Genomic DNA, 57671 nt, shown 5'->3' with positions numbered 1-57671 from the left:
CTGGGTTAATTGTCGCCAGAAAATCATCTTCCGCACCTGGGTTCGGTACGCTGAACAGACGATCATACAGCCGGAATTCCGCAGGAACCGCATGAGCCGCGCTAACCCAATGAATAACACCTTTCACTTTCCGACCATCCGCTGGATCTTTATTCAACGTTTGATCGTCGTAGCTGCAATAGATTGTCGTGATATTATCGTCAGCATCTTTCTCAACGCGCTCCGCTTTAATGATATAAGCGTTACGCAGACGGACTTCTTTACCCAATACCAGACGCTTATATTGACGGTTTGCTTCTTCACGGAAATCTGCTCGGTCAATATAAACCTCACGGCTAAATGGCACTTCGCGGCTGCCCATCTCCGGTTTGTTCGGATGATTAGGCATGCTCAAAATCTGCTCCCCTTCTGGCCTATTTTCGATCACTAATCTGACCGGATCGAGAACAGCCATTGCGCGAGGGGCATTTTCGTTCAGATCATCACGAATGCAAGATTCCAATGCTGCCATTTCCACATTGTTGTCCTGCTTGGTGACACCAATACGACGACAGAATTCACGGATAGACGCGGCAGTATAACCACGACGACGCAAGCCTGAGATCGTTGGCATACGGGGATCATCCCAACCTTCAACAATCTTATCCACCACCAGCAGATTCAGCTTACGCTTAGACATAACCGTGTATTCAAGATTCAAACGCGAGAATTCATACTGACGCGGGTGACAATCAATAGTGATGTTTTCCAGCACCCAGTCGTACAGGCGGCGGTTATCCTGGAACTCCAGCGTACACAGCGAATGGGTAATACCTTCAAGCGCATCAGAGATACAGTGAGTAAAATCGTACATTGGGTAGATGCACCATTTGTCACCACACTGATGATGTTCCGCAAATTTAATACGGTACAAAACTGGATCACGCATCACAATGAAAGGTGATGCCATATCAATTTTGGCACGCAGACAAGCTTTACCTTCGTCAAATTCCCCGGCACGCATTTTTTCGAACAACACTAAGTTTTCTTCAACACTGCGGTCACGGTATGGACTGTTTTTACCCGGCTCTTTCAACGTGCCACGATATTCACGGATCTCTTCAGGACTCAATTGATCAACATAAGCCAGACCTTTGTTGATCAATTCAATAGCATATTGATACAGCGTATCGAAATAATTAGAAGAGTAGCGAATATCGCCACTCCACTCAAAACCTAACCACTGAACGTCATTTTTAATAGAATCGACGTATTCAACATCTTCCTTAACTGGGTTGGTATCATCAAAGCGCAGGTTACACTGGCCCTGATAGTCTTTTGCAACACCAAAGTTCAAGCAGATAGATTTTGCATGACCAATATGCAGATAACCATTGGGCTCAGGCGGAAAGCGAGTATGTACCGATGGATGTTTACCAGTTGCCAAATCTTCGTCAATTATCTGACGAATAAAGTTTGTCGGGCGGGCGTCTGCCTCACTCATTTCTTATACCTCAATAATGCAAAAACGCGTCACATAACCGCCTATAATCCAACAAGCAGTGCTGAGAAACAACCGTTTGTTCATGTAAAATGGCGATTCCGTGCAAAGTTGGAGCGAAAAAACGACTCTTTGTCGAAAAGGAGCTGTTTTCATAATTTTCTACTGAAAAATAAGCATGATACTTAACAATCCAAACTCACTTATCCATGCCTCTACAATCTTATATATAACAAACAGTTACGAATAGATCTTTCTTGATGTCGAAAAAACATTCAACAATAGCATAGTCAACAATACAGCACATTTATACCCGTCATCTTTCAAGTTGCCTCTTTGTTGGCTGCACTCGCTCACCCCGGTAACATAGTTCCGGGGATTCACTCCCTTGCCGCCGCGATACATCTTGAAATCCATAGGGCATATTTATAATTATCCATGAAAACGAAGGAGCATTGAGTCATTTACGATATGAAATAACTAATGAAATTGTTCTCAATCAATATTTCATTTAACCATAAAAAATATTATCAAATACCCCTCCACCAATTTTAAAGAATAAATAATTGACACTATATTTATCATAAATAACCATTTGATAAAATGAATATAAATCTATATTTTAAATTTCTAAATTACCTATCAATTGATATTTACACTCTGTAAATATAAAAAATAATTATACATATCAAATTTATGATTGAAACACTATTAATAATATTCTAATTTAAATTTTTATATATAAAAACCCATAATAACAATGAATTAATCTCATCATCAATGTGATAATTCAGGTATTTCACCACCATGATTTCATTTAAATCACACAACTATTCTAATGGGTGTTTTTTTGATAATAAATTTGTAATCAGGCCAGTGAAATAAACTAAAGCATAATAAAGGGTTACGTTACGTACACGCATTTTAATGTTTAAATCGCCGTAAATAAACAATAAAACACTTTGCAATTTATTATTAAGGTAATAATATTATCAAGTATCTTATCTGTAATAATACTATCCAGGTATAACATGATACACTTAATCAATTCTAATCATTCTATATATTAAACTAAAAAATTAATACATGAAAACAACATTCAATAATTTTACTTATTTAAAAAAATACCCTAAGGGAAATAAAAATGATAAATATCATATCAAGCCAAAAAATAGCACCAGCAATAATAGTCATTAATGGCAACTACATATCAAATGATTATCGTTCTGGTTTTAAAGTTGGAGCGACATCATTCGCACTAAAAGTCGCTGATTACTTTATAAAAAGAAACTTACTTTCTGGCTTTATACTCTACAAAAGAGATGAATCATTAATCTCACCTAAAATAAATGAAGGTATAATTAAAGGTATAAAATGTATAAATATCTTTTTTAATTTCTCTATAGAAATTTCAGATATAAGAAATATGCTAGAAAAATGTATTTCAATATTATCAATAAAAAATGATCAGATAGTTCCTGCAATAGTTTATTACCAAACAGACACACTCTTATCCTATCACCCTCCCCATGTACCTTGTTGTGTAACACATCATGGCCCTTTCGTAGAAGACTTTCAGCAACACTATTCTCTGGAAAAGACATATGATGCTTTTGAAAATAAAAATAAAGCTCAACACCTTAATATTCAACAAATAAAAGGGATTGAAATATTAATCGATAAAAAATATTTTGTTTTCCAGCATTCAAAATTACAAGGTGATTTCTTACTCAAAAAAGGAATAAAACCAGACAATATCAAAAAAATTAGCCCACCCATTTTCCTTGAAGAAAACACTGAATTGAACATAGAAAATAAATATATTCATAATTTTATCAAAACTAATAAAAATGAATTATTGTTATTTACTGCGGTAGCCAGATTAGATTATTTTAAAAATATAGAACTATTAATCAATTCAGCAACTATTTTACTGGATAAAGGTATTCCCATTAAAATTTTCATTGCAGGTGATGAAGAGAACAAAAATACCAGAAGGAATAAACTGATATCTATGGTTCCCCCCAGATATCAGTCACAGTTTTTTATATCACATAAATTATCCCAAACGGAGTTACTCGGCGTTTTCAATAAAATAAAAAATAAGTCTATTTTTGTATGTACATCACGCTATGAAACCCTTGGCATTACACCATTAGAGGCTGCACTAAATGGCGTATGCACAATCTTACCCAATTTAAATTTAGTTGAAGCAGCTTCTTATTTTTCTTCAGAGTATAAATTTATCTATAATATAGATTCTCTTACTGAGAAAATAATATCAATATACGAAAGAAATCTATTCACCACTAGTCATCAGTTACAATACATAAGCTCTTTAATTTCAAAAGCACGCTTCGAAGACAGTATGGAAAAAGCATGGGAAGAAATCTCGATAAGTTATATGTCAAACCCAAACTCCGCCTCTGAGCGCCTATCATAACACTTAAACTATTCATTAAATCAATGGGCACATACAAGTGCCCATTCATAAAACCTTATAAATTTATCTGTTTTTCATAATCAAGTTTTATGTCATTCAATCTATTTCGATAGCTAAAAGCCATAAAATCAAATAAATCACAATGTTAATTAAATTGAAAATTTAAATCCATTTACTACACATGGCTTAATTTATGCAATTTTAAACAATATCGCTACAGTGATCACAATTACTCATTTATGTGTAGCTTTTTATTATTTTTCGACTAAAAATAAGTTGTATTGCTGTTGTTCATAGCGAGCTATTTTTTCAATAAAACATCCTACAACTAAGGTAAGCATTATGGGTATATTCAACTACTTGCAGCGATTGGGAAAAGCATTGATGCTTCCCATTGCCACGCTTCCCGTCGCTGCGCTTTTGCTACGTTTCGGCCAACCCGACGTATTTAATATTCCTTTCATCGCCAGTGCTGGCGGTGGTATTTTCGAAAATCTCCCACTACTATTTGCATTAGGTATCGCAGTGGGTTTAGCAAAAGATAATGCTGGCGCTGCTGCATTGGCAGGCGTAGTTGGCTTTTTAGTACTCACTAAAGCCACATCAGTCATAGACTCAACTATCAATATGTCTTTTTTCGCCGGCATTATCGCGGGTATCGTTGCCGGTCATTGCTACAACCGTTTTTCAGATACGCGCTTGCCAGAGTTTCTTGCTTTCTTCGCAGGCAAGCGATTAGTCCCTATCATGACAGGCATTATCTGTCTGTTCATTGCATGGATATGCGGCTATGTCTGGCCATATGTCCAGCATGGGATTGATTCTTTCAGCCTGTTAGTATCAAAAAGCGGCATGGTCGGATGGTTTACTTATGGCGTACTTAACCGCTCTCTCATTCCATTTGGTTTGCACTATATTCTGCACTCTGTTTTCTGGTTTAGTCTGGGTGACTGTCTGAAAATTACTTATGACTTAGCCAGTTCTGTACATAATATCTGCCTGGCGCCGGATGTTGCCCGTTCTCTGTCCATCGGCGCAGCGATTCCAGGCATTGATGGCTCAACTATTACCCAAATCGCCACCGATATGAGCCGCGGCGACTTGAACCGTTTCTTTGCCGGCGATCCACATGCCGGAGTTTACATGGCCTGGGCTTATCCCATCTTTATGGGCGGTTTGCCCGGCGCAGCACTGGCAATGTATTTCGCAGCACCAAAGGAACGTCGTCCTCAGATTGGCGGGATGCTATTCTCCGTCGCTTTGACAGCATTCTTAACCGGTATAACTGAACCAATAGAATTCTCATTCCTATTCCTGGCGCCCGCTTTATATGTTCTGCATGCAATATTGGCTGGCGTTAGCATGGTTATCGTCAATTCATTGGGTATTCTGCATGGCTTTGGATTCTCTGCCGGATTAATTGACCTTGTATTGAGCTGGGGTCTGGCAACCAAGCCGTGGTTGTTAATCCCATTAATCGTCTTGTTCTTTGTGCTGTATTTTGTCTGTTTCACCCTCATGATTCGTATTTTTAACTTACGTACGCCAGGCCGCGAAATTGGAGAGACAACTCAAGCGACTTCCGCCGTCCAAGATAACGAAGCTATCCAACATTACATTACCGCTCTTGGCGGCGCACAAAACATTCGTACGGTAGATGCCTGCATTACCCGTCTTCGCTTAACCGTTGAAGACAACACACAATTGGATGAACACCGGTTAAAACAATTAGGCGCAAAAGGCGTCCTGAAAATAGGTAAACAGAGTGTTCAAGTTGTATTGGGTCCCCAAGCAGAAAACATTGCCGGGCAGATTCGCACTCAACTATCTTCAAGCCAGCCAAACAAAAGGCTGTAGCTAAAAACACCTCGAACTTAAAAGGGAACTTATCTCTCGTTCCCTTTTATTTTTCTTACAAAAATAAGGCCACTTAATAAGTGACAAAAACCGCAAAATTCATCACTTTTTCCATTAATCTTCTGGCTATTTTTTGCATCTTATTTTAAGATAAAAAATATCTTTGAGGTACAGCATATCTCTGCTCATACAAATGATTTAGTATTCATACGATAAGAAGATTAGTTAATCAGCTAATTTATCCAACCGCTACAATTTCTTGTTTTAAGAGGCACTTATGAGGCTGATCCCCCTAACGAATGCAAGTGACGTTGGTAAATGGTCCGCACACTATATCGTTAGCAAAATCAAAGCATTTAACCCCACCGCCGAGCACCCTTTTGTTTTGGGATTGCCAACCGGCAGTACACCACTGGCAACTTATAAAGAACTCATTGCTCTGCATAAAGCTGGGAAAGTCAGTTTTAAATATGTCGTGACATTCAATATGGACGAATATGTCGGCATCGCCGAAAATCATCCACAAAGCTACCATAGGTTTATGCATCAAAATTTCTTTGACCATACTGATATTCCAAAAGAAAATATCAACCTGCTCAATGGCAATGCCTCTGATGTCGAAGCGGAATGCCAACGTTATGAAGATAAAATCAAATCTTACGGCCAAATACATCTATTTATGGGCGGTGTCGGTAACGACGGTCATATTGCTTTCAATGAACCAGCGTCATCCTTGACTTCCCGTACACGTATTAAAACACTGACCGTAGAAACGCGCACAGCTAACTCCCGCTTCTTCGATAATGATATTAATCAGGTGCCTAAATACGCCCTGACCGTAGGTGTAGGCACGTTAATGGATGCAGAAGAAATTATGATCCTTGCAACAGGTCTAAATAAGGCTCAAGCCATTCAGGCGGCAATCGAAGGCAATGTCAACCATATGTGGACAATAAGCTGTCTGCAAATGCACCCTAAATCCATCATTGTTTGTGACGAACCGGCAACAATGGAATTGAAGGTAAAAACAGTCAAATACTTCCACCAACTGGAAGCAGAGATTATCGGCGAATTCGCCAGCAAAAATTAAGAATCTACACAGCCTGATGCCTCTCTCACAGGCTGATTACCGTCATTATCTTCAATCATCATCTCCCGATCCCATAGGAGGCTAAGATGTATGCTTTAACCAACTGCATTATATATACCGGTAACAACAGACTCGATGAACATGCCGTTATCATTGCAGACGGCTTAATTAAACGAATTTGCCTAACACAAGAGTTACCCGAACAAATTGAAAAACGTGATCTAAATGGCGCAATTCTTTCCCCCGGCTTTATTGATCTGCAAGTGAATGGCTGTGGTGGTGTTCAGTTCAACGATCAGTTGGAAAACATTTCAGAAAAAACGCTGGATATCATGCAAAGAACCAATGAGCGCTCTGGCTGTACCAGTTACTTACCCACGCTGATTACCAGCACAGACGAATTGATGATGGCCTCTGTTGAAGTCATGCGCACTTATCTTAAACATAATCAGCATCAGGCTTTAGGTCTACATCTGGAAGGGCCTTATCTCAATCCGGTAAAGAAAGGCACTCATAATCCAGAGCTTATCCGTAAGCCTACATCTGAAATGATAAATTTCCTGTGCGATAACGCTGATGTCATCACTAAGTTGACCCTCGCACCGGAAATGGTTGAACAAAAATATATTCAGCAGTTGGTAGAAGCCGGTATTGTTGTTTCCGCCGGTCATTCAAATGCCAGTTATGAAGAAGCCCGACAGGGATTCGAAAACGGAATTACTATCTCAACCCATATTTATAATGCCATGCCCGCTATTTCAGGCCGCCAACCCGGCTTGATTGGCGCTATCTTTGATACACCTGAAATCTATGCCGGAATCATCGCTGATGGTTTGCACGTTTCATGGCCAAATATTCGTAATACTAAGCGTTTGAAAAATGATAAATTAATTTTAGTAACGGATGCGACGGCCCCTGCCGGGCTCAATCCTGCCTCCTGTAAAATGGAGCATTTCACCTTCGCAGGTAAGACCATATACTATCGCAACGGATTATGTGTTGATCAAAACGGCGTTCTAAGCGGCTCCTCTCTCACTATGATAGATGCCGTTAAAAATAGCGTTGAACATGTTGGTATTGCACTAGATGAAGCACTGAGGATGGCAACTCTCTACCCTGCTCGCGCAATTGGTGTTGATAAATATCTTGGCGCCGTTGAAACCGGGAAAATCGCTAACCTCATTGTTTTCAGTCACGACTTTAAAATGCGCAAAACCATCGTTAACGGAAAAGAAACTGAACTTTGACGGACTAAATAGCTGATGAGTTATAACAACACACAAAAACAAATTGGTAATATTGACCTTGTAAAGCAACTTAATGGAGCCGTGGTATATCGGCTGATTGATCAACAAGGGCCAATTTCTCGCATTCAAATTGCTGAACAAAGTCAACTTGCGCCAGCCAGTGTGACTAAAATTACTCGTCAGTTACTTGAACGGGGTTTGATTAAAGAAGTCGATCAACAAGCCTCCACCGGAGGCCGCCGCGCTATTTCCATCGTTACAGAAAATCGTCACTTCCACACTATCGGTGTCCGCCTTGGCCGCCATGATGCTACTCTCGCTCTTTATGATATGAGCGGCAGGGCCTTGGTTGAAGAACATTATCCACTACCGGAAGCGACTCAGCAAAAAGTTGAAGACCGGCTCATCAACGCAATAGAAAACTTTATTCAACAAAATCAACGCAGAATACGCGAACTCATCGCTATTTCAGTTATCCTGCCCGGATTAGTTGACCCAGATACCGGCATTGTCCGATATATGCCTCATATTAAAGTGACTCACTGGACTCTGGTCGATAATTTGAAAAAGCATTTCAACATTACCTGTTTTGTTGGTCATGATATTCGCAGTTTAGCATTAGCTGAACACTATTTCGGCGCCACCCGTGATTGTGAAGACTCAATATTGGTACGTATCCATCGGGGTACCGGTGCCGGGGTGATTATCAATAACCAGATACTTCTCAATAATAGAGGAAACTTAGGTGAAATTGGTCATATTCAAATTGAACCACTCGGTGAACGTTGTCACTGCGGCAATTTTGGCTGCCTGGAAACTATCGCCGCTAACTCAGCGATAGAAGCGCGAGTTCAGCATCAATTAAAGCAAGGTTTTCCAAGCCAGCTAACATTGAATAATTGCAATATCAGAGCTATCTGCCAAGCCGCTAACCAAAATGATCCACTCGCCTCTGAAGTGATAAAAAGCGTTGGCCATTACCTCGGCAAAGCCATCTCTATCGCGATTAATTTATTCAACCCACAGAAGGTTGTTCTGGCGGGAGAAATTACTGAAGCTCAGAAAGTGCTCTTACCCGCTATTCAAAGTTGTATCAACTCTCAGGTTTTGAAAGAATTTCGTCAAGATCTGCCAATCGTTGTCTCTGAATTAGTCCACTGTTCTGCTATTGGCGCCTTCGCTCTGACTAAACGTGCTATGCTTAATGGCGTCCTGTTACAACACTTACTCGAAGGGTAATGTTATTTTTTGTTGATTTTGACAGCAAAATGCTTACATGCCAATCAAACAAGCGACTTTAAGCAGATTTCGAGAAAAAAGCAGTTGACGCATTTAGCTGATATACGCATAATGCGCCCCGCAACGCCGATGAAGGTAATGCAAAAAAGATGGCTACGTAGCTCAGCTGGTTAGAGCACAGCACTCATAATGCTGGGGTCACAGGTTCGATTCCCGTCGTAGCCACCATCTTTGCGGGAGTGGCGAAATTGGTAGACGCACCAGATTTAGGTTCTGGCGCCGCAAGGTGTGCGAGTTCAAGTCTCGCCTCCCGCACCATTTATTCATCGAGTTGTCGTTATTCAGATGGGGTATCGCCAAGCGGTAAGGCACCAGGTTTTGATCCTGGCATTCCCAGGTTCGAATCCTGGTACCCCAGCCATAATCTTGATAACACAATTCTGACAACATGTTGTACAGTGACTACTTTCAGTTGGGGTATCGCCAAGCGGTAAGGCACCAGGTTTTGATCCTGGCATCCCCAGGTTCGAATCCTGGTACCCCAGCCATTAACTGAATGTCGCCCACTAGTTATATTGCAGTAAAATTTTCTCGCTTCAAAAAAAGGCTACGTAGCTCAGCTGGTTAGAGCACAGCACTCATAATGCTGGGGTCACAGGTTCGATTCCCGTCGTAGCCACCACTTCATTGGGGTATCGCCAAGCGGTAAGGCACCGGATTCTGATTCCGGCATTCCCAGGTTCGAATCCTGGTACCCCAGCCATATTTATCAATGTGTTACGTGAAGTGATGTGTTGAAAAAGCATACAGAAAGAATAGAAAAAGAATATACAGTAAGAATATTCTTTAGTGTAGCGGGCCGCCGAAAGGTGGTTTTTTGCTTTCCAGCCCCCTATCTTTTCTTGCTTATCAATAGCTGCATATCAAAGAAAAGCTAATTATTCACGCCATAATATAGAGTTACGACGTGCTTATGATCTTCACTACTATTCTATACGTTACAATCCCAACGCATACTTGAGCACCACTTTTTTCATTACGCCAGCCCGTTGAGCTGCCATCAGCGCCAAATTACGAACAACTTTCAGCCCCGGCAATTCATTACTAAACACCGTGTAAAATAGATCCATTCCAGCTTGCATCATCAGGTTATCCGGCATTCTGCGGCGCTGATAACGCATCAATACTTCCAATGAATCCCACTGCTCTGTTAATTCTCTCGCCTTTACCAAAACATCAAGCAGCGTATTCACATCCCGATAACCAAGATTTACTCCCTGCCCGGCCAGCGGATTAATAGTATGAGCCGCATCACCCAACAATACTAATCCTTCACGCACATAACTGTTAGCATGGTGACGAGTCAAAGGAAATGAACCGGCGGCAACGGGAGTCACTTTACCTAACCGTACAGGAAATGCCTGGAAAATCTCCTGCTCAAGTTGAGTCATTGACATTGCCTGTAATTGTCGTATGCGTGCCGGTTCGTCGTACCACACCAGCGAAGCCCATTGATCAAACAGTGGAAGAAACGCTCTTGGGCCAGAAGGAAAAAACTGCTGCCAGGTAATATCCTGCTGTGGCTGTTCTGTTTTTACCGTGATCAACATACAAGACTGTCTGTATTGCCAGCCACGGCTGCCAATTCCCGCCATTTGCCGAACCTGAGAACGAGCGCCATCCGCCCCGACAATCAAGCGAGCAGTCATTTCCGTTCCATCAGCCAGAGTCACTAACCAACCCACTTTCTGCCACTGCATTGATTGCAATACTGCCGGGCATAGCAAAGTCAAATTGGGATATTTTTCAAACTGCTGCCACAGAGCCAGTTGCAAGATACGGTTTTCAACCATATAGCCCAACTCAGGCAACCCTAGACTTTGTGCATCAAACACCAAATTAGAATCATTCTGTTCCCAAGTCTCTAATGTACGATACGGCGCGCTGCGCATCTGTAATACCGCATCCCATGCGCCAAGTTGTTTGAGCAAATCTACCGAAGCACAACTGATCGCTGACACACGTACATCAGGCTGACTCTGTGCATCATAAGATTGCGGCGGTTGATGATCCAATAAAGCAACTGTCCAACCTTCCTGTGCCAGCCCCAATGCTGTCGCAGCGCCGATCATGCCAGCACCAACCACCACTACATCAAAAATCTGTTGTGAATTATTCATCTCAGTCATGCTATTAACCCATTGATTAGTACAGTGTACCGAATTTTTAATTCTCTGGTAGAGAATATCCTGTTTAACAGTCTGGTCACTGCTCCTGCAAATGACTACAATATCCGACAACTTTATGCCTAATACACAATTGCTTTTGCCGTGTAATAACACTTTTCGGCGCGGTAGAAAGCTTGGATACACAAGAAAATGTCGACGATAAAAAAACTGTATATTAAAACTTGGGGCTGTCAGATGAATGAATATGATTCATCTAAAATGGCCGACCTACTGGAAAGTACTCACGGTTATCAGTTAACCGATGTCGCCGAAGAAGCAGACATTTTGCTATTAAATACCTGTTCAATCCGCGAAAAAGCACAGGAAAAGGTTTTCCATCAATTAGGCCGCTGGAAAAACCTAAAAGATACTAATCCAGATATCATCATTGGAGTCGGTGGCTGTGTAGCCTCTCAGGAAGGGGATTTCATCCGCCAACGCGCTCAGTGTGTAGATATTATTTTCGGGCCGCAAACATTGCACCGTTTACCTGAGATGATCAACCAGGTGAAAGGTACCCGCAGCCCGGTTGTTGATATCAGCTTCCCAGAAATCGAGAAATTTGACCGCCTTCCTGAACCACGCGCTGAAGGCCCGTCTGCTTTCGTTTCTATTATGGAAGGCTGCAACAAATACTGTACTTTCTGTGTCGTACCTTATACCCGCGGGGAAGAAGTTAGCCGCCCATGTGATGATGTTCTGTTTGAAATCGCGCAACTTGCCGCGCAAGGCGTACGTGAAGTCAACCTTCTCGGTCAGAACGTGAACGCTTATCGTGGCGCCACTTATGATGGTGATATCTGCTCTTTCGCTGAGTTAATTCGTTTAGTCGCAGCTATAGATGGTATTGACCGTATTCGCTTTACGACTAGCCACCCCATTGAGTTTACAGACGATATTATCGCTGTTTACGAAGATACGCCGGAATTGGTTAGCTTCCTGCATCTACCGGTGCAAAGTGGCTCGGACCGTATTCTAACGTTGATGAAACGCGCCCACACAGCCCTTGAGTATAAAAGCATTATCCGCAAACTGCGCAAAGCACGTCCTGATATCTTAATAAGCTCTGACTTCATTGTCGGATTCCCAGGTGAAACCCAAGATGATTTCGAGAGAACCATGAAACTGATCGCTGATGTCAATTTCGATATGAGCTACAGCTTCATCTATTCTGCTCGTCCGGGAACGCCGGCAGCCGATCTGCCTGATGACGTCAGCGAAGAAGAGAAGAAACAGCGTCTTTACCTGTTACAACAACGTATCAACCAACAAGCAATGAGCTACAGCCGTGCTATGTTGGGCAGTGTACAACGTATTCTGGTTGAAGGAACTTCCCGTAAGAATGTGATGGAACTTTCTGGCCGTACTGAAAACAATCGGGTTGTCAACTTTGAAGGCCAGCCTGATATGATTGGCAAATTCGTTGATGTTGAAATTGTTGATGTCTACGCCAACTCACTACGCGGTAAAGTTATCCGTACCGAAGATCAAATGGATCTTCGTATACACGAATCACCTGAGTCCGTTATAGCCCGTACCCGTAAAGAAGATGAAATCGGGGTCGGCACCTATCAGCCCTAAATATAGAGATAATCAGTGATTCAACAAATTCATTCACAAATAGCAACTCAGGAAATTTTCCTTGAACCAGCCGATAATCAGCGCCTAATGAGCCTGTGTGGGCCGTTTGACGACAATTTAAAGCAGCTTGAACGCCGGTTAGGTATTGAAATCAGCCGTCGTGATAACCGTTTTAAGCTGATGGGTAAACCGCTGTGCGTTAGCGCAGCCACTAATATCCTACGTCATTTATATGCGGAAACTTCCCCTATCCGTGGGGTGATCTCTGATATCAAACCAGAACAGATCCATCTGGCAATCACCGAGAGCCGGGTTCTGGAGCAAACCGCCGAGAGCATACCCGAATACGGTAAAGCCGTTAACATTCGCACCAAACGCGGCATGGTAAAACCACGTACGCCCAATCAGGCGCAGTATATTGCCAATATTCTTAGCCATGATATTACGTTTGGGATTGGCCCTGCCGGTACGGGAAAAACTTACCTGGCCGTCGCTGCTGCGGTTGATGCTCTGGAACGGCAGGAAATCCGCCGTATCCTGCTAACCCGACCGGCAGTAGAAGCGGGCGAAAAGTTGGGTTTTCTACCTGGCGACCTGAGCCAAAAAGTTGATCCGTACCTGCGTCCACTCTACGATGCTCTATTTGAAATGCTAGGTTTTGAAAAAGTTGAAAAGCTGATCGAGCGTAACGTTATTGAAGTTGCTCCGTTAGCTTATATGCGTGGACGAACCTTAAACGACGCTTTTATTATTCTGGATGAGAGCCAGAACACAACCATCGAACAGATGAAAATGTTCCTGACCCGTATCGGCTTCAACTCCAAAGCGGTTGTTACCGGCGACGTTACGCAGATCGACCTGCCTCGTGGGCAGAAATCCGGCCTACGCCACGCCATTGAAGTTCTATCAGGCGTCGGCGAGCTGAGTTTCAACTTTTTCCACAGTGATGATGTTGTCCGCCATCCGGTGGTTGCCAAAGTTGTCATTGCCTATGAAGAGTGGGAAGCAACCGAGCAAAAACGCAAACAGGCACTTAATGAGCAACGCAAGCAGGAAGCACAATGAGTTCAGTCATACTTGATTTACAAATTGCTTGTGAACATTCACAAGGTCTTCCTGAAGAAACCCTGTTCCAGCGCTGGCTGGATGGGGTTTTGCCTCAATTTCAACCAGAAAGTGAAGTCACTATCCGTATTGTTGATGAGGCAGAAAGCCACGATTTAAATCTGACCTACCGTGGTAAAGATAAGCCAACAAATGTGTTATCTTTCCCATTTGAAGCCCCACCAGAGGTTGATTTACCCCTGCTTGGCGATCTCATTATCTGTCGTCAGGTTGTTGAAAAAGAAGCGGAGGAACAACAAAAAACAGTAGAAGAACATTGGGCGCATATGGTTGTGCACGGCTGCCTACATTTGCTGGGTTATGACCATATCGAAGATGATGAAGCAGAAGAAATGGAATCTTTGGAAACAGAAATTATGCAAGCGTTAGGTTATGCTGACCCCTACCTTGCAGAAAAAAAGTAACCATTCGTACCATTTTTATGCTAAAAAATACCAACAATAACTTATTTAATGGGAAATTTTCATTAAAACGCCATGAGCGACGACCATCCTTCAAGTAACGATAACCCTGGCCCTAAGAAAGGGTTTTTCACTCTTCTTCTTAACCAGCTTTTTCACGGTGAGCCAAAAAGCCGTGATGAACTGGTGGAACTGATCCGTGACTCTGAACAAAACGATCTGATTGATCCTGATACCCGCGATATGCTCGAAGGGGTAATGGATATTTCCGATCAGCGTGTCCGGGATATCATGATCCCCCGTTCTCAAATCGTTACCTTAAAACGTAATCAAACCCTGGACGAATGTCTGGACGTAATTATCGATTCGGCTCACTCTCGTTTCCCTGTGATCAGTGAAGATAAAGATCATATTGAAGGGATTTTAATGGCAAAAGACCTATTGCCATTTATGCGCACCGATGCCCCACCATTCAGCATAGATAAGGTTCTGCGTCAGGCTGTCGTTGTACCTGAAAGTAAACGGGTTGACCGCATGCTGAAAGAGTTCCGTTCTCAACGTTATCATATGGCAATCGTCATTGATGAGTTTGGCGGCGTATCGGGTCTGGTCACTATCGAAGATATTCTTGAGCTGATCGTCGGTGAAATTGAAGACGAATACGATGAAGAAGAAGATGTCGATATTCGTGCCTTGAGCCGTCATACCTATACGGTACGAGCGCTGACTCAGATTGAAGACTTTAATGAAGCCTTTAGCACCCAATTCAGCGATGAAGAAGTGGATACTATTGGCGGTCTGGTTATGCAGGCATTCGGTCATTTGCCAGCCAGAGGGGAGTCCGTTGATATCAACGGTTATCTCTTTAAAGTTGCTATGGCCGATAGCCGAAGAATTATTCAGGTTTATGTTACGATACCGGACGATGCGCCAATACCTAACCTTGAAGAAGAATAAAATCTGAATGAACAAAGCTTCATTATTAAATTGCCAGCGGCTGCGCGCCTTACTGGCACTGTTTTTTGGAGCCAGTGGAACACTGGCTTTTTCACCTTTTGACTTCTGGCCTGCCGCTATTATCTCCCTGTTTGGACTACAGCTTCTGACTTTGAACAGGACACCCCGACAAGCGGCATTTATTGCTTTTTGTTGGGGATTCGGTCTGTTTGGCAGTGGTACAAACTGGGTATATGTCAGCATTGCCAATTTCGGCGGCATGCCAACCGTGGTCAATATTCTGCTGGTCATATTACTTGCCGCCTATCTCTCGCTCTATCCTGCTTTATTCGCTGGATTACTCAATCGCTTCTTCGCAAAAACGAACGGGGTGAGGCTGGCTGTAGCAGCACCTGCATTATGGCAACTTACTGAATTCCTGCGAGGCTGGATTCTAACCGGTTTCCCTTGGCTACAATTCGGCTATAGCCAATTAGATGGTCCAATGAAAGCCATTGCACCAATTTTGGGTGTTGAAGCCATCACATTCCTGTTAATGGCTATTAGTGGGTTATTCGTTCTGGCCGTCATACATCGGAAAATAGTCGTCGGTATTATCGCTGTCGCCATTTTACTATTACCGTGGCCAATACGCCATTATCAGTGGTACAACCTACTGCCTGAAAAAACAGTTGATGTCGCGCTCGTTCAGGGAAATATCCCACAATCCCTGAAATGGGCCCCCCATATGCTCAACGAAACTATGGACATCTACATGGACAACAGCCTGCCATATATCGGCAAAACACCGATAATCATCTGGCCGGAATCTGCTATTCCTTCATTGGAAAGTTATCAACGTCATTTTCTAACAAAATTGGACGAACTGTTACGCAATCAACATACCAGTCTTATTACCGGTATCGTCGATGAAAGAGCCGTTGGCGACAGTGATAAGATCTATAACAGCGTGATTGTCCTCGGCGATAAAATACCTTATCAATATCCGGCAGCTATTCGTTACGATAAATATCATCTGGTACCATTCGGCGAATTTGTTCCACTGGAATCTCTACTCCGCCCCTTGGCGCCATTCTTCAATTTACCCATGTCTTCATTCAGCCGTGGCAACTACATTCAACCACAGCTTTCTGTTGCAGGATATAACCTGACCACCGCGATTTGTTATGAAATTATACTGGGTGAACAGGTTCGTGCGAATTTCAAACCGGATACCGAATTTTTACTCACTGTTTCCAATGATGCTTGGTTTGGTAGTTCAATTGGCCCCTGGCAACATTTCCAAATGGCACGCATGCGCTCCCTCGAATTAGGACGCCCATTACTACGTGGTACCAACAACGGCATTACAGCCGTTATCAGCCCGGACGGAGAAGTGCAAGCAGCACTCCCACAATTTACCCGTAATGTTTTGGCAGCTAAAGTGACACCCGCAACCGGGATAACACCTTATGCTCGCTGGGGTAACTGGCCGGTATGGATAATTACCGTATTGTTTGCCCTGTTTGCCTTAACATATAACCGCCGTAAAATTTGATCCAAATATCCATATCATCAAAAGGGAGCGAAATTGCTCCCTTGCACTATTCCTTTGCACTATGCAGAAACAGATTAACTTTTAATCCATTTTCCATCCAATTGATAGAAAAACAAAGGAGTAACAAGTTATGCAAGCAAAACGTCTGCAACCATCGGAAATTTCACCAGAGCTTTATAACGCTGTCGTAAAAGTTGATGAATTAACTTACCAATCTACTCTCGGTAAGGCACTCATCGAACTCATCAAAGTCAGAGTTTCCCAAATCAATGGCTGTGCCTTTTGCCTTAATATGCATTCCAAAGCTGCCCGTAAAGCAGGAAATAGCGAACAAAAGCTTTACCTCCTAAGCGCCTGGAAAGAAGCGACTATTTTTACATCACGGGAAAGTGCGGCTTTAGGCTGGGCAGATGCTTTATCTCGGATTGTCGAAACTGGAGCAGAAGATGAACATTACACTCCACTATTGGCGGAGTTTGATGAAAAAGAGATTGTCGATTTAACATTGTTAATCGGCCTTATCAACCTATGGAATCGTCTGGCAATTGGTATGAAATATACTTTGCCCAATTCTACCACTGACCTATCCTAAGAAATTCAGCAAGGTTAATTACTAGCGATAATTAACCCTGCTAATCCTCAATAACTGATATCACTCTATGCTATGCAAATAACTTACTTAAACAACTTATTAGTGCTAATTTTCCCTCCCTTTATTATTTTGGCACGCTAATTGCTGCTATATCTATGAATGAAAAGGAAAATAGCTGTTTCACTAACCCAAAATGGGAAAACGCACTAAAAAAATGATAATCACGCACCTTTATTGTGCAAGATAAACAACATTGTTCATTTATAGTGCGAGACAGCTCCCGAAATAGAAACAATTCATTTTCATTGACTAACCCTTTTGTACTATTTTTTAACACTATATATACATATAACAGCAAATGATCCTCGATTAAAAACAAATCACAGAGAGACTTTTGCAAACACAACAACATCGCAAACGATAGCCACATTAAAGGAGTTGTATATGCGTATGCGTAACCTAGTACTAACTATGATGTTACTTGGCATGGCGGGGGCTGTTCAGGCCGAAGAGTTAACGGGAACACTGAAAAAGATTAAAGACGATGGCGTGATCATTGTAGGGCATCGTGAATCTTCCGTACCTTTTGCTTACTACGATAATCAGCAAAAAGTCGTCGGCTACTCTCAGGATTATTCTAATCTGATTGTTGAAGCAGTGAAGAAGAAACTGGATATGCCAAATCTGCAAGTAAAATTGATACCCGTGACTTCTCAAAATCGCATCCCATTGCTACAAAATGGCACTTATGATTTCGAATGCGGTTCCACTTCCAATAACCTTGAACGCCAAAAACAAGTCTCTTTCTCAAACTCTATCTTTATTGTTAATACACGTTTGTTGACTAAAAAAGGTTCCGGTATAAAAGATTTCCCTGATTTAGCCGGTAAAAATGTCGTTGTCTCAGCAGGTACCACATCTGAAATATTGCTGAATAAACTTAACGATGAGAAAAACATGAAAATGCGCATCATCAGTGCAAAAGATCATGGCGACTCATTCCGTACTCTGGAGTCCGGCCGTGCCATCGCCTTTATGGTGGACGATGCTCTGCTAGCAGGTGAACGCGCCAAAGCGAAAAAACCTGATCAATGGGAAATTGTTGGCACACCTCAGTCTAGAGAAGCCTATGGTTGTATATCACGCAAAGACGATCTTCAATTCAAGAAGCTGATCGATGAGACCATTGTTCAGGCGCAAACCTCTGGAGTGGCAGAGAAGTCATTTGAGCGCTGGTTCAAACACCCGATTCCACCCAAGAACCTGAATTTGAATTTCTCTTTGTCTGATGAAATGAAAGCACTATTTAAATCGCCAAATGATAAGGCGCTTGACTAGAAATATAATTAAAAAATGACTATTTGATTGGCATCACAGGGTGCGAGGTGGCCGTTCCCTACCTCGCTTTTTTTCTCAGCCAATCAATCGCTTTCAGGGGATCAAGCTACACCCTCACAGGGAGTATTATTATGTCAATCGATTGGAACTGGGGCATCTTTCTGCAAGCGGCCCCTTTCGGCAATACGACTTATCTAGGCTGGTTGATAGCTGGATTTCAGGTGACGATTGCCTTGTCTATCTGCGCCTGGATTATCGCTTTCATTGTCGGCTCACTGTTCGGCATCTTGCGCACTGTTCCCAATAAAATATTATCTGGGATAGGTACCTGTTATGTTGAGCTTTTTCGTAACGTACCACTGATAGTTCAATTTTTTATCTGGTATCTGGTTGTACCTGAACTACTGCCAGAAAAAATCAGTTTATGGTTTAAAACCGAACTGGACCCTAATATTCAATTTTTTCTCTCATCCACTGTCTGTTTAGGTCTTTTCACCGCGGCACGGATGTGTGAGCAGGTTCGTGCCGCCATACAATCATTACCACGCGGTCAGAAATCGGCAGGGCTGGCAATGGGGCTAACCTTGCCGCAAACCTATCGCTATGTCCTATTACCCAATGCCTATCGAGTAATCATTCCACCCATGACGTCAGAAATGATGAATCTGGTAAAAAACTCCGCCATCGCCTCCACTATTGGCCTGGTCGATATGGCAGCACAGGCAGGTAAGTTACTTGATTACTCAGCGCATGCTTATGAGACATTCACGGCAATTACACTGGCCTATGTCGGAATCAATCTGGTGATCATGCTTGCCATGCACTTGCTTGAGAAAAAAGTACGTTTACCGGGTAATATTGGAGGTCAATAAATGTACGAGTTTGACTGGAGTTCGATTATCCCCAGTATCCCGTTTCTACTACAAGGCTTAGTCATTACAGCAAAAATCACTATTATTGCTGTTGTTGTCGGTATTCTCTGGGGAACCGTGTTAGCCGTGATGCGGCTCTCTTCGGTAAAAATACTGAGCTGGTTTGCCACTTTATATGTCAATCTGTTCCGTTCTGTGCCACTAGTTATGGTACTGTTATGGTTCTACCTGATTGTGCCTAGTCTAGTGCAGAATGTTCTGGGGATTTCTCCGAAAACAGATATTCGTTTAATTTCAGCTATGGTCGCGTTTGCCTTTTTCGAAGCCGCCTACTATTCAGAAATTATCCGGGCAGGAATTCAGAGTATTTCCCGCGGGCAATCTTCGGCAGCACTGGCATTGGGTATGACGCCAATGCAAAGTATGAGGCTGGTTATCCTGCCTCAAGCATTCCGTGCGATGACCCCACTGTTACTGACACAGGGGATCGTACTGTTTCAAGACACCTCATTGGTGTATGTGCTCAGTCTGGCGGACTTTTTCCGTACTGCGGCAAATATCGGTGAGCGTGATGGCACTCAGGTCGAAATGATCCTATTTGCTGGTTTGGTTTATTTTATTATTAGTATTGCCGCATCTATGCTGGTTAACTATTTGAAGAAAAGGACTGTTTGATGATCTCCCTGAAAAATGTATCCAAGTGGTATGGCCAATTTCAGGTTCTCTCCGACTGCTCAACTGAAGTTAAAAAAGGTGAAGTCGTTGTGGTCTGCGGCCCATCTGGCTCAGGCAAATCCACCCTGATAAAAACGGTTAATGGTCTGGAATCCATCCAACAGGGTGAAATTCTAGTTAATGACATTAAAGTTAATGATAAAAACACCAATCTGGCACAACTACGTTCTAAAGTTGGTATGGTGTTCCAGCATTTCGAGCTGTTCCCCCATCTATCCATCATTGAGAATTTAACTCTAGCGCAGATTAAAGTGCTTAATCGTGATAAAAAAGCGGCGGAAGAAAAAGGGTTGAAATTACTTGAACGCGTTGGGCTTGCCAGTCAAGCAGATAAATTCCCGTCTCAACTTTCCGGTGGTCAGCAGCAACGTGTAGCAATCGCCCGTGCCCTTTGTATGGACCCGATTGCCATGTTATTCGACGAACCCACATCCGCACTCGACCCTGAAATGATCAATGAAGTGCTTGATGTCATGGTTAAACTGGCAGACGAAGGGATGACCATGATGGTTGTTACTCACGAGATGGGCTTCGCGCGTAAGGTAGCTAACCGAGTTATCTTTATGGATGAAGGCAAAATTGTTGAAGATAGTAAGAAAGAAGATTTCTTTGCGAATCCAAAATCAGATCGCGCCAAAGAATTTCTTGCTAAAATTCTGCATTAGCCTCATTTCATCTCCGGTGGCGGCCCCCGTCGCCATCGGATTTTCCCTCAGAACCACTGTTTCTTATATATCAAATCAGATATGCTATGCCGATCTCATATTTTACTAACTAAATGATTGCTACAAGCGTAGCTTTTTACTCACCATAGGATTATCGGTGCCATGCAAGAACAATACCGTCCAGAAGATATAGAGCCGCAAGTTCAGCTTCACTGGCAAGAGAAGCAAACTTTTAAAGTGACAGAAGATAGCAGCAAAGAAAAATATTACTGCCTGTCCATGCTACCTTACCCTTCTGGCCGACTACACATGGGCCATGTACGCAATTACACTATCGGCGATGTTATCTCTCGCTACCAACGTATGCTGGGTAAAAACGTCCTGCAACCTATCGGTTGGGATGCGTTTGGCCTGCCTGCGGAAGGGGCCGCGGTTAAAAACAATACCGCGCCCGCTCCGTGGACCTATGCCAACATCGAATATATGAAAGGTCAGTTGAAAACACTGGGCTTCGGTTACGATTGGGATCGTGAAGTCACAACCTGTACCCCAGAATATTACCGTTGGGAACAATGGTTCTTCACCAAATTGTATGAAAGGGGCCTGGTTTATAAAAAAACCTCCGCAGTTAACTGGTGCCCTCACGATCTGACCGTTCTAGCTAATGAACAAGTGGTCGATGGCTGTTGTTGGCGTTGTGACACTAAAGTGGAACGTAAAGAAATTCCGCAATGGTTTATCAAGATCACTGATTATGCCGAAGAGTTGTTAAATGATCTGGATACGCTGGAAGAGTGGCCTGAACAGGTCAAAATCATGCAGCGCAATTGGATTGGTCGCTCCGAAGGGGTAGAAATCACTTTTGATGTGGCTGATAGTCAGGAGAAACTGACCGTCTATACCACTCGCCCTGATACGTTCCTCGGCGCCACTTATGTTGCGGTTGCCGCCGGTCATCCTCTGGCAAAACAAGCAGCAGAAAATAATGCTGAACTGGTTGCTTTCATTGATGAGTGCCGTAATACCAAAGTTGCAGAAGCAGATATGGCAACAATGGAGAAAAAAGGCATGGCAACCGGTATGTTTGCTATTCATCCATTGACCAAAGAGAAAGTGGCAATCTGGGTTGCAAACTTCGTCCTGATGGAATACGGCACTGGTGCTGTCATGGCAGTTCCCGGTCATGATCAACGCGATTGGGAATTTGCGACAAAATATAACCTGCCAATGAAAGCCGTTATTCTGGACAGTGAAGGTAATGAACCAAATGTTCATGAAGCCCCGGTAACAGATAAAAATGTCCTGTTTAATTCCGGTGAATTTAGCGGTCTGAATCATGAAGCCGGTTTTAATGCCATTGCTGATAAACTGGTGGAAATGGGTGTAGGTAAGCGTAAAGTTAACTATCGTCTGCGTGATTGGGGGGTTTCCCGTCAACGTTACTGGGGCGCGCCTATTCCAATGGCAACGCTGGAAGATGGCACGGTTGTTCCAGTTCCAGCAGATCAACTGCCTGTCATTCTGCCGGAAGATGTCAAAATGGATGGCATCACCAGCCCAATTAAAGCTGATCCTGAGTGGGCAAAAACCACTATCAACGGCCAGCCAGCACTACGTGAGACAGATACCTTCGATACCTTTATGGAATCTTCCTGGTACTACGCTCGCTACACCTGTCCAGATTATGACAAAGGTCTGCTCGATCCAGCAGCGGCTAACTATTGGCTGCCAGTTGACCAATACATCGGTGGTATCGAACATGCCATCATGCATCTGATGTACTTCCGTTTCTTCCACAAACTGATGCGTGACGCGGGCCTGGTCAATTCCAATGAACCCGCGAAACGCCTGTTATGTCAGGGCATGGTTCTAGCCGATGCTTTTTATTACATCGGCAAAAATGGGGAAAAAATTTGGGTTTCCCCGGCAGATACTATCGTTGAGCGTGATGATAAAGGCCGTATCGTTAAAGCGACGGATAAAGAAGGCCATGAGCTGGTTTATACCGGCATGAGCAAAATGTCTAAATCCAAGAACAACGGTATTGATCCACAATTGATGGTAGAAAAATATGGTGCTGATACCGTTCGCCTGTTTATGATGTTCGCTGCGCCGCCAGAGCTGACGCTGGAATGGCAAGAATCCAGCGTTGAAGGGGCAAATCGCTTTCTGAAACGTGTGTGGCGTCTGGTTTATGAACATAGCAGCAAAGGGGCAACTCAACCGCTGGACATCACAAACCTGACAGTGGAACAAAAAGATCTATTCCGTGATCTGCACAAAACCATCGCTAAAGTCACAGATGATGTTGGTCGCCGCCAGGCATTCAATACCGCTATCGCTGCGGTAATGGAATTAATGAATAAACTGACCCGTGCGCCACAGGAAACTGAGCAAGATCGCGCTCTGATGCAAGAGGCTCTGTTAGCGGTTGTCCGTATGCTGTCACCAATAACTCCTCATGCTTGCTTTATTATGTGGCAAGCTCTAGGCGGTAAAGGTGATATTGATACGGCTGATTGGCCACAAGCTGATGAACAGGCAATGGTTGACGATACTAAGTTAGTCGTCATTCAAGTCAATGGTAAAGTGCGTGGTCGTGTTACTGTGCCAGCCGATGCGACGAAAGAATATGTTCATGATCTGGCGGCACAAGAGTATGGTGTGGCGAAATACCTTGAAGGCGTCACTATTCGCAAAGTCATTTATGTACCAGGCAAACTGCTGAATCTGGTCGTCGGCTGATAAAGGAGGCAATGTGCGACATCGTATTTTAACGTTGTTGCTGGGGTTGGCGGTGTTAGTCACCGCTGGCTGCGGTTTTCATCTGCGCGGCACCACTCAGGTGCCACCGGAACTCAAAAAGCTGCAATTAACAAGCAGTGACCCATACGGGCCACTAGCCCGTTCTGTTCGCCAACAGCTTCGTCTGAATAACGTCACTATCCTTGAGGATGGTAGCGCGGATATTCCTATTTTGAAGATAATCGGCTCTTCTGAAAATAAAGATACGGTCTCTGTTTTCCAAGATGGTAAGGCTGCCGAACGCCAATTGACACTGTACGTTGATGCACAAGTCATTATGCCAGATGGCAGCGTATATCCATTGCGATCAAGGGTTGACCGCTCTTTTTTCGACAACCCATTAGAGGCCCTGGCGAAAGATGCTGAAAACGAGATAATCAATCAGGAAATGCGTGAACAAGCCGCTCGCCGACTCGTTCGTCAGTTATTGACTGTTCACAACGCAGAAGAACAGAAAGCCAGAGAAAAACAGGCGGGACAGCAAGCTGCGCAAGCACAATGATCAAACTCTATCCCGAACAACTGATTTCGCAGCTCAATGAGGGGCTGCGAAACTGTTATCTGATATGGGGTAATGAACCCCTACTATTACAGGAAAGCCAGGATCATATCCGCAAGGCTGCTGAAAAACACGCATTCACTGAACACTTCACCTATACGCTGGACAACCATACCGAATGGGACGAGATATTTGGTATCTGTCAGTCATTAAGTCTATTTGCTAGCCGCCAAACACTCACTTTGCTTCTGCCGGAAAATGGCCCTAACGCAGCAATGGCTGAACAACTGGTAAAACTAGCAGAGCTTCTTCACCCAGATATACTGTTAATACTACGTGGTCTGAAATTGACCAAAGCGCAGGAGAACAGTAACTGGTTCAAAGTGCTAGGAAAAAACGGTGTTTATGTCAGTTGTCAGACCCCCGAACAGAACCGTCTGCCGCAATGGGTTGCACAACGGGCCAAAGCCATGAAATTGGCGCTGGAAGAACAAGCCAATCAACTACTGTGTTACTGCTATGAAGGAAATTTACTGGCGTTAGCTCAGGCACTTGAGCGACTCTCGCTGCTATATCCAGATGGTAAACTGACCTTACATCGTATTGAAAATGCAGTGAATGATGCGGCTCACTTTACACCTTATCACTGGGTAGACGCATTATTAGCGGGAAAAGCAAAACGAGCCTGGCATATTCTGAAACAGTTAAAACAGGAAGATTGCGAAGCTGTTATTCTATTACGTACCGTACAGCGGGAATTGCTGCTGCTACTCACACTGAAACGCCAAGGTACCACAACCCCGATAAAAACATTGTTAGATCAGCATCGGGTATGGCAAAACCGTCGTCCATTACTGACAAGCGCACTGCAACGTCTCACTCAACATGATTTGCAGCGAGCGCTTCATTTACTTGTACAGATGGAACGCCAGATCAAACAGGATTACGGCCAATCTATCTGGTCAGATTTAGAAACTCTTTCCATGCTGTTATGTGGAAAAACCTTACCTGAGAGCTTTCTTAATGCCTCATACCACTAATTCTACTTGCCCGAAACAACCCGTTATTCAAGCATTATTTGGTGGAACATTCGATCCCATCCATTACGGGCATTTACAACCAATTGAAACCCTGGCATATCAAATTGGCCTGAAACAAGTGATTTTACTACCAAATCACGTCCCCCCACACCGCCCACAACCAGAAGCCACTGCACAACAGCGGCTTGAAATGGTACAACTGGCTGTACAAGATAACCCTCTGTTCACCGTCGATAAGCGTGAACTGGAGCGCACCACTCCCTCCTACACAATTGATACGCTAGAGTCATTCCGTCAGGAACTTAGCAATGAGCAACCACTGGCATTTATAATCGGCCAAGATGCTTTATTATCACTGCATACTTGGCATCGTTGGCAAGAACTGCTGAGCCTCTGCCATTTGCTGGTTTGTGCTCGTCCTGGTTATCAAACCCAGTTTTCCACAACTGAAATGCAAAAATGGCTTACAGAACATCAAATCTGCGATCCAAACCAGCTTAGTAATCAACCTAACGGTTATATCTATCTGGCAGATACACCTCTACTGCCTATCTCAGCAACAGATATCCGTCAACGCCACCAGCAAGGGTTAAGTTGTGACGATTTACTCTCCCTTGCAGTACAAAAGTATATAGATTCACAGGGGTTATATCGCCAATAGCGAAATCTACCTCGATTAGTCGCTTAGTTGGCTTACCCTTAAGTGACCTGACATGCTATTATTCCGCACTATTTAATCAATTGTGATAAAAAATAAGGATGAGCCTTTTGCAAGGTAAAGAACTCCAACAGTTTGTTATTGATAAGCTTGAAAACTCCAAAGCACAGGATATCGTTTCCCTGGATGTTCAAGGGAAATCCAGTATTACCGATTGTATGATTATCTGTACCGGAACTTCCAACCGCCACCTGATGTCTGTCGCAGATAATCTGGTTGATGACTGTCGTGCCAGCGGCCTGATCCCACTTGGCGTTGAAGGACAAGGCATATCTGACTGGATCGTCGTAGACCTCGGTGAAGTTATCGTACATGTCATGCAAGAAGAGAGCCGCCGCATGTATGAACTTGAAAAGCTTTGGAGCTGAATTTGAAGCTGCAATTAATCGCTGTAGGTACAAAAATGCCGGACTGGATACAGGCCGGCTTTATAGATTATTTGCGCCGTTTCCCCAAAGACATGCCATTTGATCTGGTAGAAATTCCGGCAGGCAAACGGGGCAAGAATGCAGATATTAAACGCATTCTGGAAAAAGAAGGTGAACAGATGCTGGCCGCTATTGGCAAAGGCAACTGTATTGTTACCTTGGACATTCCGGGTTCCCGTTGGGAAACGCCTCAACTAGCGCAACAGCTTGAACAGTGGAAACGGGATGGCAGAGATGTCAGTTTATTGATAGGCGGACCAGAAGGTCTCGCTCCAGCATGTAAAGCTGCCGCAGAACAAAGCTGGTCACTGTCACCGCTGACCTTACCCCATCCTCTGGTCCGGGTTTTGGTTGCGGAAAGCCTGTACCGGGCATGGAGCATTACCACCAATCATCCCTATCATCGGGAATAATTTGGTTATCAACGGATAAAAGCGAATTCTGGCAATGGGATGAAAAATAAACGTACCCCTTTTCGTGATTATACGGCTGAATCAGCCCTATTTGCTCGCCGCGCATTGGTGGCGTTTATTATCATCCTGGTACTGACTGGTATCCTGATTGCCAATCTTTACCATTTACAAATTACTCGCCACGAAGACTATCAAACTCGTTCAAACGAAAATCGTATTAAACTGGTTCCAATTGCGCCAAGCCGCGGTATCATCTATGACCGTAACGGCACACCATTAGCGCTTAATCGAACCATCTACCAGTTAGAAATCATCCCCGAAAAGGTAGAAAACCTTGAGCAAACGCTGAATGATTTACGTGATGTTATCGATCTGACTGACGAAGACATTGCCAACTTTGAAAAAGAGCGTAAACGTTCGCGCCGCTTTACCTCTATTCCATTAAAAACGTCACTTGATCATATTCAAGTCGCACGCTTTGCCGTTAACCAATATCGTTTCCCTGGTTTTGAAATAAAAGGCTATCAACGCCGCTTCTATCCCTATGGTTCAGCACTGACGCATATTATCGGCTATGTTGCTAAAATTAATGATAAAGATGTAGAACGACTGGATAAAGAAGGTATTTTACCTAATTATGCCGCCACCCATGACATCGGCAAACTGGGTATTGAACGCTACTATGAAGCTGTTTTACACGGCAAAACAGGTTACGAAGAAGTCGAAGTGAATAACCGAGGCCGAGTGATACGCCAATTACATGAACAACCACCGCAAGCCGGACAAGATATTTACCTCACTATCGATCTCGAATTGCAGATCTACATTGAGAAACTCCTCACAACCAGCCGCGCGGCAGTTGTTGTCAGTGATCCACGTAATGGCGAAATTCTGGCGCTGGTATCTAACCCAAGTTATGATCCAAACCTATTCGTAAATGGTATCTCCAATAAAAACTACCAGGAACTATTAAACAACCCTGATAGGCCGCTTATTAATCGTGCTACTCAAGGGATCTACCCTCCCGCTTCAACAGTGAAACCTTTTATTACCGTTGCAGCGCTAAGCACAGGTGTTATCAATAAAAATACCACCATTTTTGATCCGGGTTGGTGGCAATTACCGGGTTCAGAAAAACGCTACCGTGACTGGAAACGTTGGGGGCATGGCAGTCTCAATGCACACAAAGCCATTGTAGAATCGGCGGATACTTTCTTCTATCAAGTTGCCTATGATATGGGAATTGATCGTCTATCTGAATGGATGACCAAGTTTGGCTATGGCGAAAATACTGGCATCGACCTAGCCGAAGAACGCACCGGTATCATGCCTACTCGTGACTGGAAACAAAGAAAATATAAAAAACCTTGGTACCAAGGAGATACCATCCCTGTTGGCATCGGCCAGGGATATTGGACAGCAACACCCATTCAAATGGTGAAAGCGCTGATAACCTTAATCAACGACGGTAATGTAAAAACACCACATCTGCTGCTAAGCAAGAAGCTGAAAGGTGAGATGATCCCTTATCAACAAACAGAAAACATTCAGATTGGCGATATCCACTCAGGATATTGGGAATTGGCAAAAAGCGGTATGTACGGTGTGGCTAATCTGCCAAATGGCACCGGCCACAAGAGCTTTATTGGCGCGCCTTATAAAGCAGCGGTCAAATCGGGAACAGCACAGGTCTACAGTTATGAAACCTATAATGCCAGTAAAATTGCTGAGCATTTACGGGATCATAAGCTGATGATCGCTTTCGCCCCTTATGAGAATCCAACTGTAGCCCTTTCCATTATTTTGGAGAATGGTGGTGCAGGTCCAGCAGTGGGAACCCTTGTTCGCCAAATCCTAGACCATGTACTATTAGGGGATAACAACACAACATTGCCGAATGCTGTCCCTACACCTCCCGGAACAGCAAGTGACTGATTAACACCATGACAGAAAACCAAAAAAGGGTTCCTCTCTGGACCAGATTACATATCGACCCACCGTTACTACTGTGCATTTTGGCATTGCTGATATATAGCGCTTTTATTATGTGGAGTGCCAGCGGTCAAGATATGGGTATGATGGAGCGCAAAATTGGCCAAATTGGCGCCGGGCTGGTTATCATGCTCATCATGGCGCAGATTCCGCCAAGAGTTTATGAAAGCTGGGCGCCCCATCTCTATATTGTTTGTATTATTTTACTGATTTTTGTCGATGCTTTCGGGCAAATAAGTAAAGGTGCGCAACGCTGGCTGGATTTAGGCATTATCCGTTTCCAACCTTCTGAGATTGCCAAAATCGCCGTACCACTGATGATCGCACGCTTTATGAACCGCGATTTATGCCCCCCATCGCTGAAAAATACCACCATCGCTCTGATGCTCATTTTTCTGCCTACTCTACTGGTCGCCGCTCAACCAGATTTGGGGACTTCAATTCTGATCGCAGCTTCCGGTCTATTCGTCCTGTTCCTTTCTGGCATGAGTTGGCGATTGATCGGTATTGCAGCTCTACTGTTAGCCTGTTTTATCCCCATTTTGTGGTTCTTCCTGATGCATGGCTATCAGCGCGATCGTGTCATGATGCTACTTGATCCAGAAAGCGATCCACTAGGTAAGGGGTACCATATTATTCAATCAAAAATCGCGATTGGTTCCGGTGGATTATCAGGTAAAGGCTGGCTATTAGGAACACAATCTCAATTGGAATTCCTGCCGGAACGTCATACAGATTTCATATTTGCCGTACTGTCGGAAGAACTTGGTTTGATTGGCGTACTACTGTTATTAACATTATATATGTTATTAATTATGCGTGGATTGGTCATCGCAACCAGAGCACAGAACACTTTTGGCCGGGTTATGGTCGGCGGCCTGGTATTAATCCTGTTTGTTTATATCTTCGTCAATATCGGCATGGTGAGTGGCATTCTGCCTGTAGTAGGCGTTCCTTTACCATTTGTCAGTTATGGCGGCTCAGCGTTAATTGTCTTAATGGCTGGTTTCGGCATTATCATGTCGATTCACACACACCGAAAATTATTGTCTAAAAGTTTATAGAGAAGAGGTTTCAATGCGTCAACACTGGCTTATATTTGGCATGATTGCAGCCCTGCTATCCGGCTGTACTACTCCTGACAAACAAAAACCTTCCCTGCCACCAGCAGTACCAACTCAGAATGTTCTGGGAGCAGAACCTCGCTACGAGCCTTATCACCCTAGCGCCAACAATGATTATCAGGTGAACGGACATACTTATCATATTGTGCAAGATCCTTCTCAGTTCAGTGAAACAGGTTATGCGAGTTGGTACGGTGAAGAATCTAGCGGCAAAATGACCGCAATTGGTGAGCGTTTTAATCCTTATGCGCTGACAGCCGCCCATCCTACCCTGCCAATTCCAAGTTATGTCCGTGTAACCAACTTGAGCAATGGCCGTATGATGATTGTTAGAGTCAATGACCGTGGTCCTTACAAACCAGGACGCATTATCGATCTATCGAAGGCTTCCGCTGAACGCTTAAACCTGACTCAAAGTACCAAAATTAAAGTTGATTTTATTGAGGTTGCCCAAGACAGCTCTGTATCTGGTCCCGGCACCATTGGCAGCCGGATAGTTAAACAGAGTTACGCTCTACCGGGGAGACCGACGCTGACAACCAGCCCACTGGGAACACCAACAATGGAGAACGTCCCTGATCAGACAGGCAGCCAGCCTTTAACAAATCAGCCAATGGAACAGACTCAATCATTGATGGTACAACCGGAAACTACCGAACAACTACCCGCAATGAAGCTGCCCCCCCCTAAACCTGTTACAAACAGTATTTCGACAGTAACAGCGCCAACAGCCGCCTCAGCAAATGGCTTTATGGTTCAGGTTGGCGCTGTTAGCAGTGAACAACGAGCAAAAGAGTGGCAACAAACACTAACGCAACGCTTTAATGTTCAAGGACGCATAACTCAGCATAGTAACGTTTATCGTGTACAGTTGGGGCCATTCAACAATCGCCAGCAAGCTGCCGATTTACAACAAAAACTGGCTGACCAGATACAGCAATCTTCTTTTATCGTCAGTCCCTAATCGTTCTCTTACTGATATCTCACCTTGATTCAGATATCAGTAAGAGAAGTAAAAAAATGTAAACCTGAGTCTTGTCAAAATTTGGCAATGTCACTATTTTTTTCATTTGCTATGATGTGGCTCGATATCAACCTTATTCTCACGGATGCTGTCCAACCGACCATGAAATATACAACCACTTCTCATTTTATAAAAAGCGCCACCTTGGGTATGGCGTTGGCAATAAGTGCTTCTGCCTTTGCCGATGGAAATGATGTCAACCTGAAAACGATGATCCCAGGCGTGCCTCAGGTCGATGCGGAAGCTTATATCCTTATCGACTATAATTCAGGCAAAGTGCTGGCCGAAATGAATGCAGATGCACACCGTGATCCTGCCAGCCTGACAAAAATGATGACCAGTTATGTTATTGGTCAAGCAATTAAATCAGGCAAAATCCACCCAAATGATATGGTCACTGTTGGTACTGATGCATGGGCAACAGGTAATCCGGTATTTAAAGGATCTTCCCTGATGTTCCTCAAGCCAGGCGATCAGGTCTCGGTTTCTATGTTATCCCGCGGTATAAACTTGCAATCCGGTAACGATGCCTGTGTTGCAATGGCAGATTATGTTGCCGGCAGCCAAGAATCTTTCGTTAATTTAATGAATGGTTATGTGAAATCGCTTGGATTAAAGAATACGAATTTCAAAACCGTTCATGGTCTAGATGCAGAAGGCCAATATAGCTCCGCCCGAGATATGGCGCTGATTGGTCAAGCTCTGATCCGTGATGTTCCCGAAGAGTACGCCATCTATAAAGAAAAAGAGTTTACCTACAACAATATTCGTCAGACAAACCGTAACGGCTTGTTGTGGGATAAAAGCCTGAATGTCGATGGTATCAAAACCGGTCACACTAGCGCTGCGGGCTATAACTTGGTTGCTTCTGCAACGGAAGGCGATATGCGCCTGATTTCTGCGGTATTAGGCGGCCACACTTATAAAGGCCGGGAAACAGAAAGTAAGAAACTCCTAACCTGGGGTTTCCGTTTCTTTGAAACTGTTGCTCCTCTGCAAGCAAACAAAGAATTTGCTTCTGAACCAGTCTGGTTTGGAGATAACGATAGGGTTCAGTTAGGTGTTGATAAAGATGTTTATCTGACTATTCCCCGAGGTCGTCTGAAAGATCTGAAAGCCAGCTATGTCATGAATAATAGTGAATTACATGCACCACTGGCGAGAAATCAAGTCGTAGGGACTATCAACTTTCAACTTGATGGCAAGACTATTGAACAGCGGCCTTTAGTCGTCATGAATGAAGTAAAAGAAGGCGGTATCTTCAGCCGTTTTATCGATTACATCAAGCTACTATTTCATCATTGGTTTGGCTAATTCTTAAGATAATTAAGCGATAAACAGAGTCCGCCAAAGCGAATCGGGCTACCGCCCGATCACAATAAACACCCCCGCATTTTAAGGCGGGGGAAAGTATCAAATTTTACAGAAAAACTGACCGTACATATCGCGGAAAGCAAAACAGGAGCGCCCATGAAAACAAAATTAAATGAACTACTTGAGTTCCCTTGTTCATTCACTTACAAAGTGATGGGCTTAGCGGAACCTGAGTTAGTCAATCAGGTCGTTGAGGTAGTTCAACGCCACGCACCGGGCGATTACTCTCCACAAGTGAAACCAAGCAGCAAAGGCAACTACCACTCAGTATCCATCACCATCAATGCGACTCATATTGAACAGGTAGAAACGTTGTATGAAGAGTTAGGGAACCTTGAACTGGTACGAGTCGTATTGTAATAGAAACCAAAAAATCCCCTATAATTCCACAGGGGATTCTTTGCCTATCAGAAATACCACTGTTTCAGGCGCACTAAACTGGTGAGAACTTCTTATGAGGGTTATACTGACCAAATCTTATAGCTATCAAATGAAGTTTCAATTGCAACATAAAACGATTTTCTTACGTCAATTAGGAATACAACCCTACGGGCCGATTTCTGATGCAATGCACTTGTTTACTGAGCAGCGAGATACCAATACACCTGATGAAATCTGGCTGGTACAGCATCCAAAAGTCTTTACTCAAGGGCAAGCAGGTAAAGCAGAACATTTGCTGTCCCTCGGTGATATTCCGATTATTCAATCCGATCGTGGTGGACAAGTCACCTATCATGGCCCTGGTCAGCAGGTTATGTATGTCATGATTGACATCAAACGCGCCAAAATTGGTGTACGGCAACTGGTTACGGCGATAGAGGATACTGTCATTAAAACCCTTGCTCACTTTGGTGTGAAAGCCTATGCCCGCCCGGATGCCCCAGGTGTCTACGTCAATGAAGCCAAAATTTGCTCCCTTGGATTACGGATACGCAAAGGTTGTTCTTTCCACGGGTTAGCCTTCAATATTGCAATGGATTTAGAACCCTTTTTGCGTATTAACCCTTGTGGCTATGCTGGCATGAAAATGATTCAACTCAGTGACTTAGTTCCTGGAATTACTGTTGAACAAGTACAACCTATTTTGGTGGAGAAATTTTGCCAACAGTTAGGATTTAAACTGAACAATTAAAGATGCTATAATTTTTTAACATTTTTCAAAAATTTTTTAATGGATTATCATACAGTAGACTGAATGATAAATCTCAACCTGATGAATTTAACACTGGAACCAGCACGATTATGAGTAAACCAATTCAGATGGAACGCGGCGTTAAGTACCGCGACGCAGACAAAATGGCGTTGATCCCTGTCAAAACAGTGATAACCGAACGTACAGAAATCTTGCGTAAACCTGAGTGGATGAAAATCAAACTTCCTGCGGATTCCAGCCGCATTCAGGGCATCAAATCTGCCATGCGCAAAAATGGTCTGCATTCCGTTTGTGAAGAAGCGTCTTGCCCTAACCTGGCTGAATGTTTCAATCACGGTACAGCAACCTTTATGATCCTCGGCGCAATTTGTACCCGTCGTTGCCCTTTCTGTGATGTCGCACACGGCCGCCCAATGGCGCCTGACACCAACGAACCGGTAAAACTGGCTCAAACCATTAAAGATATGGCTCTGCGCTACGTTGTCATCACCTCTGTTGACCGTGATGATCTACGTGACGGTGGCGCTCAACACTTTGCTGATTGCATCTCTGCGATTCGTGAAAAAAATCCATCCATCAAAATTGAAACCTTAGTGCCTGACTTCCGTGGACGTATGGATCGCGCACTTGAAATCCTGACAGCAACACCGCCCGATGTCTTTAACCATAACCTGGAAAACGTACCTCGGATTTACCGTCAAGTGCGCCCTGGCGCAAACTATGAGTGGTCACTAAAATTACTTGAAAAGTTTAAAGAAGCCCACCCGGATATTCCAACTAAATCCGGTCTGATGGTCGGCCTCGGTGAAACCAACGAAGAAATTCTTGACGTTATGCGTGACCTGCGCCGCCACGGTGTTACCATGCTGACCCTGGGCCAATATCTACAGCCTAGTCGTCATCATTTACCGGTACAACGCTATGTCAGCCCACAGGAATTTGATGAAATGAAAGAAGAAGCGTTGGCTATGGGGTTCACCCATGCCGCTTGCGGTCCATTTGTCCGTTCTTCTTACCATGCTGACTTGCAAGCCAAAGGTGAAGAAGTCAAATAAAATAACCCAGTTGCTTATACCCTATGGATTTCAAGCTGCATCGCGACGGCAAGGGAGTGAATCCCCAGGAGCATAGCAAACTATGTTACCGGGGTGAGCGAGTGCAGCCAACAAAGAGGCAGTTTGAAAGATGACGGGTATATTATGATTAATATTATTCTGGCTATATTTATCGGAGGTGGCTTAGGCAGCGTATTACGCTGGTTTATCAGCCTCCGCCTTAATAATATTTCTTCTAATATCGCGATTGGCACCCTTACCGTTAACTGTATCGGTGCATTAATTATCGGGCTAGGATTGGCCTATTTTAATAAATCCACCCATCTCGATCCGGCCTGGAAATTGATGTTGACCACCGGTTTTTGTGGAGGTTTAACAACCTTTTCCACATTTTCTGTTGAAATTGTTTATTTGTTACAGGAAGGAAAACTAGGATGGGCACTGGGAACAGTTTTGCTTAATCTTTTTGGATCATTATTAATGACCATGTTAGCTTTTGTATTGATGCATGAACTTTAACTTAAAATTACCTGCATATCACACAAGGCAAAAAAAACCCGTTAAAATAACGGGTTTTCGAAATACGGAGTTAAAATCAGATAGCGACAACGTTTACAGCAGATGGACCTTTAGCGCCGTCAGTGATTTCAAACTCTACTTTTTGACCTTCTGCCAAAGTCTTAAATCCGTTACTCTGAATAGCAGAGAAATGCACAAATACGTCTTTGCTACCATCTTCTGGAGTGATAAACCCGAATCCTTTAGATTCATTAAACCACTTAACGTTACCTTTAATTTTTGACATCAAACTTACCTTTAACGTGAAAATTAAGACACAAAATCTGTGTCGCATACAGTACAGCAAATAAGTTGGTTCATTGTCTACAACCAAGATCACGAAAAGCATAATAAAATACGATAGATGTTATCTTTAATTTAGTTTTATCACTAAATAATATACATATATAAATATCTATAACCCTCCCTGGTCTTTTATCACACAATTTATCTAATAAACAAATGACTAGGTTTTTTCATGCTCCAATAGCCAGCTTTTAATATTCAAACCTCCGGTATATCCCACCAATTTACCATCATGTCCAATAACACGATGACAAGGCACAATTAATGAGATTGGATTCCGGGAATTAGCCATTCCTACCGCGCGACAATAATTAACAGAACCTAATGCTAATGAAAGTTGCTTATAACTCCATACTTCTCCAAATGGGATCTTACATAACTGTAACCATACACGCTGCTGGAATTCAGTTCCTGCCGGGTTGAGTGGAACAGAAAACTCAGTTCGCTTACCCGCAAAATATCCTCGTAACTCTTTCACGCACTGCTTAGTAATATCATTTTTTACTTCGGGCGCTGTTTTTTCATCAACAAAATATAAACTAGTCACCCCCTTATCATCCGCAGTGATATGAATATACGGTTTAGGAAATCCTTTGGGTGTATCAAAATAGTGATGATACATAACCACCTCCATTGAAAAAAATATCAATCATTATAGGGATTAGAGTAAATCGTCTTTTCGACAAATTGCAATGATGAATTCAGTTGCTCCCTTACCACCGACTAGAAAACTTAAACTTGTCTAAAGGCGAAAAACCTGCCAACAAACAGAGAATAACCCACATTGTAATTTTAATGATAGTCACTCGATGCAAAATTAACACTATATATAGTACGGTTGAAATAAAATTTAACTACATATAGTATAGTTCAAGTTCTAGCCTTTAGTAAAATTATTACTCATGAACCAAATTTTGCCATTGCATGCCCACAAACTGACAAAGGAGTCGTTAATGAGCATTACCATTTATAGCAAACCGGACTGCGTACAATGCAGCGCAACCTATCAGGCGCTCAACCGAAGAAATATTCCTTATCAGATTATCGACTTAACCGAAAACTCGCAGGCTTTAGCAACTATCCGTGCTATGGGCTACCAGCAAGTTCCTGTGGTTGTCGCAGGCACACAGCATTGGTCAGGATTTCGTCCAGATAAAATCAACGCATTAACCGAGAATTTCTAGGTTTATTATGAATATAAATCCGCTGATCTATTTCTCCAGTTCATCCAGTAATAGCCATAGATTTGTTCAGAAACTGGAGATACCGGCCCTTCGTATTCCGATAAATCAATCAGGCAGCCCATTAAACGTAACCTCTCCTTACATTTTACTGACACCCAGTTATGGTGGAGGCAATGTTAAAGGTGCAGTTCCACCACAAGTGATCCGGTTTTTAAATATCGCCAAAAACCGAGCATTAATCCGGGGAGTTATCGCGGCCGGGAATACAAACTTTGGCGAAGCTTACGGCATTGCTGGACGGATAATTTCAGAGAAATGTCAAATCCCCCTCCTATACCGTTTTGAACTGTTAGGTACAGAAGAAGATGTACAACGGGTACGCCAAGGTATTCAAAGATTCTGGCAACATGATTCATTCATTAGAGAATAGGTAATTATGACTTTTCAAATTAATGCACAACAGGATTATCATGCTTTAAATGCCCTGCTCAATCTGTACGATAGTGAAGGAAAGATTCAATTTGATAAAGACAAACTGGCTATTCATGACTACTTTCGCCAACATGTAAATCCAAACACACTATTTTTCGATAGCTTAAAAAAGAAGTTGGATTTCCTCCAACAAGAGGGATATTACGAAACAAACGTGCTGGAGCAATACGATTTTGCTTTTATTAAAAAGCTCTTTCAGCAAGCCTATAACAAAAAATTCCGCTTCCAAACCTTTCTGGGCGCATTCAAATATTATACCGGCTATACCCTGAAAACCTTCGATAATAAACGTTATCTGGAACGCTATGAAGATCGGCTATGCATGGTAGCATTGACCCTGGCCCAAGGCGATCAGATGCTGGCTTGTCGTCTGGTGGATGAGATGATCAGTGGCCGTTTTCAACCAGCAACGCCAACCTTTCTTAATTGCGGTAAGAAACAGCGAGGAGAATTGGTTTCCTGTTTCCTGCTGCGCATTGAAGACAATATGGAATCCATCGGACGTTCAGTGAATTCAGCATTACAGCTTTCAAAACGTGGCGGTGGTGTCGCATGCTTACTCAGTAACCTACGGGAAACAGGCGCACCGATAAAAATGATTGAAAATCAATCATCAGGTGTTATCCCAGTGATGAAAATGCTGGAAGATGCATTTTCATACGCCAACCAACTCGGTGCTCGCCAAGGTGCAGGTGCGGTTTATCTTCATGCTCATCACCCTGATATTCTCCGTTTTCTAGATACAAAACGGGAAAATGCCGACGAAAAAATCCGTATAAAAACACTCTCTATTGGCGTTGTTATTCCTGATATCACTTTTAAGCTGGCTAAACATAATGAAGATATGTATCTATTCTCGCCTTATGATATTCAACGGGTTTATGGTGTGCCAATGTCCGAAATTAGCATGACAGAAAAATATGCTGAAATGGTGAATAACCAACACATTCGGAAATCAAAAATCAATGCCCGTGAGTTTTTCATGACGCTAGCTGAGCTCCAATTTGAGTCTGGTTATCCCTATATTATGTATGAAGATACGGTGAATAATGCTAACCCGATTAAAGGTCGGATTAATATGAGTAATTTATGTTCCGAAATTTTACAGGTTAACAGTGCCAGCGAATATGAAGATGATTTAAGTTACCGCCATATTGGGAAAGATATTAGTTGTAATCTGGGATCAATGAATATTGCTCATACTATGGATTCACCTGATTTTGCCCTCTCTATTGAAACGGCCGTCCGTGCTTTAACCTCGGTATCAGATATGAGCCATATCCGTTCAGTTCCCTCTATCGAAAAAGGAAATCAGGATTCTCATGCTATTGGTTTGGGGCAAATGAATCTTCATGGCTATCTGGCAAGGGAAAAAATTCATTACGGTTCTGAGGAGGGAATAGATTTCACCAATATCTATTTCTACATCGTCACTTATCACGCTCTGCTTACTTCCAATCAAATCGCCATTGAACGCAATAGTTATTTTAAAGGCTTTAAAGATTCTCGTTATGCCAGTGGTGAATTTTTCAATAAATATACAGAAAGAGCATGGCAACCTCAGACAAAAAAAGTCGCTCAATTGTTTGAACTAGCTGGAATAACCATTCCAAATCAACAAGACTGGCTTGCATTAAAAGCCTCAATTATGGTTCACGGTATTTATAATCAAAATCTCCAAGCTATTGCTCCTACAGGTTCTATTTCATATATCAACAATTCAACCTCAAGCATTCACCCGATTGTATCTCGTATTGAGATCCGCAAAGATGGTAAAACCGGACGGGTATATTACCCGGCGCCATTCATGACGAATAATAATCTTGAATATTACCAAGATGCTTACGAAATAGGACCGGAAAAGATAATTGATACCTATGCTACAGCCACTCAACATGTCGACCAAGGATTATCATTGACACTCTTCTTCAAAGAAGATGCCACTACCCGTGATATTAATAAAGCGCAAATTTATGCCTGGCGTAAAGGAATTAAAACACTTTATTACATCCGCTTGAAACAAACGGCTCTGGAAGGCACGGAAGTACAAGATTGTGTTTCCTGCTCACTATAAAATGATTCTGGAAATTTATTATGATCAGTAATCCCATATGTGCAATTAACTGGAACCGAATTGAAGATGATAAAGATCTAGAAGTTTGGAACCGACTGACAACTAATTTTTGGCTACCGGAAAAAATTCCATTATCCAATGATATCCCTTCATGGAATACACTGACGGCAGAAGAAAAAGAGCTGACTATCCGGGTATTCACCGGATTGACACTACTGGACACGATTCAGAACACCGTTGGCGCTCCAGCGCTAATGGAAGATGCTCTGACACCTCACGAAGAAGCGGTTATGTCCAATATTAGCTTTATGGAAGCCGTTCACGCACGTTCTTATAGTTCTATTTTTTCAACATTATGCCTAACCACTGATGTGGATGATGCTTATCGCTGGAGTGAAAGGAATGTTTCATTACAGAATAAAGCCAAAATTATATTAAGTTATTATAATTATCATCATCCATTAAAGAAAAAAGTCGCCAGTGTTTTTCTAGAATCATTTTTATTCTATTCAGGTTTTTATTTACCTATGTATTGGTCAAGTCGCGGAATATTAACAAATACAGCCGATTTAATCCGACTTATTATCCGAGACGAAGCCATTCACGGCTATTATATTGGCTATAAATTCCAACAATCATTAAATAAATATTCAACATTAGAGAAAAAAGAAATTAAAGAATTCACTTTTTCATTATTATTAGAATTATACGAAAATGAAATTAAATATACAGAAGAACTTTATGATATTATTGGCTGGAGTGAAGATGTTAAAAAATTCTTGCATTATAATGCCAATAAAGCGTTAATGAATCTTGGCTATGAAGCCTTATTTCCTCCAGAAATGACAGATGTCAGCCCTGAAATCCTCTCTGCATTATCACCAAATGCCAATGAAAACCATGATTTCTTTTCTGGTTCAGGCTCATCATATGTTATCGGTAAAGCAGTTAATACTGAGGATGAAGATTGGAACTTTTAAAGAGAATAATTTGATTTTATATAGAATACTTTAAAATAACCATAATGCTCTAATATTTTAATGATCATATTATTGAGCCTATTTTTTAAACGATAAAACGCCATAAAATCTTTATATTTTTATGGCATTTTTTCATGATTGTTGCCATTTCTATGGATATTTTTTGCCATCCCCTTCTCCTATTATCATCCGAAACAACAAAAAACATTAATATAGCTAATTAATTTTAAATTAAATTTCATTCCAATTAGATATAATCAACACTATAAACTAATAATCGATTCCATTTACAACATAACGAATAATTCATTTGGCAATCAAATGTAAAAATACATTAATAACAGCAACATAGAATAGAATTATCCTTTCAACAATCACATTAACTTATATGAAATAAATTGCTAATAACAATGAAATCACCACAAATATATCTAATTTAAATCATTTAATATTACCATTTTTTACATTAATTATCATTAACATAGGGTTGTCAGGCTCTCTCAGTATGTTAGGGTATATATATTCAATGAATCATGCAGAGATGAATAATGCATAACACCATCACATAACCATTGAAAGGAAAGTAACTATTTCATGGCAATTAAACTTGAAGTTAAAAACCTCTATAAGATATTTGGCGATCATCCAGAATATGCTTTCAAATTATTGAATTCAGGCTTAAACAAAGATCAGATATTTGAAAAGACAGGCATGACTGTTGGTATACAAAATGCCAATCTGGCCATTGAAGAAGGCGAAATATTTGTCATCATGGGATTATCAGGCTCCGGCAAATCCACAATGGTACGCCTTCTCAATCGTCTGATAAAACCGACCCGCGGCCAAGTATTGATTGACGGTGAAGATATTTCTGAAATTTCAGAAACAGCGTTAAGAGAAATTCGCCGTAACAAAATCAGTATGGTTTTCCAATCATTTGCACTGATGCCACATCTAAATGTACTGGAAAACAGCGCCTTTGGTATGGAACTTGCTGGCATCGGCAAACAAGAGCGCGATAAAAAAGCATTGGATGCACTGAAACAGGTAAACCTGGAAAATTATGCGCAATCCTATCCAGATGAGCTTTCAGGCGGCATGCGCCAACGTGTCGGGCTTGCCAGAGCACTCGCTAATAACCCAGATATTTTGCTAATGGATGAAGCGTTTTCTGCCCTTGATCCATTAATTCGTACAGAAATGCAAGATGAATTACTCAGTCTGCAAGGCGATCAACCGCGGACTATTGTCTTTATTTCTCATGACTTAGATGAGGCAATGCGCATCGGCGATCGGATTGCCATTATGCAAGACGGTGTTGTTGTACAAGTCGGCACACCTGACGAAATCCTGAACAATCCAGCAAATGACTATGTGAAAACTTTCTTTCGTGGCGTAGATATCAGCCATGTATTTAGTGCTAAAGACATTGCCCGCCGCCGTCCAGACTCTTTGCTCCATATTGCACCCGGTTTTGGTCCTCTTTCTGCATTGAAAGTCCTCGATGACGAAAACAGAAACTATGGTTACTTGATCGAACATGGACAAAAATTCGCCGGCATAGTTTCCACAAATTCCTTGGAAAAAGCATTACAGGAAAAAAAACCTATTGAACACGCCATATTAGCGGAACCGACCGCAGTTGCCGCAGATATGCCTCTCAATGAGCTGATTGCTGTTGTAGCACAATCACCTTGTGCAGTTCCGGTTGTTGGAAATAACGACAAATATATCGGCGTTATTTCCAAAGGGATGCTGTTGCAGGCATTAGATAAGGAGACACCAAATGAGTAACCAAAACAAACATCAAACTCAGCCTGAACAGAATACACAGGATACCTCTTCCATCGCTGCCGATAATACAGATCCCTGGAGCAACGGGACCAATGCTGATAATTTAACGGGTTCTGACTGGCTTGATGCACCTGCAACTACGGTACAGCCTGAACATTTCAATATCATGGACCCATTCCAACACCCACTTATCCCCTTAGATTCATGGGTAATCCATGCTATTGATTGGATTGTGCTAAATTTTCGCCCCGCATTTCAGGGAATACGCGTCCCCATTGATTTTGTTCTCAGTGGCTTTGAACAATGCCTGACTTCAATACCGGCCCCTATTGCCATCCTCTTTTTTGCTCTGATTGCCTGGCAGTTATCAGGCATTGGTATGGGCATTACCGCACTAATTTCTCTGGTAATTATTGGTGCAATAGGCGCATGGTCTGAAGCGATGGTCACTCTATCACTAGCTCTGACATCGCTGTTGTTCTGTATCATCGTTGGCTTACCTCTCGGTATATGGCTGGCACACAGTAAGAGAGCGGCAAAAATCATCCAACCACTGCTTGATGCCATGCAAACCACACCAGCATTCGTCTATCTGGTTCCGATTGTCATGCTGTTCGGCATCGGTAACGTGCCTGGGGTTATCGTGACCATTATCTTTGCTCTTCCCCCAATTGTCCGTCTGACAATTTTAGGCATCAAGCAAGTTCCGACAGATCTGATAGAAGCAGCCGAATCTTTTGGCGCCAGCCCTCGTCAGATGCTGTTTAAAGTTCAGTTACCACTGGCTATGCCAACCATTATGGCCGGTGTCAACCAAACCCTGATGCTGGCCCTATCAATGGTTGTTATTGCATCAATGATTGCAGTTGGTGGTTTAGGCCAGATGGTTTTGCGAGGCATTGGCCGTCTTGATATGGGACTTGCCGCAGTAGGTGGCGTCGGGATTGTTATTCTGGCGATTCTCCTTGACCGCCTAACACAGTCTCTTGGCCGCGATAACCGAACTAAAGGAGTAAATCGTTGGTATGCCACCGGACCCATTGGATTAATTACCCGTTTATTCAGCCAAAAAGCATAACCTTCAAAGACACCTATCAAACCGCAGGAGTTTGGTAAACACATGATGACTGCAACAGGAGGAAAAACCATGCGCAAAATAGTTATCTGGGCGATATCTCTATCATCACTGATAAGCTCTCAATTATTCGCTGTCGAATTACCAGGTAAAGGTATCAGCGTACAACCCGTACAAAGCACCCTTAGCGAAGAAACATTCCAGACGCTGATCGTCAATAAGGCATTGGAAAAGCTTGGCTATGATGTCAAACCTATCAAAGAAGTAGACTACAACGTCGCCTATTCTTCTATCGCTTCCGGTGACGCAACGTTTATGACCGTAAGTTGGGAACCATTGCACAACACCCAATATCAGGCAGCAGGTGGTAATGCAAAATTCTACCGTGTTGGTAACTATGTAGAAAATGCCGCTCAGGGGTATTTAATCGACAAAAAAACAGCGGAAAAATACAACATCACAAATATTGCCCAATTGAAAGATCCGAAAATAGCCAAATTATTCGATACTAACGGTAATGGCAAAGCCGATTTAACTGGCTGTAATCCCGGTTGGGGCTGTGAAATCGCCATTAACCATCATCTTAAAGCTTATGGTTTAAACAATAGCGTTGAGCATAATCAAGGGAACTATGCAGCCATGATAGCAGACACTATTACCCGCTATAAAGAAGGCAAACCCATCTTATATTACACATGGACACCTTATTGGGTCAGTGATGTACTGAAACCGGGTAAAGATGTTGTCTGGCTGCAAGTTCCTTTCTCCGCTATGCCGAATGATGAAAAAATAGATACGAAACTGCCAAATGGTGCTAACTATGGTTTCCCACCAAGTATTATGCACATTGCCGCCAATAAAAAGTGGGCAGAAGTCAACCCGTCCGCAGCCAAACTATTTTCTATCATGAAAATGCCTCTCGCTGATATTAATGCCCAAAACCTACGGATGCATAATGGTGAAGCATCACAAGCGGAGATTGAACGTCACGCCAATGGTTGGATTAAGGCTCATCAAAAATTGTTTGATGGTTGGGTTCAAACTGCCATTGAAGCCGCCGGAAAAAATTAATATTTAAAGCAACAGTGAATTGATATAAAACAATTCACTGTTTTTTACTGCTATTTTTTCTTACGTAAAATTCTTATTAGAATTCATATTTTAATAATTCTATAGTGTTTTCATCCTAATTATAACAAATAATTAGGATTAATGTCTATTTCACATTTCCATTCTCTCGGTTCCACCATTGAATTTGACAATAAAAATTCATTACAATGCAAAAAATTCAGCTAGTGACTACAGATTTATAACAAGTTATTTACTCATCCTCAACCTGCCGTTTAAACATAAGAAAAAACTTTTATGGAAGAAAATATTTCTCGCACGTCATTAAGTCCAGCTTTGATTGCCCTGATAGCAATTGCCACAGGTCTAGCTGTCGCCAGCAACTACTATGCACAACCGCTGCTCGATACTATCGCGTTACAATTTAATCTGACCGCCAATGAAGCGGGATTTATTGTGACTACAGCTCAATTGAGCTATGCCGTCGGCCTGATATTCCTTGTGCCGTTAGGTGATATGTTTGAGCGACGTGGCCTGATTGTCTCAATGACAATATTAGCCGCCGTTGGATTATTGATTACCGCTACATCGCAGAACATCTGGCAAATGCTATTAGGAACGGCACTGACAGGCTTATTTTCGGTCGTCGCCCAAGTACTGGTTCCTCTGGCCGCAACACTTGCCCTCCCTCACCAGCGTGGAAAAGCTGTCGGTACGATTATGAGCGGTTTGCTGCTTGGAATATTACTGGCAAGAACCATATCAGGAACAATGGCGACTCTTGGCGGCTGGCGAACTGTTTTTTGGGTTGCCAGCGTCTTATTGGCGATCCTTTCTTTAATATTATGGCGCTACCTGCCCCGTTATAAACAAGTAACTGATCTCAATTATTTCCAATTACTTCGCTCTATTGCGAAACTCGTTACTACAACCCCTCTTCTAAGAGTGCGCTCTATACTGGGAGCACTGACATTTGCCAATTTCAGCCTGCTATGGACATCAATGGCATTCCTGCTCTCAGCGCCTCCTTTTAACTATTCCGAAGGCGTAATCGGCTTATTTGGGTTAGTCGGCGCAGCCGGAGCGCTGATGGCAACCAAAGCCGGGCAACTCGTTGATAAAGGGAAAGGTCCTCTAACCACTACCATTTCTCTGGTGCTATTACTTCTTTCCTGGATACCGATTGGCTTAGCCAAAGAATCATTAATTGGCTTTCTGATTGGTATTTTTCTCCTTGATATTGCAATTCAAGGTGTTCACGTTACGAATCAAAGCACGATATACCGCATTATGCCAGAAGCCAGAAACCGACTCACTGCCGCTTACATGACCATCTATTTTATCGGCGGAGCCTTTGGCTCTCTGGTTTCAGGCTATGCTTACAAACACTCAGGTTGGTATGGCGTTGCTGCCGCTGGCATGGCTATCTGTATAATCAGCCTAATCGTATGGTTTTTGGGCAAAAAGTACGAACCAAAGACGTTGTAAAAAAACAGGCTATGATAAAAAATGCTTAAATAAAAACATTTATGAAACATTTATTAAGGATGATATTTTCTATTTGATTTCCTTTTGTTAATGTTACATAACATTTATATAACCAGATGGACTTTATGCCTGTTTCTGATACATCATCCCCCTTAACCAGTAAAAAATCTTCTTTTACTGAAGGAATAATAGACAGTTTACCTATTGTCATCGGTTACATTCCCGTAGCCTTTGCTTTTGGTCTTAATGCCGTAAAACTTGGCTTCAACCCAATAGAAGCCATTTTCTTTTCATGCATCATCTACGCCGGTGCAAGTCAATTTGTCATCACAGCTTTATTAAGCGCGGGCACATCACTATGGATCTCTGCTCTAACAATCATGGCAATGGATGTTCGCCATATTCTTTATGGCCCATCTTTGAGGCATCGTATCAAAGATAAGTTAACGGAGAAAAAAACCGTTATTTGGGCTTTCGGTCTGACAGATGAAGTTTTTGCCGCCGCTACCGCAAAACTCATTAAGAACCAACGGAGCTGGAGTGAAAACTGGATGGTTGCGATTGCGATCTGCTCCTGGCTGGCTTGGGTCGCAGGTACCGCAGCCGGGGCATTTCTTGGCAACGGTTATTTGGCATCCTATCCTGCCGTAGAAGCTGCCATGATTTTCATGTTGCCAGCACTGTTTCTCAGTTTTCTTCTTGCTTCTTGCAGAAAGCAAAATAGTTATTGTGTTGCAACCGCGCTAACCGGTGCACTGTTGGGGATTACATTTTTCTCAATTCCAGTTGCTATTCTGGCAGGTATTGTCGGTGGCTGTATCGCAGCACTGTTACAACCGCAAAATAGTTGCAATGACTCTTCTGAACAAAAGGAAACACCATGATTGACAGCAAGATTTTGCTCATTGGGCTATTTGTTGGGCTGGCTAACTTTTCATTTCGCTATCTGCCACTGCGATTTGGGAAAGCACGCCAATCTGCCGGCAGGAAAGGTGGAAAAACAAGCATTATTCTTGACAGTATTGGTATTGCATCCATTTGTTCTTTACTCATCGTATCGGGTGTACCTGATGTGATGAGAGAGAGTCAAAAGCTATTTCCTACCCTCATAGGTTGTCTGACCATCTGCTTAATCTTTTACAAAACAAGGAAAATTATACTCGCAACGTTATTTGGCGCACTGCTTTTTGGACTAACATTCAAAATATTTATGAATTAGGTATCAATATCAAAAGAAATATGATGATAACAAATAACTACAATTGCTAAATTTATCTTTTAATATACCATTTGGATGTTTGATAACAAAAGTTATCTTACCAGTTGAAACTAATAAGGTATCTAAATAATGGAAAGTTCGTTTACGCCTACCGAAGAATTACTGAATATTCGTGCAGCACAGCAAGCCAAATTAAATAAAGATATCCCTTATCAAGAGATCCTGTTGACTAGGTTATCAATGCACGTCCAAAGTAAATTGCTTGAAAACCGTAATAATATGCTGAAAGCTCAAGGAATCAATGAAACCTTGTTCATGGCCCTGATGATCCTTGATACTAAGGAAAGCCATAGCATTCAGCCATCAGAATTAAGTGCCGCATTGGGTTCTTCCCGTACTAACGCCACTCGTATTGCTGATGAATTAGAAAAGCAGGAGTGGATTGAAAGAAAGGAAAGTCATAACGACCGCCGTTGCCTTCATCTTCATCTGACAGAACAAGGTACAAAATTTTTAAATAGTTTGCTTCCACCTCAACACGATTGCCTGAGAAGACTTTGGTCATGCCTTGACCAGGAGGAACAAAAACAGTTAGAAAAGTTAATGAGAAAATTACTGGTCAGACTTGATACAATGGGCGATTGTATCAAAAAATAGCTTGTTGTTTAATCGATCAATTTTTATCCAAAAAACACTTTCCTGGTTAAATTGTTCGAAAAAATTTTCCTGTTAGCTAAGATGATATTTTCTGCAAAAAGCTAACTATTATTCTTCGATAACATTGGATCCTGTGTCATTCACCTTTCCAGTAGTGACGGTATACCACTACTGGAAGGTGATCTGAAAAAAATAGTATTACTAGAAGATAAATAACAAGCATGGGGATTTACTATGAGCGCAAATGAGGAAATAGAAGTACAAGCGGCACAAGATCCAAACAGTAGCAAAAAAAGGCAACGCAGTCGCGCCTTAATGCTACTAACCCTTGTCTTCACCCTACTCGGTATTGCCTACTTTTTCTATTGGTTTCTCATTTTACGCCACCACCAAGAAACAGATAACGCCTACGTTACAGGTAATCAAGTTCAGATCATGTCGCAAGTTGCTGGCAGCGTAATCATAGTTAACTTTGATAATACTGACTTTGTGAAAAGCGGTAGTGTACTGGTACAACTCGATCCCCGTGATGCAGAATTAGCATTAGAAAAAGCCAAAACAGCACTAGCCAACAGTGTTCGTCAAACTCATCAACAAATAGTCAACAGTAAACAATATCAGGCTAACATCGCTCTACGCAGATCTGAATTAACCAAAGTTCGAAATGATCTTAGCCGCCGAGAAATCCTTAGCACTCAAAAAGTCATTGGCAAAGAAGAGTTGCAACATGCACAGGAAGCTGTCGCCAGTGCCCGAGCTGCGCTGGATATGGCTATCGAACAATATAACGCTAATCAAGCAATTGTTCTGAATACGCCTCTAGAGAAGCAACCGGCCGTTGAACAAGCCGCAACGGAAGTCCGTAATGCCTGGCTGGCATTACAACGCACGAAAATAGTCAGCCCAATTGATGGCTATGTCTCACGCCGTAGTGTACAAGTTGGTGCTCAAATTAATAAAAATACCCCTCTGATGGCGATAGTTTCGGCAAACGACATGTGGATCGAAGCTAACTTCAAAGAGACGCAAATTTCTGGTATGCGTATTGGTCAACCTGTGGAAATCACCAGCGATTTCTATGGTGGAAGCAAAATATTTAGCGGCAAAATTACCGGCCTTGATATGGGAACCGGCAGCGCCTTCTCTTTGTTACCCGCCCAGAACGCCAGTGGCAATTGGATTAAGGTTGTACAACGTTTACCCGTCCGCGTTGAACTTGATCCAGGGCAGCTAGAAAAATACCCACTACGCATCGGCCTCTCGACTAAAGTCAGAGTAGATACTACAAATCCTGATGGCCCCGTTCTGTCTGATAGAACACGCACTAAATCGGCTTATCACACCACGGCTCTGGCAATAGATATGTCTCCTGCCAATAATATAGTTAATGACATTATTAATAGTAATGCTGGAAAATAATACCGGAGGCCAAGGTGACAAAACAGCCGCTTACAGGTGCCAAACTTGCATGGATGACTATTGCGTTATCCTTAGCTACGTTCATGCAAGTGTTAGATTCCACCATTGCTAACGTAGCGATACCTACTATTTCAGGTAATCTGGGATCATCAAATTCTCAAGGGGTTTGGGTAATTACCTCTTTCGGCGTTGCCAATGCGATATCCATCCCGATTACGGGATGGCTGGCAAAACGCATCGGCGAAGTTAAATTATTCATTTGGTCAACCGCTCTATTCTCCATCGCGTCTTGGCTATGTGGTATTTCCAACAGTCTTAACATGCTAATCTTTTTTCGGGTTATTCAAGGATTAGTTGCAGGTCCTCTTATCCCCCTTTCACAAAGTCTACTCCTAAACAATTATCCACCAGCCAAAGGAAATATGGCATTGGCGCTATGGTCAATTACGATTATTGTCGCGCCGATTTTTGGCCCTATTCTGGGTGGCTACATCAGTGATAACTACCATTGGGGATGGATTTTCTTTATCAACGTTCCTGTTGGTATAGCGATTATTCTGATTGCTATGCAAACGCTGAAAGGGCGTGAAACTCAAACAGAGATCAGACCGATAGACACAATAGGACTGATGTTACTGGTTGTCGGCGTTGCCTGTTTACAAATCATGCTAGATCAGGGTAAAGAGCTAGACTGGTTTAATTCTACAGAAATTATCATCTTGACGGTTATCGCAATCATCTCATTAACATTTCTAGTGGTATGGGAACTGACTGACGATAACCCGATTATTGACCTATCACTGTTTAAAGAACGTAATTTTACCATTGGTTGCTTCTGTTTGAGCTTAGCTTATATGCTCTATTTCGGCACAATTGTGTTATTACCTCAATTATTACAGGAAGTGTTCGGTTATACGGCAACCTGGTCAGGTCTTGCATCAGCACCGGTAGGATTGTTGCCACTCATCATTTCGCCACTGATTGGTAAATTCGGCAATAAAGCAGATATGCGCTACATAGTGACATTCAGCTTTGTTGTTTATGCCATCTGCTATTACTGGCGTGCATATACATTCGAACCAGGCATGGATTTTGCCGCAGTCGCATGGCCTCAGTTTATCCAGGGGTTTGCTATTGCCTGTTTCTTCATGCCACTCACAACCATTACTCTTTCCGGTTTGTCATCAGAGCGAGTGGCATCTGCATCCAGTCTATCGAATTTTATCCGAACATTGGCAGGCTCAATAGGAACATCACTAACCACAACCATGTGGACCCAACGCGAATCAATGCATCATTCCCATTTTACCGAACACATCAACCCTTATAACCCCAACACGCAACAGATTTATCAACAATTATCGGAATCGGGAATGAATAACCAACAAATTCCCGCTTATCTGGCAAAAGAGATTACCCATCAAGGGCTAATAATTTCAGCGAATGAAATTTTCTGGCTCTCCGCTTGCGTATTCCTGATATTAATCTTACTCGTCTGGTTCGCAAAACCACCATTCACACAAGGAAGTAAAGAGAATATTGGCGGAGCCCACTGAATCTTAAATAGCAAAGCGGGGAATATTACACTCCCCGCTTTTCCTATCAAGCTTTGTTCTGTCGCCACCATTCAGCTAGCATAATGCCCGTTGCAACAGAAACGTTCAGACTTTCAACTAAACCTGTGCCACCAACGAACAAACTCATATCACCATGTTTCCAAGCACTGTCACTCAAGCCATCACGTTCCTGCCCAAGAACCAGAACCATTTTTTCCGGTAATTCAGCTTTAGCTAAATCGGTACTACCTTTATGGCTGGAGGTCGTTACAATGGTGTAACCCGCTTGACGAAATTTATTCAGTGTGGTGAGCAAGCTATCAGCATCAATACCTTTAATATGCTCAGCGCCACCTTCTGCTGTACGGATAGCCGCCCCCGATTCCAGTAAAGCCACATCCTGCAAAATCACCCCTTGCACACCGAAATGCGCACAGCTTCGCATAATAGCGCCAAGGTTGTGAGGATTACCCACATCTTCAAGAGCCAAAACACAATCTTTTGCTGGAGCATCTTTCAGATAGGTTTCTGCATCCAAACCGTTGCGTTTCTTAATCAGAAAACAAACACCACCATGATGTTCAGTACCCGATACTTTCGCCAGTTCAGCTTCATCCACAACATGATAGGCTTTACGATTAGCTGCCATCCATTTCAGCGCATTGCGGAAACGCGGTGTCACTGACTCAACGAACCAGGCACGAACTATCGCTTCAGAACGGTTTTTAAACATCGCCTGACAAGCATTTTCACCGTAAATCCGGGTTTCTTCCATGCGCTGACGACGGAGCTGTTCAGGATCAATCTGGCTTTTCCCACTGATACCACCATGCACTGGCGTTAAAGAATCACTCTCAGGGCGTGACACTGTTTTCCAAGGCGATCTTTCACGCTCATTGGCACGCGGAGAACGGGAGGTGCGCTCATTGTCCCGACGACGCTGACTTTGATCGCGCCCGTTGCCAGACGGACGTTTGTTATTACTGCGGCTGTCATTATCGCCCTCACTGCGGACATACATCACTTTGACTTTGCCATTTTTACCACTATATGAATCGTTCATTCGTTTCTCCAACTGCTTTACGGCGCGAAGATTACCTGATGTGCGCATCTTAAGCTACCTCTGACAGCCATAATCAATCCACTAAATGCGCCCTTAATTTTCCTGCCTTCGGCGAGACATGCCGTACTTGCTATGGAGAGCACAGTCAGGCTGCCTATTGAAACAGACACCCACCGAAGATATTCAAGCTACAGCCTGATACCCTTTTGGAACAAGCTGACAATTTAATTGCTTCCCAGCAACTGCATCCAATAACGCAAGTCACAGCAATAAGTTGCGAAATCAGCTACAGTTATCAATTAACCACAAATAAGGAGCCTCCTGATGAGCCAGCGCGGACTTGAAGCTTTATTACGCCCTAAATCCATTGCTGTAATTGGTGCCTCAGAAAAACCAGAACGAGCGGGTTCAGTTATGATGCGCAATCTGCTTGCAGGAGGCTTTGCCGGGCCAATACTACCGGTAACTCCCAATAGCCGTTCTGTTCAAGGCGTATTAGCTTATCCTTCAATAGATAAATTACCAATCACGCCAGATTTAGCTATTATCTGTACTCACCACCACCGTAATTTGCCATGTCTGGAACAACTGGGGCAATTGGGTTGCAAAACAGTGATTATTCTTTCTTCACCAAAGCCCCAATTTACTGAACTAAGACAGTGTTGCCAGCGCTATAGCATCCGGCTACTTGGGCCAAACAGTTTGGGACTATTAGCTCCCTGGCAAGGGCTAAATGCCAGCTTTTCTCCGATTCCAATACTCAAAGGGAAATTAGCCTTTATTTCTCAATCCGCGGCAGTCTCAAATACGATTCTTGACTGGGCGCAACATCGGGGAGTCGGATTTTCCTACTTTATCGCGTTAGGCGATAGTGTAGATATCGATATTGATCATCTGCTCGATTTTCTAGCTCGCGACAGTAAAACCAGCGCCATCCTGCTCTATTTAGAGCATATCCATGACGCCCGTCGCTTTCTTTCAGCATCCAGAAGTGCTTCCCGCAATAAACCTATTTTGGTGGTCAAAAGCGGTCGCACCAAGCGAGCACAAAAATTACTTGGTGAACAACAAAATCTGGATGCAGCTTATGATGCAGCAATTCAGCGAGCAGGGTTATTACGCGTGCAAGACACGCATGAAATGTTTTCTGCTGTAGAAACCCTAAGCTATATGTCACCTTTACGGGGTGAACGACTATTTATCATCAGCAATGGCGCCGCTCCAACCGCAATGGCGCTGGATGAATTATTCCGCCGTAACGGTAAGCTGGCAATATTAGGTGAAGAAACAACGAAGGCATTAAAAACACAATTACCGGAAACTATCTCCCCACATAATCCGCTGGATTTAAGAGATGACTCCACGGTGGAACGTTATATCGCTGCGTTAAAACCGTTACTAGACAGCCACGACCATGATGCTCTGTTACTCATCCATTCTCCTAGCGCAATTGCGCCTGGTATTCAAACCGCCACCAAAGTCATTGAAACAATCCGTAAACACCCAAGGGGAAAATGGCTCACTATTTTTACCAATTGGTGCGGCGAATACTCTACTCAAGAAGCCCGGCGCCTATTCAGTGAAGCAGGTATTCCAACTTATCGCACTCCTGAAGGTGCAATTACTGCTTTCATGCACATGGTGGAATATCGCCGCAATCAAAAACAATTAACAGAAACGCCCGCTCTACCAGTAAACATCACCGCTAATACTGCACGTGCCCATCAGTGTATACAACAGGCGCTGAAACAAGAAAACTTTCGTCTAGATACCCATGAAGTTCAACCTATTCTGGCAGCCTATGGCCTCAATACATTGCCAACATGGATTGCTCATAACAGTGATGAAGCAGTCAATATTGCCCAACAGATCGGTTATCCTGTCGCTCTGAAATTACGCTCGCCAGATATTCCGCATAAATCAGAAGTTCAGGGGGTTATGCTCTATTTGCGAAATGCAAATGAGGTCAAGGCTTCTGCTCAAGCGATTATCGAACGTGTCAATCAGAATTTCCCACATGCAAGAATTCAAGGGCTGTTAGTTCAGAGTATGGCAAACCGTGCGGGCGCACAAGAGCTACGTATTGCAGTAGAACAAGATGAGGTATTTGGCCCACTGATTATGTTAGGTGAAGGGGGGATCGAGTGGTCACAAGAGACACAAGTAGCTGTCGCGCTACCGCCTCTTAATATGGCATTAGCGCGCTATCTGGTTATTCAGGCGATTAAAAGCAGAAAAATTAAGCTCAGAGGAGCTCCCCAATCATTGGACATACTGGCACTCAGCCGACTGTTAGTTCAGGTATCTAATCTGCTACTTGATTGCCCGCAAATTTTACGACTAGATATTCATCCGTTATTGGCTTCTGGCGATGAATTCACATTATTAGATGTTTCAATGGAATTATCTGCCATAGAAGGTGATCCACGAACCAGATTAGCTATCCGTCCATATCCAAGCGAACTAGAAGAAACGATAAAACTCAGAGGGGATGCAGAATGCCTGCTACGTCCGATTCTGCCCGAAGACGAACCGTTGCTGAAAGATTTTATCGGCCAGGTCACTAAAGAAGATCTCTATTACCGCTACTTTAGTGAAATCAGCGAATTTACACACGACGATCTGGCAAATATGACTCAGATTGATTATGACCGCGAAATGGCATTTGTTGCGGTACGACATCCTAAAACGACTCCGGAAATTATCGGAGTGACTCGTGCCATAGCTGATCCTGATAATGTCGAAGCAGAATTCGCTGTGCTAGTGCGTTCTGACTTAAAAGGGATTACTCTTGGATATCAGCTTATGATAAAACTGATTAACTATACCCGAGAGCATGGCATAAACCGCCTTAATGCTATTACCATGCCAGAAAACCGTACAATGATAAAACTGGCTAAAAAACTGGGGTTTACCATAGATGTTCAATTTGAGGATAGCATTGTAAACTTATCTCTCGAACTTTAAATCAACTTCGTGATGAATCGCACAGACTTGAATCATTAGACATTAGAGCGTTAAATCATGCTCACAATTAGTCAAACTAATGGTATTATCGCCAGATCATTTGATTCATTGCTTTACATATACCCTATGGATTTCAAGATGCATCGCGACGGCAAGGGAGCGAATCCCCGGGAGCATAGCCAACTATGTGACTGGGGCGAGTGAGTGCAGCCAACAAAGAGGCAACTTGAAAGATGACAGGTATAGTAGTCTTTTAGCCATCCAACATAAGAGAAAAAGCGCACTGTGATGTTGTCTAAATTCAAACAAGCTAAACATCAACAACACCTTGCACAACTGCCTAAGCTACCTCAGTCAGTTGCTGATGTTAAAACACTTTATCAACCTGAAGTGTTCCGCAGCACCCTGCTGGAAAAAATTGCTAACGCTGAAAAACATATTTATATCATCTCCCTCTATCTGGAAAATGATGATGCAGGGAGAGATATTCTGAATGCACTTTATGCAGCTAAACAACAACGTCCGGGCTTGGACATTAAAGTGCTCGTTGACTGGCATCGGGCACAACGTGGACGAATTGGCGCCGCTGCAATGGCAACGAATGCCGATTGGTATTGTGCTATGGCAGAAGCTTATTCCGATGTAAAAATTCCAGTATTAGGTGTGCCTGTAAATACCCGCGAAGCACTGGGTGTTTTACATTTAAAAGGTTTTATCTTTGACGACACGGTAGTTTATAGTGGAGCAAGCATTAATGATGTTTATCTCCACCAACATGATAAATATCGTTATGATCGCTACCATTTGCTTCACAACGCAAAACTTGCAGAAGCAATGAAACACTTTGTTGATAATCACATTATCGCTACAGGAGCCGTACAGAAACTGGATTGTAAGAACCGTCCTCGGATTCCTGAAATTAAAAATTTGATCCGTCAATTACGTTTTTCTCTGCGGCACACTACCTATAAAATAAATAATCAGGCAACGAATGATGAATTATCCGTCACTCCACTTGCCGGTTTGGGAAAGAAAAATCTACTAAATAAAACCATTAGTCATCTGATCGCTAGCACAGAACAGAAATTGATTATTTGTACTCCGTATTTTAATCTTCCAGCCATCATTGTCCGGCGGATTGTTCATTTGCTCCGTAAAGGTAAACATGTAGAAATTATTGTTGGTGATAAAACTGCTAATGATTTTTATATTCCACCGGAAGAACCATTTAAAATTATCGGTGCATTACCCTATTTATATGAAATTAATCTACGCCGTTTCATCAGTAGACTACAGCGTTATGTTGACAACAATCAACTGACGATCAGGTTATGGAAAGATGGTGATAATAGCTACCACCTAAAAGGCGTGTGGGTGGACAATCAATGGCAATTAATTACAGGAAATAACCTTAATCCTCGTGCCTGGGGACTGGATTTAGAAAATGCCATTCTTATCCACGATCCTCATAAAGAAATGCAGGAGCAACGTACAGAAGAGCTAAACTGTATCCGTACTTATACTACGGTTGTCAGCAATTATCAGGAATTGGACAGCATCCAGCTTTACCCAGTCAAAGTACGTAAACTTATCCGCCGTTTACGCCGTATCCGAGTAGACAAACTGATTAGTCGTATTCTGTAATTGAATCGATAAAGCGAATTATCTTTTCTAAATCAAATCTCCTGATATTGAATATATTTCGGGAGATTTTTTACCATCGAACTTTAATTTGATAAATTTCAACTCTCGCTTCTAACAAAATTTTATCGAATCATAATTCTCTAATATTCTCTTTGACAAATTAGAAAAATACAGTACTCCCTATTTTTAGTTTTACTTCCAATAACTGATAAAAAACTCAAATAATGAAATTTAGTTTAGACACTTAAATATCCAATGCTACTTCAAAAAAATAGCTTTTCATAATGATGCTTTACTTTCAATTAAATATTATATCCCAAGTAATATAGTCTTTTCAGCCAAGAAATTCAGAGGAACAGATATATTTGAAAAAACCATCGATGTAATCCCATTTTGGAATGTTATTTATTCCTAAAAAACTATAACGAACAGCTAAAATTAAATATCACCATTCACTTAAGAAGTATATTTCTGAAATATTATTTTACTTGCTTATATGCTTCGGACTTTGATCTTATGGATACTCATCGTCAGGATGTTGAAAACATTAACCAGAAATATAGAAAATCTCATTAACGCACTACCGCTTATTTATGAAAAATTTTTCGATATATGGTACAAAACCAAAAAAAATTTCAACGACTAAAGGAAGAAGAACAATTTTATCGCCTAAGAAGCATGGAAAAAAAACTTTGGCTCAAGGCAAATTCTATTCAGGGGGAAACAACTATGTACCGCTAAATACAAAACAGCCCGCTATTAAGAGAATAGCATGACAACTTTGTATATTTTTGCAATTGACGAACGGTTTTCCTACCATTTACCCTTCGGACCACCGCCAATAAATATGGTCAACAAAAGCAAATTTCGACAAGCATCGTAACGTTTATGGCACCAAAGCGACGGTCGTATGTATCGCATGTCGTACAAACGCAAAAACCCCCAGCTTACGCTGAGGGTTTCCACTGGATTGAAAGCCTGGCAGTGTCCTACTCTCACATGGGGAGACCCCACACTACCATCGGCGCTACGGCGTTTCACTGCTGAGTTCGGCATGGGGTCAGGTGGGACCGCCGCGCTATCGCCGCCAGGCATATTCGGTTTCCTTCCGGCCG

49 protein-coding genes, 6 tRNA genes and 1 rRNA gene (1 of these 56 running past the window's edge) are annotated in these 57671 nt (G+C 42.6%); 50 read left to right on the top strand and 6 right to left on the bottom strand.

Translation table 11 applies throughout. From position 1 onward, the window contains the following. Positions 1-1483 carry the 5' portion of a glutamine--tRNA ligase gene (gene glnS / locus EAE90_RS12455; protein WP_214053765.1) on the bottom strand. Its footprint begins 185 nt before the window's first position, so 1483 of the gene's 1668 nt are visible here — the first part of the coding sequence; its start codon is at positions 1481-1483; its stop codon lies off the left edge, out of view. Positions 1484-2624: 1141 nt separating this feature from the next. Here glnS and EAE90_RS12450 point away from each other — a divergent pair. The 11 genes from EAE90_RS12450 to EAE90_RS12400 all read left to right on the top strand — a co-directional run bounded on the left by EAE90_RS12450 (position 2625) and on the right by EAE90_RS12400 (position 10119). Next, positions 2625-3923, top strand: a complete 1299-nt coding sequence (locus EAE90_RS12450; RefSeq protein ID WP_214053764.1) for a glycosyltransferase — start codon at positions 2625-2627, stop codon at positions 3921-3923. A gap of 342 nt (positions 3924-4265) precedes the next feature. Further along, positions 4266-5780 carry an N-acetylglucosamine-specific PTS transporter subunit IIBC gene (nagE, locus tag EAE90_RS12445; RefSeq protein ID WP_214053763.1) on the top strand — a complete coding sequence of 505 codons (1515 nt, stop codon included), beginning with the start codon at positions 4266-4268 and terminating at the stop codon, positions 5778-5780. 277 nt (positions 5781-6057) lie between these two features. After that, entirely contained in the window at positions 6058-6870 is an 813-nt protein-coding gene (gene nagB, locus EAE90_RS12440; RefSeq protein ID WP_214053762.1) for a glucosamine-6-phosphate deaminase, read from the top strand. Positions 6871-6956: 86 nt separating this feature from the next. Further along, on the top strand, positions 6957-8117 hold the full coding sequence (gene nagA, locus EAE90_RS12435) for an N-acetylglucosamine-6-phosphate deacetylase (protein ID WP_214053761.1): 1161 nt from the start codon (positions 6957-6959) through the stop codon (positions 8115-8117). Positions 8118-8132: 15 nt separating this feature from the next. Continuing rightward, positions 8133-9356, top strand: a complete 1224-nt coding sequence (gene nagC, locus EAE90_RS12430) for a DNA-binding transcriptional regulator NagC (RefSeq protein ID WP_214053760.1) — start codon at positions 8133-8135, stop codon at positions 9354-9356. Positions 9357-9507: 151 nt separating this feature from the next. Then, a tRNA-Met gene (locus tag EAE90_RS12425) sits at positions 9508-9584 on the top strand. Positions 9585-9589: 5 nt separating this feature from the next. Next, positions 9590-9674: transfer RNA gene (locus EAE90_RS12420), tRNA-Leu, on the top strand. Between the two features lie 28 nt (positions 9675-9702). After that, positions 9703-9777 (top strand) — tRNA-Gln (locus EAE90_RS12415). 52 nt (positions 9778-9829) lie between these two features. Beyond that, positions 9830-9904, top strand: a tRNA-Gln gene (locus EAE90_RS12410). Between the two features lie 57 nt (positions 9905-9961). After that, positions 9962-10038, top strand: a tRNA-Met gene (locus EAE90_RS12405). Positions 10039-10044: 6 nt separating this feature from the next. After that, positions 10045-10119, top strand: a tRNA-Gln gene (locus tag EAE90_RS12400). A gap of 235 nt (positions 10120-10354) precedes the next feature. On the opposite strand, the gene ubiF is transcribed toward EAE90_RS12400, so the two are convergent. After that, entirely contained in the window at positions 10355-11536 is a 1182-nt protein-coding gene (ubiF, locus tag EAE90_RS12395) for a 3-demethoxyubiquinol 3-hydroxylase (protein WP_214053784.1), read from the bottom strand. Between the two features lie 198 nt (positions 11537-11734). On the opposite strand from ubiF, the gene miaB reads away from it, so the two are divergent. From miaB to crcB, 24 genes are all read left to right on the top strand, one after another. Next, complete coding sequence (miaB, locus tag EAE90_RS12390; RefSeq protein ID WP_036776705.1) at positions 11735-13165, top strand: tRNA (N6-isopentenyl adenosine(37)-C2)-methylthiotransferase MiaB; 1431 nt, start codon at positions 11735-11737, stop codon at positions 13163-13165. An 87-nt stretch (positions 13166-13252) separates the two neighbouring features. Then, entirely contained in the window at positions 13253-14230 is a 978-nt protein-coding gene (locus EAE90_RS12385; RefSeq protein WP_214053783.1) for a PhoH family protein, read from the top strand. Beyond that, positions 14227-14694, top strand: a complete 468-nt coding sequence (ybeY, locus tag EAE90_RS12380; protein WP_105399045.1) for an rRNA maturation RNase YbeY — start codon at positions 14227-14229, stop codon at positions 14692-14694. The genes EAE90_RS12385 and ybeY overlap by 4 nt, the downstream gene beginning before the upstream one ends. A 72-nt stretch (positions 14695-14766) precedes the next feature. Further along, positions 14767-15648 carry a CNNM family magnesium/cobalt transport protein CorC gene (gene corC, locus EAE90_RS12375; protein ID WP_036776710.1) on the top strand — a complete coding sequence of 294 codons (882 nt, stop codon included), beginning with the start codon at positions 14767-14769 and terminating at the stop codon, positions 15646-15648. A 7-nt stretch (positions 15649-15655) separates the two neighbouring features. Then, on the top strand, positions 15656-17185 hold the full coding sequence (gene lnt / locus EAE90_RS12370; protein WP_214053759.1) for an apolipoprotein N-acyltransferase: 1530 nt from the start codon (positions 15656-15658) through the stop codon (positions 17183-17185). A 130-nt stretch (positions 17186-17315) separates the two neighbouring features. Beyond that, positions 17316-17777, top strand: coding sequence for a carboxymuconolactone decarboxylase family protein (locus EAE90_RS12365; protein ID WP_214053758.1), 462 nt, complete (start codon positions 17316-17318; stop codon positions 17775-17777). Positions 17778-18221: 444 nt separating this feature from the next. Next, the gene (locus EAE90_RS12360; protein WP_214053757.1) at positions 18222-19115 is read left to right on the top strand and encodes an amino acid ABC transporter substrate-binding protein; all 894 of its coding nucleotides are present in this window, start codon (positions 18222-18224) and stop codon (positions 19113-19115) included. A gap of 131 nt (positions 19116-19246) precedes the next feature. Beyond that, the gene (locus EAE90_RS12355; protein ID WP_214053756.1) at positions 19247-19987 is read left to right on the top strand and encodes an amino acid ABC transporter permease; all 741 of its coding nucleotides are present in this window, start codon (positions 19247-19249) and stop codon (positions 19985-19987) included. Beyond that, on the top strand, positions 19988-20662 hold the full coding sequence (gene gltK / locus EAE90_RS12350; RefSeq protein WP_112878081.1) for a glutamate/aspartate ABC transporter permease GltK: 675 nt from the start codon (positions 19988-19990) through the stop codon (positions 20660-20662). Next, positions 20662-21387 carry an amino acid ABC transporter ATP-binding protein gene (locus EAE90_RS12345; RefSeq protein WP_214053755.1) on the top strand — a complete coding sequence of 242 codons (726 nt, stop codon included), beginning with the start codon at positions 20662-20664 and terminating at the stop codon, positions 21385-21387. Before gltK ends, EAE90_RS12345 begins: the two co-directional genes overlap by 1 nt. 162 nt (positions 21388-21549) lie before the next feature. After that, entirely contained in the window at positions 21550-24132 is a 2583-nt protein-coding gene (leuS, locus tag EAE90_RS12340) for a leucine--tRNA ligase (RefSeq protein WP_214053754.1), read from the top strand. Between the two features lie 13 nt (positions 24133-24145). Beyond that, the gene (lptE, locus tag EAE90_RS12335) at positions 24146-24694 is read left to right on the top strand and encodes an LPS assembly lipoprotein LptE (RefSeq protein WP_036776730.1); all 549 of its coding nucleotides are present in this window, start codon (positions 24146-24148) and stop codon (positions 24692-24694) included. Next, on the top strand, positions 24691-25731 hold the full coding sequence (gene holA / locus EAE90_RS12330; protein WP_214053753.1) for a DNA polymerase III subunit delta: 1041 nt from the start codon (positions 24691-24693) through the stop codon (positions 25729-25731). The genes lptE and holA overlap by 4 nt, the downstream gene beginning before the upstream one ends. Next, the gene (gene nadD / locus EAE90_RS12325) at positions 25715-26392 is read left to right on the top strand and encodes a nicotinate-nucleotide adenylyltransferase (RefSeq protein ID WP_214053752.1); all 678 of its coding nucleotides are present in this window, start codon (positions 25715-25717) and stop codon (positions 26390-26392) included. The genes holA and nadD overlap by 17 nt, the downstream gene beginning before the upstream one ends. 98 nt (positions 26393-26490) lie before the next feature. After that, positions 26491-26817 (top strand): ribosome silencing factor, encoded by a 327-nt coding sequence (gene rsfS / locus EAE90_RS12320; protein WP_082303637.1) that lies wholly within the window; start codon positions 26491-26493, stop codon positions 26815-26817. Between the two features lie 2 nt (positions 26818-26819). Then, on the top strand, positions 26820-27290 hold the full coding sequence (gene rlmH, locus EAE90_RS12315; RefSeq protein WP_214053751.1) for a 23S rRNA (pseudouridine(1915)-N(3))-methyltransferase RlmH: 471 nt from the start codon (positions 26820-26822) through the stop codon (positions 27288-27290). Between the two features lie 39 nt (positions 27291-27329). Beyond that, the gene (gene mrdA, locus EAE90_RS12310) at positions 27330-29225 is read left to right on the top strand and encodes a peptidoglycan DD-transpeptidase MrdA (protein ID WP_214053750.1); all 1896 of its coding nucleotides are present in this window, start codon (positions 27330-27332) and stop codon (positions 29223-29225) included. 8 nt (positions 29226-29233) lie between these two features. Further along, the gene (gene mrdB, locus EAE90_RS12305) at positions 29234-30346 is read left to right on the top strand and encodes a peptidoglycan glycosyltransferase MrdB (RefSeq protein ID WP_214053749.1); all 1113 of its coding nucleotides are present in this window, start codon (positions 29234-29236) and stop codon (positions 30344-30346) included. A gap of 13 nt (positions 30347-30359) precedes the next feature. Further along, positions 30360-31370 carry an endolytic peptidoglycan transglycosylase RlpA gene (rlpA, locus tag EAE90_RS12300; RefSeq protein ID WP_214053748.1) on the top strand — a complete coding sequence of 337 codons (1011 nt, stop codon included), beginning with the start codon at positions 30360-30362 and terminating at the stop codon, positions 31368-31370. 162 nt (positions 31371-31532) lie between these two features. Continuing rightward, positions 31533-32744 carry a D-alanyl-D-alanine carboxypeptidase DacA gene (gene dacA, locus EAE90_RS12295; protein WP_214053747.1) on the top strand — a complete coding sequence of 404 codons (1212 nt, stop codon included), beginning with the start codon at positions 31533-31535 and terminating at the stop codon, positions 32742-32744. Positions 32745-32900: 156 nt separating this feature from the next. After that, positions 32901-33164 carry a DUF493 family protein YbeD gene (ybeD, locus tag EAE90_RS12290; RefSeq protein WP_011145617.1) on the top strand — a complete coding sequence of 88 codons (264 nt, stop codon included), beginning with the start codon at positions 32901-32903 and terminating at the stop codon, positions 33162-33164. Between the two features lie 130 nt (positions 33165-33294). Then, positions 33295-33936, top strand: a complete 642-nt coding sequence (lipB, locus tag EAE90_RS12285) for a lipoyl(octanoyl) transferase LipB (RefSeq protein ID WP_214053746.1) — start codon at positions 33295-33297, stop codon at positions 33934-33936. 110 nt (positions 33937-34046) lie between these two features. Beyond that, positions 34047-35012, top strand: coding sequence for a lipoyl synthase (lipA, locus tag EAE90_RS12280; RefSeq protein WP_214053745.1), 966 nt, complete (start codon positions 34047-34049; stop codon positions 35010-35012). A 144-nt stretch (positions 35013-35156) separates the two neighbouring features. After that, entirely contained in the window at positions 35157-35531 is a 375-nt protein-coding gene (crcB, locus tag EAE90_RS12275) for a fluoride efflux transporter CrcB (protein WP_214053744.1), read from the top strand. 76 nt (positions 35532-35607) lie between these two features. Here the strand turns inward: crcB and cspE are convergent, their stop codons facing one another. Next, positions 35608-35817, bottom strand: a complete 210-nt coding sequence (gene cspE / locus EAE90_RS12270) for a transcription antiterminator/RNA stability regulator CspE (protein WP_021323071.1) — start codon at positions 35815-35817, stop codon at positions 35608-35610. A gap of 219 nt (positions 35818-36036) precedes the next feature. After that, positions 36037-36498 carry a methylated-DNA--[protein]-cysteine S-methyltransferase gene (locus tag EAE90_RS12265; RefSeq protein ID WP_011145612.1) on the bottom strand — a complete coding sequence of 154 codons (462 nt, stop codon included), beginning with the start codon at positions 36496-36498 and terminating at the stop codon, positions 36037-36039. Between the two features lie 331 nt (positions 36499-36829). Here EAE90_RS12265 and nrdH point away from each other — a divergent pair, with 331 nt between their 5' ends. The 13 genes from nrdH (at position 36830) to emrB (ending at position 50882) form a co-directional block, all read left to right on the top strand. Beyond that, positions 36830-37060, top strand: coding sequence for a glutaredoxin-like protein NrdH (gene nrdH, locus EAE90_RS12260; RefSeq protein ID WP_214053743.1), 231 nt, complete (start codon positions 36830-36832; stop codon positions 37058-37060). Positions 37061-37073: 13 nt separating this feature from the next. Further along, complete coding sequence (nrdI, locus tag EAE90_RS12255) at positions 37074-37490, top strand: class Ib ribonucleoside-diphosphate reductase assembly flavoprotein NrdI (protein ID WP_214053782.1); 417 nt, start codon at positions 37074-37076, stop codon at positions 37488-37490. A gap of 6 nt (positions 37491-37496) precedes the next feature. After that, on the top strand, positions 37497-39626 hold the full coding sequence (nrdE, locus tag EAE90_RS12250; RefSeq protein WP_214053742.1) for a class 1b ribonucleoside-diphosphate reductase subunit alpha: 2130 nt from the start codon (positions 37497-37499) through the stop codon (positions 39624-39626). A gap of 20 nt (positions 39627-39646) precedes the next feature. Beyond that, complete coding sequence (nrdF, locus tag EAE90_RS12245) at positions 39647-40606, top strand: class 1b ribonucleoside-diphosphate reductase subunit beta (protein WP_214053741.1); 960 nt, start codon at positions 39647-39649, stop codon at positions 40604-40606. Positions 40607-41200: 594 nt separating this feature from the next. After that, positions 41201-42400: a glycine betaine/L-proline ABC transporter ATP-binding protein ProV gene (proV, locus tag EAE90_RS12240; protein WP_214053740.1), complete on the top strand. Its 1200-nt coding sequence runs from the start codon at positions 41201-41203 to the stop codon at positions 42398-42400. Continuing rightward, entirely contained in the window at positions 42393-43478 is a 1086-nt protein-coding gene (gene proW / locus EAE90_RS12235) for a glycine betaine/L-proline ABC transporter permease ProW (RefSeq protein WP_214053739.1), read from the top strand. The genes proV and proW overlap by 8 nt, the downstream gene beginning before the upstream one ends. 69 nt (positions 43479-43547) lie before the next feature. After that, the gene (gene proX / locus EAE90_RS12230) at positions 43548-44546 is read left to right on the top strand and encodes a glycine betaine/L-proline ABC transporter substrate-binding protein ProX (protein ID WP_214053781.1); all 999 of its coding nucleotides are present in this window, start codon (positions 43548-43550) and stop codon (positions 44544-44546) included. A 294-nt stretch (positions 44547-44840) separates the two neighbouring features. Continuing rightward, a complete protein-coding gene (locus EAE90_RS12225) occupies positions 44841-46031 on the top strand; it encodes an MFS transporter (protein WP_214053738.1) in 1191 nt (396 codons plus the stop codon). A 125-nt stretch (positions 46032-46156) separates the two neighbouring features. Next, positions 46157-46915: an AzlC family ABC transporter permease gene (locus EAE90_RS12220; RefSeq protein WP_214053737.1), complete on the top strand. Its 759-nt coding sequence runs from the start codon at positions 46157-46159 to the stop codon at positions 46913-46915. After that, positions 46912-47250, top strand: coding sequence for an L-valine transporter subunit YgaH (gene ygaH, locus EAE90_RS12215; protein ID WP_105399032.1), 339 nt, complete (start codon positions 46912-46914; stop codon positions 47248-47250). Before EAE90_RS12220 ends, ygaH begins: the two co-directional genes overlap by 4 nt. A gap of 129 nt (positions 47251-47379) precedes the next feature. After that, positions 47380-47907, top strand: a complete 528-nt coding sequence (gene mprA, locus EAE90_RS12210) for a transcriptional repressor MprA (protein WP_036776777.1) — start codon at positions 47380-47382, stop codon at positions 47905-47907. A 234-nt stretch (positions 47908-48141) separates the two neighbouring features. Continuing rightward, entirely contained in the window at positions 48142-49326 is a 1185-nt protein-coding gene (emrA, locus tag EAE90_RS12205; protein ID WP_214053736.1) for a multidrug efflux MFS transporter periplasmic adaptor subunit EmrA, read from the top strand. A 14-nt stretch (positions 49327-49340) separates the two neighbouring features. Then, positions 49341-50882, top strand: a complete 1542-nt coding sequence (gene emrB / locus EAE90_RS12200) for a multidrug efflux MFS transporter permease subunit EmrB (RefSeq protein WP_214053735.1) — start codon at positions 49341-49343, stop codon at positions 50880-50882. 46 nt (positions 50883-50928) lie between these two features. Here the strand turns inward: emrB and EAE90_RS12195 are convergent, their stop codons facing one another. Further along, entirely contained in the window at positions 50929-51945 is a 1017-nt protein-coding gene (locus EAE90_RS12195) for a tRNA/rRNA methyltransferase (protein ID WP_214053734.1), read from the bottom strand. A gap of 324 nt (positions 51946-52269) precedes the next feature. Between EAE90_RS12195 and EAE90_RS12190 the strand changes: the two genes are divergently transcribed. Together EAE90_RS12190 and pssA are read left to right on the top strand one after the other, a co-directional pair. Further along, a complete protein-coding gene (locus EAE90_RS12190; protein WP_214053733.1) occupies positions 52270-54912 on the top strand; it encodes a bifunctional acetate--CoA ligase family protein/GNAT family N-acetyltransferase in 2643 nt (880 codons plus the stop codon). Between the two features lie 288 nt (positions 54913-55200). Continuing rightward, positions 55201-56556, top strand: a complete 1356-nt coding sequence (pssA, locus tag EAE90_RS12185) for a CDP-diacylglycerol--serine O-phosphatidyltransferase (RefSeq protein WP_214053732.1) — start codon at positions 55201-55203, stop codon at positions 56554-56556. Positions 56557-57532: 976 nt separating this feature from the next. On the opposite strand, the gene rrf is transcribed toward pssA, so the two are convergent. Beyond that, positions 57533-57648, bottom strand: a 5S ribosomal RNA gene (rrf, locus tag EAE90_RS12180). Between the last annotated feature and the right edge of the window lie 23 nt (positions 57649-57671).

The sequence above is a fragment of the Photorhabdus caribbeanensis genome (genome assembly GCF_018448885.1).
Lineage (GTDB): Bacteria > Pseudomonadota > Gammaproteobacteria > Enterobacterales > Enterobacteriaceae > Photorhabdus > Photorhabdus caribbeanensis.
The sequence above is the reverse complement of the archived record's forward strand: the minus strand, read 5'-3'. Positions and strand labels throughout refer to the sequence as shown.

Bases quoted from the DNA above. Each gene is read 5' to 3' on its own strand.
- rlpA (WP_214053748.1), top strand. From the start codon at position 30,360: ATGCGTCAACACTGGCTTATATTTGGCATGATTGCAGCCCTGCTATCC.
- proX (WP_214053781.1), top strand. From the start codon at position 43,548: ATGCGCAAAATAGTTATCTGGGCGATATCTCTATCATCACTGATAAGC.
- proV (WP_214053740.1), top strand. From the start codon at position 41,201: ATGGCAATTAAACTTGAAGTTAAAAACCTCTATAAGATATTTGGCGAT.
- EAE90_RS12220 (WP_214053737.1), top strand. From the start codon at position 46,157: ATGCCTGTTTCTGATACATCATCCCCCTTAACCAGTAAAAAATCTTCT.
- nagB (WP_214053762.1), top strand. From the start codon at position 6,058: ATGAGGCTGATCCCCCTAACGAATGCAAGTGACGTTGGTAAATGGTCC.
- mprA (WP_036776777.1), top strand. From the start codon at position 47,380: ATGGAAAGTTCGTTTACGCCTACCGAAGAATTACTGAATATTCGTGCA.
- gltK (WP_112878081.1), top strand. From the start codon at position 19,988: ATGTACGAGTTTGACTGGAGTTCGATTATCCCCAGTATCCCGTTTCTA.
- lipA (WP_214053745.1), top strand. From the start codon at position 34,047: ATGAGTAAACCAATTCAGATGGAACGCGGCGTTAAGTACCGCGACGCA.
- EAE90_RS12355 (WP_214053756.1), top strand. From the start codon at position 19,247: ATGTCAATCGATTGGAACTGGGGCATCTTTCTGCAAGCGGCCCCTTTC.
- EAE90_RS12225 (WP_214053738.1), top strand. From the start codon at position 44,841: ATGGAAGAAAATATTTCTCGCACGTCATTAAGTCCAGCTTTGATTGCC.
- ygaH (WP_105399032.1), top strand. From the start codon at position 46,912: ATGATTGACAGCAAGATTTTGCTCATTGGGCTATTTGTTGGGCTGGCT.
- EAE90_RS12450 (WP_214053764.1), top strand. From the start codon at position 2,625: ATGATAAATATCATATCAAGCCAAAAAATAGCACCAGCAATAATAGTC.
- nrdH (WP_214053743.1), top strand. From the start codon at position 36,830: ATGAGCATTACCATTTATAGCAAACCGGACTGCGTACAATGCAGCGCA.
- nadD (WP_214053752.1), top strand. From the start codon at position 25,715: ATGCCTCATACCACTAATTCTACTTGCCCGAAACAACCCGTTATTCAA.
- mrdB (WP_214053749.1), top strand. From the start codon at position 29,234: ATGACAGAAAACCAAAAAAGGGTTCCTCTCTGGACCAGATTACATATC.
- holA (WP_214053753.1), top strand. From the start codon at position 24,691: ATGATCAAACTCTATCCCGAACAACTGATTTCGCAGCTCAATGAGGGG.
- lipB (WP_214053746.1), top strand. From the start codon at position 33,295: ATGAAGTTTCAATTGCAACATAAAACGATTTTCTTACGTCAATTAGGA.
- ubiF (WP_214053784.1), bottom strand. From the start codon at position 11,536: ATGAATAATTCACAACAGATTTTTGATGTAGTGGTGGTTGGTGCTGGC.
- EAE90_RS12365 (WP_214053758.1), top strand. From the start codon at position 17,316: ATGCAAGCAAAACGTCTGCAACCATCGGAAATTTCACCAGAGCTTTAT.
- dacA (WP_214053747.1), top strand. From the start codon at position 31,533: ATGAAATATACAACCACTTCTCATTTTATAAAAAGCGCCACCTTGGGT.
- ybeD (WP_011145617.1), top strand. From the start codon at position 32,901: ATGAAAACAAAATTAAATGAACTACTTGAGTTCCCTTGTTCATTCACT.
- nrdF (WP_214053741.1), top strand. From the start codon at position 39,647: ATGATCAGTAATCCCATATGTGCAATTAACTGGAACCGAATTGAAGAT.
- EAE90_RS12195 (WP_214053734.1), bottom strand. From the start codon at position 51,945: ATGAACGATTCATATAGTGGTAAAAATGGCAAAGTCAAAGTGATGTAT.
- crcB (WP_214053744.1), top strand. From the start codon at position 35,157: ATGATTAATATTATTCTGGCTATATTTATCGGAGGTGGCTTAGGCAGC.
- pssA (WP_214053732.1), top strand. From the start codon at position 55,201: ATGTTGTCTAAATTCAAACAAGCTAAACATCAACAACACCTTGCACAA.
- EAE90_RS12265 (WP_011145612.1), bottom strand. From the start codon at position 36,498: ATGTATCATCACTATTTTGATACACCCAAAGGATTTCCTAAACCGTAT.
- nagE (WP_214053763.1), top strand. From the start codon at position 4,266: ATGGGTATATTCAACTACTTGCAGCGATTGGGAAAAGCATTGATGCTT.
- nagC (WP_214053760.1), top strand. From the start codon at position 8,133: ATGAGTTATAACAACACACAAAAACAAATTGGTAATATTGACCTTGTA.
- nrdE (WP_214053742.1), top strand. From the start codon at position 37,497: ATGACTTTTCAAATTAATGCACAACAGGATTATCATGCTTTAAATGCC.
- mrdA (WP_214053750.1), top strand. From the start codon at position 27,330: ATGAAAAATAAACGTACCCCTTTTCGTGATTATACGGCTGAATCAGCC.
- cspE (WP_021323071.1), bottom strand. From the start codon at position 35,817: ATGTCAAAAATTAAAGGTAACGTTAAGTGGTTTAATGAATCTAAAGGA.
- EAE90_RS12360 (WP_214053757.1), top strand. From the start codon at position 18,222: ATGCGTATGCGTAACCTAGTACTAACTATGATGTTACTTGGCATGGCG.
- EAE90_RS12190 (WP_214053733.1), top strand. From the start codon at position 52,270: ATGAGCCAGCGCGGACTTGAAGCTTTATTACGCCCTAAATCCATTGCT.
- corC (WP_036776710.1), top strand. From the start codon at position 14,767: ATGAGCGACGACCATCCTTCAAGTAACGATAACCCTGGCCCTAAGAAA.
- rsfS (WP_082303637.1), top strand. From the start codon at position 26,491: ATGAGCCTTTTGCAAGGTAAAGAACTCCAACAGTTTGTTATTGATAAG.
- ybeY (WP_105399045.1), top strand. From the start codon at position 14,227: ATGAGTTCAGTCATACTTGATTTACAAATTGCTTGTGAACATTCACAA.
- proW (WP_214053739.1), top strand. From the start codon at position 42,393: ATGAGTAACCAAAACAAACATCAAACTCAGCCTGAACAGAATACACAG.
- leuS (WP_214053754.1), top strand. From the start codon at position 21,550: ATGCAAGAACAATACCGTCCAGAAGATATAGAGCCGCAAGTTCAGCTT.
- nagA (WP_214053761.1), top strand. From the start codon at position 6,957: ATGTATGCTTTAACCAACTGCATTATATATACCGGTAACAACAGACTC.
- miaB (WP_036776705.1), top strand. From the start codon at position 11,735: ATGTCGACGATAAAAAAACTGTATATTAAAACTTGGGGCTGTCAGATG.
- lnt (WP_214053759.1), top strand. From the start codon at position 15,656: ATGAACAAAGCTTCATTATTAAATTGCCAGCGGCTGCGCGCCTTACTG.
- emrA (WP_214053736.1), top strand. From the start codon at position 48,142: ATGAGCGCAAATGAGGAAATAGAAGTACAAGCGGCACAAGATCCAAAC.
- EAE90_RS12385 (WP_214053783.1), top strand. From the start codon at position 13,253: ATGAGCCTGTGTGGGCCGTTTGACGACAATTTAAAGCAGCTTGAACGC.
- EAE90_RS12345 (WP_214053755.1), top strand. From the start codon at position 20,662: ATGATCTCCCTGAAAAATGTATCCAAGTGGTATGGCCAATTTCAGGTT.